This is a genomic window from Pseudomonas sp. IPO3747 (assembly GCF_013385245.1).
GTDB lineage: Bacteria > Pseudomonadota > Gammaproteobacteria > Pseudomonadales > Pseudomonadaceae > Aquipseudomonas > Aquipseudomonas edaphica.
The window spans coordinates 10948-68618 of the sequence record NZ_JACAQL010000009.1 but is presented as its reverse complement, the minus strand read 5'-3'; the positions used below and the strand labels follow the sequence as shown (position 1 = coordinate 68618).

General features: G+C 61.9%; 36 protein-coding genes (1 of these 36 running past the window's edge). 4 read left to right on the top strand and 32 right to left on the bottom strand.

Annotation, left to right across the window (positions count from 1 at the left end):
* From HX790_RS13495 to HX790_RS13390, 21 genes are all read right to left on the bottom strand, one after another.
* On the bottom strand, positions 1–503 hold the 5' portion of the coding sequence (locus tag HX790_RS13495) for a hypothetical protein (RefSeq protein ID WP_080593756.1). Its footprint begins 166 nt before the window's first position; 503 of the gene's 669 nt are visible here — the first part of the coding sequence; its start codon is at positions 501–503; the stop codon falls past the left edge of the window.
* Between the two features lie 411 nt (positions 504–914).
* Positions 915–1232: a hypothetical protein gene (locus tag HX790_RS13490; protein WP_073637953.1), complete on the bottom strand. Its 318-nt coding sequence runs from the start codon at positions 1230–1232 to the stop codon at positions 915–917.
* On the bottom strand, positions 1229–1774 hold the full coding sequence (locus tag HX790_RS13485; RefSeq protein WP_032865575.1) for a DNA/RNA non-specific endonuclease: 546 nt from the start codon (positions 1772–1774) through the stop codon (positions 1229–1231). The genes HX790_RS13490 and HX790_RS13485 overlap by 4 nt, the downstream gene beginning before the upstream one ends.
* The gene (locus tag HX790_RS29575; protein WP_256351590.1) at positions 1753–11526 is read right to left on the bottom strand and encodes a hemagglutinin repeat-containing protein; all 9774 of its coding nucleotides are present in this window, start codon (positions 11524–11526) and stop codon (positions 1753–1755) included. Before HX790_RS29575 ends, HX790_RS13485 begins: the two co-directional genes overlap by 22 nt.
* 31 nt (positions 11527–11557) lie before the next feature.
* Positions 11558–13282, bottom strand: a complete 1725-nt coding sequence (locus tag HX790_RS13470) for a ShlB/FhaC/HecB family hemolysin secretion/activation protein (protein WP_032865546.1) — start codon at positions 13280–13282, stop codon at positions 11558–11560.
* A gap of 449 nt (positions 13283–13731) precedes the next feature.
* Positions 13732–14214, bottom strand: a complete 483-nt coding sequence (gene pgaD / locus HX790_RS13465; protein ID WP_017136590.1) for a poly-beta-1,6-N-acetyl-D-glucosamine biosynthesis protein PgaD — start codon at positions 14212–14214, stop codon at positions 13732–13734.
* A 2-nt stretch (positions 14215–14216) separates the two neighbouring features.
* Entirely contained in the window at positions 14217–15557 is a 1341-nt protein-coding gene (pgaC, locus tag HX790_RS13460; protein WP_017136591.1) for a poly-beta-1,6-N-acetyl-D-glucosamine synthase, read from the bottom strand.
* 2 nt (positions 15558–15559) lie between these two features.
* On the bottom strand, positions 15560–17557 hold the full coding sequence (pgaB, locus tag HX790_RS13455) for a poly-beta-1,6-N-acetyl-D-glucosamine N-deacetylase PgaB (RefSeq protein ID WP_017136592.1): 1998 nt from the start codon (positions 17555–17557) through the stop codon (positions 15560–15562).
* Between the two features lie 12 nt (positions 17558–17569).
* Complete coding sequence (pgaA, locus tag HX790_RS13450) at positions 17570–20050, bottom strand: poly-beta-1,6 N-acetyl-D-glucosamine export porin PgaA (protein ID WP_017136593.1); 2481 nt, start codon at positions 20048–20050, stop codon at positions 17570–17572.
* A 297-nt stretch (positions 20051–20347) separates the two neighbouring features.
* Positions 20348–21844 (bottom strand): YdgA family protein, encoded by a 1497-nt coding sequence (locus HX790_RS13445; protein ID WP_176991659.1) that lies wholly within the window; start codon positions 21842–21844, stop codon positions 20348–20350.
* A 147-nt stretch (positions 21845–21991) separates the two neighbouring features.
* Positions 21992–22624 (bottom strand): hypothetical protein, encoded by a 633-nt coding sequence (locus HX790_RS13440; protein ID WP_026013660.1) that lies wholly within the window; start codon positions 22622–22624, stop codon positions 21992–21994.
* Positions 22625–22704: 80 nt separating this feature from the next.
* On the bottom strand, positions 22705–24147 hold the full coding sequence (locus tag HX790_RS13435) for an efflux transporter outer membrane subunit (RefSeq protein ID WP_138449628.1): 1443 nt from the start codon (positions 24145–24147) through the stop codon (positions 22705–22707).
* Positions 24144–25034: an efflux RND transporter periplasmic adaptor subunit gene (locus HX790_RS13430; protein ID WP_017136597.1), complete on the bottom strand. Its 891-nt coding sequence runs from the start codon at positions 25032–25034 to the stop codon at positions 24144–24146. Before HX790_RS13430 ends, HX790_RS13435 begins: the two co-directional genes overlap by 4 nt.
* A complete protein-coding gene (locus tag HX790_RS13425) occupies positions 25031–25240 on the bottom strand; it encodes a DUF1656 domain-containing protein (protein ID WP_016969155.1) in 210 nt (69 codons plus the stop codon). Before HX790_RS13425 ends, HX790_RS13430 begins: the two co-directional genes overlap by 4 nt.
* Positions 25237–27315, bottom strand: a complete 2079-nt coding sequence (locus HX790_RS13420) for an FUSC family protein (RefSeq protein ID WP_176991658.1) — start codon at positions 27313–27315, stop codon at positions 25237–25239. The genes HX790_RS13425 and HX790_RS13420 overlap by 4 nt, the downstream gene beginning before the upstream one ends.
* Positions 27312–27728 carry a MarR family winged helix-turn-helix transcriptional regulator gene (locus HX790_RS13415; RefSeq protein WP_017136599.1) on the bottom strand — a complete coding sequence of 139 codons (417 nt, stop codon included), beginning with the start codon at positions 27726–27728 and terminating at the stop codon, positions 27312–27314. The genes HX790_RS13420 and HX790_RS13415 overlap by 4 nt, the downstream gene beginning before the upstream one ends.
* 392 nt (positions 27729–28120) lie before the next feature.
* Positions 28121–28366, bottom strand: coding sequence for a DUF2789 domain-containing protein (locus tag HX790_RS13410; RefSeq protein WP_017136600.1), 246 nt, complete (start codon positions 28364–28366; stop codon positions 28121–28123).
* Between the two features lie 90 nt (positions 28367–28456).
* Positions 28457–29971, bottom strand: coding sequence for a TolC family protein (locus HX790_RS13405; protein WP_017136601.1), 1515 nt, complete (start codon positions 29969–29971; stop codon positions 28457–28459).
* A gap of 40 nt (positions 29972–30011) precedes the next feature.
* Positions 30012–37913 carry an Ig-like domain-containing protein gene (locus tag HX790_RS13400; RefSeq protein ID WP_176991657.1) on the bottom strand — a complete coding sequence of 2634 codons (7902 nt, stop codon included), beginning with the start codon at positions 37911–37913 and terminating at the stop codon, positions 30012–30014.
* Between the two features lie 47 nt (positions 37914–37960).
* Entirely contained in the window at positions 37961–38800 is an 840-nt protein-coding gene (locus HX790_RS13395) for a sulfotransferase (RefSeq protein WP_017136602.1), read from the bottom strand.
* A 111-nt stretch (positions 38801–38911) separates the two neighbouring features.
* Complete coding sequence (locus HX790_RS13390) at positions 38912–40525, bottom strand: glycosyltransferase family 39 protein (RefSeq protein WP_176991656.1); 1614 nt, start codon at positions 40523–40525, stop codon at positions 38912–38914.
* A 199-nt stretch (positions 40526–40724) separates the two neighbouring features.
* Between HX790_RS13390 and HX790_RS13385 the strand changes: the two genes are divergently transcribed.
* A complete protein-coding gene (locus HX790_RS13385) occupies positions 40725–41315 on the top strand; it encodes a phage tail protein (protein WP_017136604.1) in 591 nt (196 codons plus the stop codon).
* Between the two features lie 49 nt (positions 41316–41364).
* Positions 41365–41673 carry a hypothetical protein gene (locus HX790_RS13380; RefSeq protein WP_017136605.1) on the top strand — a complete coding sequence of 103 codons (309 nt, stop codon included), beginning with the start codon at positions 41365–41367 and terminating at the stop codon, positions 41671–41673.
* Here HX790_RS13380 and HX790_RS13375 read toward each other — a convergent pair.
* Genes HX790_RS13375 through HX790_RS13360 form a run of 4 tightly spaced genes read right to left on the bottom strand, consistent with a single transcriptional unit; the run spans position 41649 to position 46365 of the window.
* Positions 41649–42164, bottom strand: coding sequence for a GNAT family N-acetyltransferase (locus HX790_RS13375; RefSeq protein ID WP_169988644.1), 516 nt, complete (start codon positions 42162–42164; stop codon positions 41649–41651). The two genes, HX790_RS13380 and HX790_RS13375, sit on opposite strands and share 25 nt — an antisense overlap.
* 15 nt (positions 42165–42179) lie before the next feature.
* Positions 42180–44276 (bottom strand): HlyD family efflux transporter periplasmic adaptor subunit, encoded by a 2097-nt coding sequence (locus HX790_RS13370; protein WP_176991655.1) that lies wholly within the window; start codon positions 44274–44276, stop codon positions 42180–42182.
* Positions 44276–45595 (bottom strand): efflux RND transporter periplasmic adaptor subunit, encoded by a 1320-nt coding sequence (locus HX790_RS13365; protein ID WP_017136608.1) that lies wholly within the window; start codon positions 45593–45595, stop codon positions 44276–44278. The genes HX790_RS13370 and HX790_RS13365 overlap by 1 nt, the downstream gene beginning before the upstream one ends.
* Positions 45592–46365 carry an efflux RND transporter periplasmic adaptor subunit gene (locus HX790_RS13360; RefSeq protein ID WP_026013662.1) on the bottom strand — a complete coding sequence of 258 codons (774 nt, stop codon included), beginning with the start codon at positions 46363–46365 and terminating at the stop codon, positions 45592–45594. Before HX790_RS13360 ends, HX790_RS13365 begins: the two co-directional genes overlap by 4 nt.
* Positions 46366–46529: 164 nt before the next feature.
* Between HX790_RS13360 and HX790_RS13355 the strand changes: the two genes are divergently transcribed.
* Positions 46530–48686, top strand: coding sequence for an outer membrane assembly lipoprotein YfiO (locus HX790_RS13355; protein WP_176991654.1), 2157 nt, complete (start codon positions 46530–46532; stop codon positions 48684–48686).
* A complete protein-coding gene (locus HX790_RS13350; RefSeq protein ID WP_017136611.1) occupies positions 48683–49387 on the top strand; it encodes a DUF3142 domain-containing protein in 705 nt (234 codons plus the stop codon). Before HX790_RS13355 ends, HX790_RS13350 begins: the two co-directional genes overlap by 4 nt.
* Positions 49388–49503: 116 nt before the next feature.
* Here the strand turns inward: HX790_RS13350 and HX790_RS13345 are convergent, their stop codons facing one another.
* The 7 genes from HX790_RS13345 to HX790_RS13315 all read right to left on the bottom strand — a co-directional run bounded on the left by HX790_RS13345 (position 49504) and on the right by HX790_RS13315 (position 57569).
* A complete protein-coding gene (locus HX790_RS13345; RefSeq protein ID WP_176991653.1) occupies positions 49504–50964 on the bottom strand; it encodes an efflux transporter outer membrane subunit in 1461 nt (486 codons plus the stop codon).
* Positions 50961–52019, bottom strand: a complete 1059-nt coding sequence (locus HX790_RS13340; RefSeq protein WP_176991652.1) for an HlyD family secretion protein — start codon at positions 52017–52019, stop codon at positions 50961–50963. The genes HX790_RS13345 and HX790_RS13340 overlap by 4 nt, the downstream gene beginning before the upstream one ends.
* Positions 52020–52034: 15 nt before the next feature.
* Positions 52035–53570, bottom strand: coding sequence for an MFS transporter (locus HX790_RS13335; protein WP_176991651.1), 1536 nt, complete (start codon positions 53568–53570; stop codon positions 52035–52037).
* A gap of 392 nt (positions 53571–53962) precedes the next feature.
* Entirely contained in the window at positions 53963–54883 is a 921-nt protein-coding gene (locus HX790_RS13330) for a LysR family transcriptional regulator (protein ID WP_176991650.1), read from the bottom strand.
* 60 nt (positions 54884–54943) lie between these two features.
* Positions 54944–55792, bottom strand: coding sequence for an ABC transporter permease (locus HX790_RS13325; RefSeq protein ID WP_017136616.1), 849 nt, complete (start codon positions 55790–55792; stop codon positions 54944–54946).
* 11 nt (positions 55793–55803) lie between these two features.
* A complete protein-coding gene (locus tag HX790_RS13320; RefSeq protein ID WP_017136617.1) occupies positions 55804–56655 on the bottom strand; it encodes an ABC transporter ATP-binding protein in 852 nt (283 codons plus the stop codon).
* A gap of 20 nt (positions 56656–56675) precedes the next feature.
* Positions 56676–57569 (bottom strand): TauD/TfdA family dioxygenase, encoded by an 894-nt coding sequence (locus tag HX790_RS13315; RefSeq protein ID WP_017136618.1) that lies wholly within the window; start codon positions 57567–57569, stop codon positions 56676–56678.
* Positions 57570–57671 lie beyond the last annotated feature (102 nt).

Here is a 57671-nt window from a genome sequence, read left to right as displayed (position 1 = left end):
CGAAGGCATAATTTCTCATCAAAATAATTAGCCGCATTTATACGAAAAACACCCTCTCTCCCGTTAACATCTTTTTTTGTAGCATCGCATGCAGCTACTACTGCCGGCCAGTCGCTTCTAGTGACAGACCAATCATGCAGTGCAGCTCTATAGGCACCAAAAGCCTCTACGTACGCAGGGAAAATTCGTTTCAACAAGTCCAAATAATCAATTTTAGCATTCGAAAACTCAATGAATAGAGAGTCATCAAATTGAGCATCATCTTCTAGATATTTCTCACTTCTAAGAGAATATGCAATTCGACCTTTTATTCCCTTTGGAAGGAATTTATCCAAAGAAACAGAAACAACAAGCTCGCCTTCAATATCGGGAACATCTACAGCACCGGCCAAATTCCATGGCGCACCTAAGCCGGACAACCTTTCGATAATATTTTCGTGCCGTTTTTCAATAGACTCTGAAAATTTTGGCCTATGACGAAATTCAAGCTTATGCGTAGTCATTAGGGTGCAACCCTCGCAGTAACGTTTCTGATATTTTGCTCAATCAAAATATCAGTTGCTCTCTCAGCCGCTTTTTGACTTGGAAATTCAAAAACGGCTTTGATACCGGGATTTTGTTTCAACGCATTCGATGAAATAGTGAAAACAGGGGTCAGGCCCTGAGGGATCCCAGCTTAGCCTTCGATCACTAGGCGGACAAAATAAAAATATTACAAAAATAAATTATGCTTTGAAAATACCAACTCTACCAAACTCTAAAAAAGCAAAATCGTGGCCCACCTTATTTTTCAAAAAATAAACCATATTTTTAAATAACAACTTCACTGAACTCTAAAAAACGCAAAACGTGGTCCACAAAACGTGGTCTGCCCCCATTTCCCTAGCCAGTTTGACACCACCTTTTGTACCAACTTAATAAATGAATTTGGTATTAGCCTTTCCACTAGGGTCGATAACCAGTACAAATTTTCTCCAATCACCACCTGTGTGCGATCTCATCAGCTCGTGCAACTTATGGACGTGACTAGAAGCTCTATCTTCAGGGTCATCCAAAAGCTCGCTGAAGAACAAGCCATCGCGAACGAATGAGTATTTAGAACCTACAGACCACCCTCCGTCATAAACTTCATGCTCAAATTCACAACGCATTTCCTCGTACGGACCATTCGCAGAGTCATGCATGATCTGCGTGAGCGCATTCAAGACCTGTACTTGTTGCTCAATGCTCATTGCCCGGCCTCATTCCTGAATGACTTGCGCATTTTTATTCCATTGATTGAGTAGTCAATAACTAATGAATCTGGTCTTGCCGACACAGGATCCGTTCTAGAAAAGCGCACTGTCACGGCGCCGACCTGATCACCGTTGTTCAACCCCTTCTTAATTTCTGTTTCCCACCGCTTATAGGCAGAGTTATTGAAATTACCATCCTGCGGAAAGAGGTTGAATCTGTCACAGGTACCACCAAGCTGACAACCCTGGATGTGCCCCCCCACATCCGTTGGCAATCCCTCTTTGCCAACTGCCGTTTGGCGTGCATCACGGACGCCTTTATCCAACGACGGACTGTAGGTAATTTCATCAACGTAACCGCTTGAATTGGTCTTAAATTCAGTGCCGTTGCTCAGCTTGACTTGGCTATTTGGTGGGGGCTCATTCAGTATTTTGTATTCAGGTGTTCCTTTACTGGCTTTGGTCACATCGACCTCAACACTAGCCAGTTTGACACCACCTTTTTCACCAGCCTCCTTTATCGGGTGGGCATAGGGCATGCCAGCCTCAGCATCCGNNTAATCCGTTCACCTGGAATAAGTGATGCTGCTACCTCAAGGTAATCAAGTGCACTCTCAGCCTCCGCTACGCTTTTAACTGTGCCGACAACTGGTACAAAATTTGCGCCTTCTGACAGGGCATCTTTGAGCTCTTCACGCCGCTGAGTATACATCTTGACCGAGCACGCTTGCTCACTCATGCCAGCGCAGTTTTGCTCCTTGTAGTGTTGGTTTTCTGCTTTGACGCGGTCTTCAGCCTGCTGCTCAAGTGTCTTATGTGCGGCTAATGCTTCTGCAATATCACTGAGGGAGTTGTTCTCCACCGCATTGCTTCCCGCCTTTGCCCCAGTAACCGCACCGCCCAGATCACCACCAGCAATCCCCCCAGCCAACCCTGCTGCTAGACCCGAAAGTGCAACAACCGTCTCTCTCTCCTCCTCCGTCAACTCGATTGTCTTCCTGCCCGGATACAACTGATGGGCGATGAATTCACCCGTCGCCGCTCCCGCAGCCCCCGCTCCCGCAGAGTTGCCTTGCGCCTGCGCCACCACCGCACCCAATACGGCATGCGCCATGGTGTTGAGTACAGCGTTGTCTCCGGTGGTTTTCCTGATGACTTGCGCCATGTACGGCGCCGACGCGCCCGCAATAGCGGAACCGATATCGCCTCCCACCAACCCTTGCAATGCTGCTGTCACCGCCTGCGCTACACGTGGGTAATTGCCGCCGACCCCGTAGTCCGCCATGATCCGTTGATAAGCGTCAGTGGCAATCAGTTGTTTCTTGTAGGCATCGACGTCCTCTTTTTTGGCATCTTTTCCAGGGTCCTTGATGCCACGCTTATCAAGTTCAGCACGCGCCTCTTTATCAGCATCGATCTGGCCTTGGGTTCGAACGATGTCTACTGCCTGAGTACCAATATCCGCAATCAACTGCACCTGCCGCAGGCGCTTCTGCTCTTTTTCCTTATCAAAGATCGGGCTGATGCTGCCGTTGGCGTGTTCAACATCGTGGCTCAGCGTTGCAACGTCCTGCTGCTGTTTAGCAGGGTCGCGGATGTCGAGGGTACCGTTGGAAATGGCCGATGAGGTGGTGCCGCTGTCACTGTCGCCATGATTGAACGCGATCAAGCTGCCGGAGGGCAGGTTGCTGATGAAGGCGTTCGCTCCGCTTGCGCCACTGCTCACACTGGCGCTCTGCAACTGGCTTGTGTACTCAGCCTTGTTCTTTAAAACGCTCCATCCCAGCGTGCCGGTGCTCAGGCGGTTTTTGTCCGGCGTGGCTGTGCTGCCGATCACGCTGCCATCGAGTTGCGTGTGGTTGCCTACGTCAATCTGGTAGCCGCCCTTACCGCCGAACAGGCCGGTTTGCTCCTGCACACTCTGGTATTTGGAGTCGATCTTGCTTTTACTGATGCTCAGGTTTGCACTGCCGCCGGTGCCGATGATGGCGAAGCTGACGCCGCCACTCACATCCGTCTGCTTGGACTTGTAGTTATCGGTGTCTTGCAGACTTTGCAGCGTAAGGTCGCGCCCCACAGTAGCGGTAATTTTGTCTGCGCTGACCTGCGCGCCCTTCAGGGCGGTGTCTCGGCCGCTGATCAGGCTGACCTGTTTGCCCGCATCCAGGGTTGTTTCCGTCCAGGTGGTGCCAGTGCCCTTCTCGTTACCGGTGCCTTTGTTGGCATTGGCGAAAATGCTCAGGCCGCCGCCTTCGGAACCCACGCCTAGGCTGATACCTACCGCACCACCACTGCTGCTATTTTTGCCATCAAGTTTTTGGTTATTCGCCGCAGCTTCCAGGCGAATATCGCGCTCCGCCGCCAGCCGCATCTCATTACCGGCCTGAAGCTTGCTGCCTTGAACATGGATATCACCTGCGGCCCCAGGCGTACCGTTACCGTCCGCCACGATGGTGAGGTTGTTGCCGGCCGTCAGGCTGCTGCCCTGGCTGAGTGTCTGCTCCTGGGTCTGTTTGGAATCGGATTTCTGCGAACCCAGGGAGATGCTGATCCCCACAAACTGCGAAGCGTTAGCGCCGGTCATGCCGCCATTCTGCTGCGCCGCTTGCCACGCCTGCACCCCCGTCAAACCCGCCTTCACACCTTGCAGCGCCGAGAGGCGGCCGTCGTCCTCGTTCTTGGCTTGCTTGGCGGTCTTATAAGCGGAGTCCACCGCACTGCCCACGGTGCCGGACAACGCCAGGGTCAAACCACTGGTTTTGCTTTTGGAGGTCTGCTCGCTACGGTTGTTGTTCTCGGAAGCCAGGATGCTGACATTTTGCCCAACCAGGCTGATGTCCTTACCGGCAACCACGTCAGAGCCACGAATGGTCAGGTCTTTGCCAGCCTGAATATCCACACTGCCCAGCACACTGCCGATGTTGCTGGCTCGGGTGGTTTCGGTGCTGCTGGTGAAGGTGTTCTGGTTGCTGCTTGAACCCAACGTAACGCCGATGCCGCCGCTGCTCATCAAGCCCGATTTTTTGGTCGAGGACGAATGGCTTTGTTCAAAGGTTTCCGTGGCCCCATCAATCACCACATTGCGCCCGGCAATCAGGCTGGTGGCGTTGGTGGAAACCACGTCGCTGGCGGTAGTGCCGATGTCACGGCCAGCACGCACGACCACGGTATCAGCGCTGATGGAAGAACCCTGCTGACTGATCTGGTTACTGCTGTCGATGCGCGTTTTCTGGCTGCTGGACAGCAACCCTTTGCTGGTTTTGGTTTTGCGGTAATAGCTGTAGTCGCTGTCTTGCGCGGCGTTCAGCGCCAGGTCATTGCCTGCGTACAGGTAGGCTTCCTTGCCGGCACTCGCACGGCTGGCGCTGACCACGAGGTCGTTGCCGGCACTGAGGGAGAGGTTCTCACCGGCAACCAGGGAGGTGCCCACTTGCTGAACGTGGTCCTCCTGACTGGTCACCTTCTTGGAATTAAACGCCGAATGCTGTTCATTCGCCGCTGACGCCAGGTTCACATTGCCCTTGGCTACCAGCGCCAGATCACGCGTGGCATTGAGCTGGCTGCCGATGGCGCTGATATCCCGCGCAGCCACCACCTGGAAGTCTCGCCCGGCCTCGATCACGGTGCCGTACTGGTTTGCGCTGCTGCTGCGCATGTAGGTGCTGACGGCATTGGCGTTGCGTTGTTCGGCGGTGGCCAGGTTCACGTCGCGCCCGGCTTGAACGCCCAGGTCGGCGCCGCTTTTGAAGGCGCCGCCGGTGCTGTTGACGTCGCGCCCAGCTTGCAGGGTGAGGGTGTTGGCGGCTTCGATGCGGGCGGCGTTGTCGACGAAGTCGGTGCGTTCGGTGCGGTAGCCGCTGCTGCTCTGGTGGCTGGTGACGGTGCGTTCGTTGAGTACATCGCCATTTACCGCGCGCACGCTGACGTCGCGCCCGGCGATGATGCCGCCGGCGCGGTTGGTGAGGGTGTTGCCGGCGAGCAGGTCGAGGCGGTTGCCCGCTTGCACAAGGCCGCTGTTGACCATGTTGCGCCCGGCGCTGGCAGCGAGGTTGTTGGTGGCGCGCAGGGTGCCGACGTTGTTGAGGTCGGTGCCGCTGACCAGGTTCAGGTCGCTGCCGGTGATGAGTGCGCCGTTGGGCGCCAGGCGGTTGTTGGCCTGGGCCAGGTAGAGCACGGGCACCAGCACTTGCTGGCCGGCGACGGTGGCGTTTTCCATCCACACGATGTCGTGGGTCAGGGCCGCGACTTGCTCAGCGGTGAGGCTCACGCCTACGGCCAGGTTAAGCGCCTGTTTGGTGCCGATGGCGTTGTCCATCAGGTACTTGAACATCGCTGTGTCGCTGGTCTGGCCATCGATGAAGCGCTGGCCGGTACGGGCGATCACGGCTTGCTGGATCAGGCGCTGTTCATACAGGCCGTCACCCAGGCGCTTTTGTGCCTGGTCCGGGTCGTAGCCCAGTTTGGACAGCATGTAGTCGGAGCTTAAGAACTGGCTGAGGTTGGTCAGCAGCGGGTTGGTTTCGATCAGGTATTTCTGTGGGTTGGAAACGAACTGGCTGTCTGGCAAGCCCTGCACGCGGTTGATCACCACGCCGTCGGCCGAGGTGCTGCTGCCGGGTACGACCGGGCCGGTAACCGGCATGCGGTCGACGCTGCCGCCGCCCAAGGTCCAGCCTTGCGGCCCGGTGCTGGCTGGCGCGCTGGCGCTTTGGCCACTGAGACGGAACAGCCCGCCTTGGCCGGTAGGCAAGGTAAAGCCGGGCAGGCTCAGCGGGTTGATCTGCTGTTGGGCCAGGTCCGGCGGCAGTTGCTGGTTGAGGGTCACGCGGGTGGAGTAACCGGCTGCGCCACTGGCACCGGTGGCGTCGGTGGTGGTTTTGGCGCCCGCACCGATGTAGCTATAGCCCAGGCGTACCACGCTGTTGTCGATACCGGCTTGGGCCTTGACGTCTACCGCGCCGCCCGCCTGAATCACGGCGGCGTAACGTTGGTCATCGCTGGCGATTTTGGTGACTTTGCCGAACTGGGTGCGCTCGATCTCCATCATGCCGATGAAGTTGGCCACGGTGGCTTCAAGGCCGCCGAGGTCATTGGGGTTGTAACCGGCGCTTTTGTACCAATATTTGTTGGTGAGTGCGGCGGCGGCGCCGAACCAGCCTTCAGGGTGCTTGGTGCGCTCTGACGTGAAAAGACGATAGGTCTCGGTCTCGCCGGTTTCGATGCCGGTGTTGACCAGGTTGTTCAGGCGCGCGGTGAAGTTACCGCCGGCCGCGATCGAGCTGCTGCTGTTGAGCAAGTCGCCGCCGGCCAACGTCATGTTGCCGCCGGCGGTGATGCTTGAACCGGCACTGGCAGCGGTCACTTCCAGTTTGTCGCGGGTCACCAACTCCCACACGTAGTTGCGCGGGGTGCCGCCGGCTTTGCAGTCACCGGCGTTAACGTACTTGATGCACGTGCCTTCGGTGGCCGAGGCGGTGTAGACACCCGCGTCGTTGACGTCGAGTACCGCCCGCTCGTTTTTGATCGAGTTGGCGGACAGGCTGAGGTTGCCGTCACTCTGAATCGTCGATGAGCTGTTGAGGATGCTGCTGGCCAGGCCGCCCTTGCCGTCGCGGTCGACGCTGAGGTTGCCCAGGCTGTAGACGTCGGCGTAGCTGTTGTTCAGCGCGTCCACACGCAGGCTCATGTCGCCACCGCTGAAGATCAGGCCGTGGTCATTGAGCAAGGCGCCGGTGGTGGCGACCAGTCGTTGGCCGCTGCCCAGGGTCGCGTAGTTGTTGAGTGTGCCGGCGTTGACCACCAGGTCGGTGGCGGCGGTGAGGCGCCCACGGTTGTTGAGTGTGCCGGCGATGGTAGCGGTGGTGACGCCGCCGCCGGCAATGCTGGCGGTGTCGCTCAAGTTGGCCTGTGCGGCGCTGAGGTTGAGGTTGCCCAGGCTGCTGATGCGCCCGCTGCTGTTGAGCGCGCCGCTCAAGGTCAGGTCGAGCGCGCCGTCGCTGGCGATCAGGCCGTGGGTGGTCCAGTTGGCGCCATTGCCGACAAAGCCTCGGGCACCGAGCAGTTGGCCGGTGGCGGTCTGGTCGAGGTTGTCGACGTTGACCGTGAGTTGCCCGGCCTGGATCACGCTGCTGTTGGTCCAGTTGCCCTGGGTGATGGTCAGGTCGCCACGGGTGACCAGGCTGCCGCCCACGTCGTTGAGGTTGGCCGGGGCAATGCCGAAGTTGCCGGTGCCCACGTGCAGTACGTTGCCGCCCAGGTTCTGGAAGCTGCCGGCGTTGAGGGTCAGGTCGTTGTTGGCGGTTTCCAGCACGCCGTTGCGGTTGTCGAACAGACCGCCGATGGCGAATTCGGTGGTGCCCGCCGTGCCCAGCGCACGCAGGCGCCCGGTCTGGTTATCGAGGCTGGCCGCGCGCACCTTGAGGGTGCTTTCGCTTTCGATGATGCCCAGGCGGTTGTTGAGTGCGCCGCTGAGGTCCAGGTCGATCTGTTGGCCGGCGATCTGGCCGTCGTTGTCGCCGCTGTTATCGAAGTCATGCCCGACCACGCGCATCAGGCCTTTGGCATACAGCCCGCCGTTGCGGTTGTCGAAGTTGCCGGTGGTGACCAGTGCGTTGCCGCCCTGCGCCGCGATGCGCCCGCCATAGTTGTCCATGCTGCCGGCTTGCAGGTTGAGGCTTTGCCCCTGCATCACGCCGCCCTGGCGGTTGTTGTTGAGGTCGTAACCGTTGCGCAGCACGCCGACCACTTGGGTTTGCAGTGCGGCCTTGAGGCTGGCGAGGGTGCCGCCACGGTTGTCGAGGCTGGCCGCGTTGATATTCAGGTCACCGGCCTGGGCGATCAGTTTGCCGCTCTGGTTATCCAGCGTGTCGGCCACGTTGGCGGTCATGCCACCCTGGCTTTGCACGGTGCCTTTGCCATTGTCCAAGCGGCTGGCGGTGAGCAGGAGGTCGGCGTTCTGGCTGTAGATCAAGCCGTCGTTGCCGTTCTGTACCAGGCCGCTGGCGGTGAGGCTCAAGCGGTCGTTGGCGGCCAGGGTGCCACGGTTGCGGTTATCCAGGCCGACAGTCAGCAGGGTCAACAAACCTTGGCTGGCGATCTGGCCGCCCTGGTTGTTGATCTGCGCTGCGCGGCTGATCAGCAGCGGGCCGCCGCTGGCCAGTTTGCCGCTGGTGTTGGTCAGGGTCGCGAGCAGGTCAAGGGTGGTGGCGGTGCCGCCACTGATGCTGCCGGCGCTGTTGTCCAGGTTTTGCGTAGTCAGGCTCAGGGCCGCGCCGCTGTCGATCACGCCGCCCTGGGCGTTGTTCAGCAAGCCGCCGACGGTAAGCGTCTGCCCGGCCGCGCTGGAGAGTACGCCTTTGTTGCTGTTATCCAGTTCGCCGGCATTAACGGTCAGCGCTTTCTGGCTCACCAGTGCCCCGCCTGCGCTGTTGAGCAGGCTGGCGGTCAGCGTGGCATTAAGGTCGCCGTAACGGCTGGACAAGGTGCCGCCGTTGCGGTTGTCCAGGTTCGCGCCGCTGACCGTCAAACCCTGCCAGCCGGACATCAGGCCATTCTGGTTGATCAGGTTTTCGGCATTGAGCACCAGCAGGTTATTGCTGATCAGTTTGCCGTTGCTGTTGTTCAACGTGCGGCCGCTGAGGTTCAGAGTTTGCGCGCTGGAGAGTTCGCCTCCCTGGTTGCTGAGGTCACGCAGGTGGTTGATGGAGAGGTTGCCAGCGGTGGTGATCAGGCCACCCGCGTTGTTCAGGTCGCCGGTGGCGGTGCCGAAGTCCAGGGCAATCGCGCTGCCCAGCAGCGAGCCGTTCTGGTTGTCCAGCGCGGCGCTGTTGAGCGTCAGCGTATTGCTCGCGTTGAGCAGGCCCTGGTCGCGGTTGGTGAGGCGGCCAGCCACGTTGAGCAGCGTGTCGCCACGGCTGGTGAGGGTGCCGCCGCTGTTGTCGAGGTCGGTGGCGTGGGCGTCAACCGAGGCGGCGGCAATCATGCCTTTGACGTTGGCCAGGGCCTGGCCGATGCGCAGGGTCAGCGCGGCGTTGCTCAGCAGTTTGCCGCTGCTGTTGTCGAGGTTGTCGGCGGTGAGTGTGAACGCCTGGCTGCCGGAGATTTCGCCGCCCTGGTTATGCACGTTCTTGAGGTTGTTGAGCATCAACAGCGGCGCGTTGATCAGCCCGCCCTGGTTATTGAACTCGCCACGGTGCAGGTCCAGCGTCAGCGCCTCGGCGCTGGTGATCTGGCCGCCTTGCTGGTTGTTGAGGTCGGCAGTGCCAAGGGACAGGGCCTGGCGCGCACTCAGGGTGCCGTTCTGGCTGTTGTCGACGCTTGCGGCGTTGAGTATCAGGCTGCCATCGGTGACCAGCCGCCCGCCTCGGTTGTCCACCGCGCCGAGTGCGCTGAGGGTCAGCGGCCCGGCGCTGGAGAGCGTGCCGCCGCCGTTGGCCAGCGTGCGCGCGGTGATGCTCAGCAGCCCTTCGCTGCTGATCAAACCCTGGTTGCGGTTAAGCAGTTGGTCGACATTCAAACCTGCACCGGCGCCAGCAATCAGCAGCCCGCCGTCGCTGTTATCCAGTTGCGTAGCGGTCACCACAACGCCCGCACGGCTGGACAGCTCGCCGTTACGATTGTCGATGTTGGCGACATTGACCTGCACACCACCCACGCCTGCGACCAAGCCTTTTTGGCGGTTGTCGAGGCTATTACCGGCCACGCTCACCGTGCCTTGGCTGGTGACCAACCCGGCTTGGTTGTTGAGGCTGCCGACGTTGAGGCTGAGCGCATTGCCCGCCGTGATCAGGCCTGCGACGTTATCGAGGGTCGCGACCGTCAGCGCTGCAGTGTCGAGGCTTGAGAGCTCACCGCCCTGGTTATGCAGCTCACCGACGACGACGGTCAGCGGCCCGTTGCTGGTGACCAACCCACCTTGGGTGTTCTGCAGGCGATCAGCGGTGATGGCCAGGCCGCCGTTGCTGAGAATGCGGCCTTTGTTCTGGTTATCGACTGTGGCAGCGGTAATTTGGGTGTGTTGTTTGGCACCCAGTGTGCCGCCCTGGTTGTTCAACGCTTGGGCATCCACGCTCAACGCGCGGCTGGCAATCACACTGGCGCCGGTGTTGGTGACGGCCTTGCCGCGCAGGCTCACATCGCCTGTGGCGTTGCGAGTGTTGTCGGCGTTGACGCCGGCTTCGATGATGTCGCCATTGGTCAGCGTGCCGCCGCTGGACAGCGCAATGCGGTCACGGGCGGCCAGGCTCTGGCGGTTAGTGAGGTCGCCCTGGGTGTTCACGTTAAGGGCTGTACCGGCATACACCGGCCCTTTGGCGTCCAGGCTTGCGGCGTTGATGTTGACCGCGCCGCTGGCGGCGGTTTGCGCCATGCTCAAATGCCCATTGGCATCGAGCTGGATATCACCACCACTGGCCGCCAGCGTGCCGTCGAGCTTCACGCCCACACCGGCTTCGGTGCCCACCAGTTTGATCGCACCGGCGTACATGCCGCCCAAGGCGCTGGAGTCGATGGCCAGCTCGGGCTTGGCGCTGCCGTCGTCGGCACGGGCGGTGGCTTTCAGGCTTTTGGCGTCGACGTCGTTGCGCCCGGCGACCACGGCCAGTTCACGGGCGTTGATTTGCGCGTTGATCTTGGCCGAGCGGGTAATGATTTCGAAGCGGTCGACGTTGCTGGCGTTCAGGCCTTCGCCGTCGATGGTCACGGCGCCGCCGTCCACTTGGTAGTGGTCCAGGCGACCGACGTTGTCCATCATCGGCTTGCCGGTGGTCAGGGTCACGTTGGGCGTGTTGATAAACCCGCAGCCGCTGCACGTGATGCCGTAAGGGTTGGCGACGATGACTTTGGCCGACTGCCCCGCTACTTCGGTGTAACCGCGCAGCTGGCTCGGGCTGCCGCCGTTGACTTCGTTGAGGATAACGTTGGCCGCGCCGCCCTTGAGGTTGGGGTTGCCGACGATGTAACCGCCCAGCTGGGTGTTCTGCAGCGCGCCAGTGGCGTTGTTGAGGATCACGCCGTTGGGGCCGACGTTGTAGTCCTTGAACTGGTTGTGGGACAAGCCACTGCCATTGGGGGTGGCGATGTTCACCACCGGCACGCCATTGCCGGCCTGGCCGACGCTGGTGGCCGGGTTGCTCACCACAATGCCTTCGGCCTGGGCCAGCAACGGCTGCCAGAACAGCGCGTTGACCAGGATCAGCACCAGGCCGCGCTTGGGCAGGCCGAAGAACGCGTCGCGGCGCTTCAGGGCAGCAGAAGGTTGGCGGGCCAGAAAGGCAAAGTGGCGAACATCCATGGTCAAATTCTCGTTGCAGCGGGGCGTTGAATTACAGGAAGAAATCCATGCGGAAGTAGATCGGCGCTTCACGCTCCGTCACCACTCCAGGTCTTTCTAACGAGTGGGCAAACGTCACGCTGGTGCTGACGTATTTGCCCCGGGCGAACAGTTCCACGGAGTTGCTTGAAACGCGGCCGTGGTTGTCGCCGTTGTAACGGTCGTTGCGGATCACGCCCTGGTCGTAACCGAGGCTGGTGCCGTATTCGGCGAAGGCCGGGCGCAGCCATTCGAGGGTGACCGGGCGCGCCCAGCGCACTTCGTTGCGCCAGTAGCCGCCGCTGTCGCCGGACAGTTGCTGATCCTTGAAACCGCGCACCGACGACGAGCCGCCGAGGCTGATGCGCTGCGGCGAGAACAGCACGTCTTCACTGCGTTGCCCGGTGGCCAGGCTGGTGAAGCTGAACGACTCACCCCACAGGCGAAACGGCTGCAAATAGCTGACGGTGGCGGTGTATTTGCGGTAATCCGGGGTGGGCGTGAGGTTGCCGAACTGGTCGCGGTGCTGGTCGTCGCGCTGGGCGTCAAAGGCGCCGATGCCGTTCTGTACGCCGAGGTCGATGTTGACGAAAGCATTGCCGATGCGCCGGCCGTGGTTGATACCAAACTGCAACTCACTGAGGCGGTTGCTGCTGATTTCGAGCTGGGCGTCGTTGACGTAGTTGTTGGTGCGCAGGTGAGCCACACCCACGTTGACCGAGGTTTTGCTCACGTCATCGCGGTGAATCACGCGCTCTGCGCGCAGTTGGTGGTTCTGGCTGTCGCCCGACTGCTTGAACTTGAAGGTGTCGGTGTAACCCAGCGCGCGGTAATCGCTCTCGCTGTAGGTGTAGGTGAAGTTCCACCAGCCCCACGGCACGTTGTAGTAGAGCAGGGTGTTTTTCGAGGTTTTCTGGTGGTCGCTGATCGCGTCGTGGCCGCCGCGCAATACCAATTGGTCAGCCAGGCCGAGCGGGCTGTCCCACTCCAGGCCCGCGCCCCATTGCTGCTCGCCGGTGCTGCGTTGCCCGTCGTTGTTGCGCGACAGGCTGGCGCGCCAGGGCTTTTGCGGGGTGTTCTTGACCACCACGTCGCTGCCGCCCACTTGCTTGCCGGGCGTCAGCTCCATTTGCGCCTGTTTGGACGGCAACCGGTTGAGCTGGTCCACCAGTTGCTCGACCTCGCGCAGGTTCAGCGCCTCACCGACCTTGCCGGGAAACGCCATGGCCAGTTCACGCTCGGTGACGTTGCTGCCTTCGGCGCTGCGCACCGCTTCGAGTTTGCCTTCGACCACCAACACCTGCAGATGGCCACTGGAGAGGTCTTGTTGCGGCAAGTAGGCGCGGCTAGTGACGCGGCCTTTGGCGATGTAATAGTCGGTGATGACCTTGAGCAACTCATTGAGCTGCGAGACGCCCAGGCATTGGCCTACATAGGGTTTGAGCAGCAGCGTGCGGTCGCCGGCAGGCAGGCTGTCGGCGCCTTTGAGTTCGATGTCTTTGATCGGGAAGCAGCGGGTGTCGGCAGGCGTAGCCGGTGCCTGTGGCTTGGCTTCTTTGCCGGGCAGGTCCTGAAGCTCTTGCAGGCGCCGGCTTTGCTCTTCCAGCAGGCGGTTCTGCCGATCGCGGATCAGGTCTTGATCCCCAGGCGTGGGGGCGGCGGTGGCCGTATTCAGGCTCAGGCAGGCGAGCATGAAAGTGCACAGCAAGTACCGAGTCCGTGGCGATAAAAAAGACATGTTCGATCCATCGAAAATCAAGGGGCGGCAAACTACCATCGAACTAGCGCTGGCCCAAGAAACCGGGACAGTTGCACATTCGTGCTTATTACATCCGCAACACATTGATTGTTAACAATAAAGAGTTATCACAAAGAGATAATGGTGGCCGTTAGAAGTTTTATTCCGACCAGCGGCAACTCTTTTGATATTAATTCGGCAAACAATTTAGCAAATGCCATTATTTAGCCATCAACTACTTGCCGAGTTAGGTTAGTGCAGGGGAATAGCGAAAAGTTCGCGGTGTTTTTGTGAATTGGATCCCATTTATCGGAATTCCAAGCGACGCAGATGGAATGTGGGAGCTGGCTTGCCTGCGATGGCGGCGTGTCAGGTATTGATTGGTTGCTGGCCCACCGCTATCGCAGGCAAGCCAGCTCCCACAGGGATCTTTGGTGTCTTTGGATTTTCTAGACGGCGTCTTTGCCTTTTTCCGCGCCGGGCACCAGGGTCAGGCCGGGGCGCTCCACGTCGCGGGAGACGTGGGACTTCACATCCTCGACACCGCCGTCTTCGTCGTTGTGGATCACCAGCACGCCCGGCTTGCGAAACTGCTCCAGGTGGCCGTCGCCCAAATTGAAACTCTCACTCAGGTTTTTGTCGCTCAGCGCATTGGCTTCGGCGCGGCGCTGGGCGAACTTGCGCCCACGGCGTTGCTGATAGCGCGCCCAACTGATCAGGATCACTGCGTTGAACAAGGCGATCCACAGGTAGATCTGCAAGGTGTTGAGCGCGGCGAAAATCGGCGCCTCAATACGTGGGCCGCCATGGGTTTCCAACATGGCGCCGATACCACGCGCGAGCAGCCAGATCAGCCCGCCCCACGCCAGCAGCGTCAGCAGCACGTCGATGATCCACATCACGGTGTTTTGGCGAGTTCTGACCAGCTTCATGGTCACGCCTCCTCTTCACTGGGTTTGATGCCGCGGTCCGGGCTGACCCAGCGCGCGCGTTTCTGGTGCTGGTTGAACAGCACCTTGGGAAAGCTGACCAGGGTGGTGAGCAGGCTGACCAGCCAGAACACCATCGGGTACCACACGGTCCAGAACAGGGTTTTCCACAGGTCCTTTTCATAGCGCCGGTCGATCAGGATGCTCACCGCGAACTGCAGCAGGCACACCATTGCCAATACCAGCCCGGTAAAGGCCGGTGGCACCAGGGAATCCACGGCAATCGCCTGCGGCAGTACCACGAACTTGCCCACGCCCCAGAAGATCACCGAGAGCAGGAAGGTGAAGGCCCAGCCGGTGGACAGGCAGTACTCGAACAGCAGTGGCCACAGGTAGCGATGGCGCCATTGCCAGATGCCTCGGATGTTCTTGAACAGCACCTCGGCGCCGCCCTGGGCCCAACGCAGGCGCTGTTTCCACAGGCCGCCTACGGTTTCGGGCATGAGGATCCAGCACAGGGCACGAGGCTCGTAGAAGATCGCCCAGTGGTCCAGTTGCAGCTTCCAACTCACGTCGATGTCTTCGGTGATCATGTCGGTGGACCAGTAGTCGATGCGGTCCAGCGCCTTCTTGCGAAACGCCACCACCACACCCGACACCGTGAAGATCCGCCCGAACACGCGCTGGGTGCGCTTGATCAAGCCGATAATCGAGGAGAACTCGCCCACCTGCACCCGGCCGATCAAGGTTGAACGCGTGCGGATGCGTGGGTTGCCGGTCACGGCGCCCAGGCGCGGGTTGTCGAGCATCGGCGCGACCATGTAGGCCGCTGCGTTTTTGTCGAGCAAGGCATCGCCGTCGATGCACACCAGGTACTCACTGCGCGCCGCCACGGCGCCCATGCGCAAGGCCACGGCCTTGCCCTGGTTTTGCGCCAGGTGCAGCACACGCAGGCGTGGGTGTTGCAAGGCCAGGGCGTCGAGCACGGCAGCGGTGTTGTCTTTGGAACCGTCGTTGACGGCGATGACTTCGATATTCGGGTACAGCTGGTTCAGGGCCGCATGAATGGTGTCGGCGGCGTTATCGCCCTCGTTGTAGCAAGGGATGATGATCGAGATCAGCGGGTTGCCGGCCAGGGTCGGCGCCGGCGTGTCTTCCTTCCACGGCCAATGCCGCTCCCAGTGCAGCCAGAAGTACAGCCCGCCGGCGATCCACAGCGCCGACATGAACAGCGGGTAGAAAAACACGAAGTCCATCAGGAACTGCCCGGTGACCAGGAAGATCAGGCCCAGGGGCACACCCAACACCAACGCCAACACGAATAAAGCCAGGATTCTGTCGAACATGATCAAGGGTTCCACTGGTTGGAAAGGGCCGGACGAACTGTCTTCAGGTCCGGCGAATTTTCCAGGAAGTTATCCGGGTAGTAGCCAAAGCTCTTGACCCCCTGGCGTTTGAGCACGCCCATCCATTCGGCCATCTGCGCGCCATTGATATCCGGCGCTTCTTTGGTCCGCCAGTCTTTGGCTTGCAGCTCGAACACGGTTTTTTCCAGCGCGCCGGGGCGCGCCTTGACCGTGGCGACGAGTTTTTCCAGCCAGGCGTTGGAGGTTTTCAGCTCCTGGCCTTCCATCAATGGCATGGCCATGGGCGCAGTCCAGTCGTAGGCCTGGAGGAAGTCGTCGAGGTTCTGCGCGAACCAGGCTTCGCTGGCCGGGTTGAGCATCGGCTCGGCAAAGATATTGCGTGCGGTCGCCACTTGTGGACCACCGATGGCGCGAACCTTGGCGGTCAGCTCGTTGGTGAAGTCGATCAGGTAGCGGCTCTTGAAGCGCGTCCAGCGTTGCATCACTGCAGGGTCTGCACGCAGCGCGGCAATGCTGCCCGGCAGGCCGTTGGCGGCATAAGCCTTGAGCGCAGCGGGGCTGGCGTCTTCGAAGTCGGAAAGCACGGCGTCGTCGTGGTACAGCACACCGTCGATGGCATTGTTGCGCGCCAGGTCTTCATAGATCTCGCCGATGATCTTGCGCACCTGCGGGTCGAACGGCGACAAACGTTTGTATTGGTCCGGGTCGGTGCCGACCTGGCCGGTTTGCGGGTCCCAGCGGGTCACACGCGGCAGCTTGGGGTCGAGGGCGAAACTCAGCACCGGCATCCAGGCATACACAGCCGCGTGGGCACGGGTGTGCAACTGCCAGGAGACGCGGTTGAACAGGTCGGCGCGCACCGGCAAGTGGCGGTTAGGGAAGTACAGCGAGTGCACCAGGCCGTCGCCTTTGGGGTCGGCGAAGGCTTGCAGGAATACAGTGCCCGCGCCCATGTCCACCACACGTTGTACAAGCTGGTCGAGGTTGCGCGCTTGTTGGGCCGGGTCGGGGTCGTAAACGTTGTCGAGGTCCACGTGCAGCACCCGCAGCGGTGCCTGGGTTTGCACGGCCACCATGCTATTGGCGAAATGCTCGCCGTCCGGGTCCGAAGCCACCAGGAAGCGCGGGCTGTTCATCAGGTTGCCGAGGCTGTCGAGGCCGTCTTCCAGGGTCAGCGCCATCTGGTAGCCCTGCTCGCCGACAATCGCCAGCGAGGTGCCTTTGGCGGCGCCGTAAGGCCACACCCACACCCGAGGCGCCTTGCCGGTCACGCTGCGGATCTTGTTAGTGATCGCCGCGACATCAGCCCGCATGCGCGCATCGAATTTGGCTTGGTCTTCATAACGCCCGGTGGCCGGGTCAAAGCGCAGGCTGGTCGCCGCCGGCTCCAGGTTGCCCTGGGGGTTGGCCAAAATCCCTTTGTGGTTGTTGTCGGTGTGTGCGGCGATTTCCACCAGGCCCGACTGCGACACTTCACGAATCTGCTGCCAGGTGAGGAACTCCCCACGTGGGCGCGGCGAGCCGGCGAAGTCCACCGGTTGATTGAGCGGCGTATCGATCCAATACCCCACCGGCGCCAGCAAGGCTGGCCAGTGATAGGCACGCAGAATCGGCATCACGCGGGTGTAGAAGCTGGAATAGCCGTCATCGAAACTGAGCATGATGGCTTTGGGCGGCAACTCGGGGCCGCCGTTGCGTGCCGCCAGGATCTGGTCGACGCTGACCGCCTGGTAGCCGTTCTCGCGCAACCACGCCAGTTGTTCGATCAAACGCTCGGTGCGCACCGCCACCACCGCCTGGTCGGGGTCGCGATCCTCGACATCGTGGTAGGCGATGCCCAGGAAATGGTTTTTCGGCCACGGCGCTTCGTTGGCCAGTATCGGCCGCTCGGCGGGTGGAGTGAAAGGCGCGGGTTGCTGGGCACAGGCACTGGCCAGCATTACACCCAGGACCAACAAGCAACGGCAAAGGACGGTCATGGTCAGGCTCTTTTAGAAACGGTAAGTGAGGTCGACGAGCAAGCGCAGATCGCGTTCGCGATCACCGTCATAAGGTCGGCTGATCAGGCTCAGGTTGGCGCCCACGTCCAGTACATCGTTCCAGCGAAAACGTTGGCCATAGCCGATCAAACCGACGCCACCGGTGGAATAATCCCGTTGGCTGTACGTACCTGCACCGAGCTGGAACTGCTGACTCCACTGAGTCTCGTAGCGGTGATAGAGCACATGATTGACCGTGACCGTGGGCAACACGGTGAAGTCGGATTTGGGGTTGAAGTACACCGTGTCTTCTTTGGTGTTGTGGCTGGTGCCGACTTCCAGGCCCAGGTCTACCTGCACGCCGGGCGCGCTGTAGACGCCCTCGCGGCCAGTCAGTACGGCTTCGAAGCGGTTGTTGCCATCGCTGAAGTGGGACGGGCTCAGGGCCAGTTTCCACTCGCGGCTTTCATTCGCGCGCCAGCGAATAAAGCCACTGCCGCCGTTGGCGGTGACATCGGCATTCAACGCTCGCAGCGGCGTGGTAGTCAGCAGGTAGCCGAGGCTGCCGCCGTACTGCCAGTTGTCGTTGATGTCGCGGGCAATCGACACGGCCGCACCCTGCTTGGAGCCATAGCCGTAGGAGTGGTTGGACACTTCGGCTTCCAGGGTCATGTCGCGGGTGCGACGCTCCACACCGACGCGCTGCCAACGGTGTTGGCCGGTGCCTTCACTGAAATCGGCGGTGGCGTAGCCGGCACCGGCGAACAGGCGCCAGTCTTCATCGATAGGCGGCGTGTAGAGCACGCTTTCGATGCCCCAGTCACGGCTGCCGGCCACTGCGCCGGCGTTGTTGTTATTGCCGCCGCCGTAGCTTTTTCCGGTGTAGGCCTCCACGCGCAGCTCGGCCATGTCGTGTACATCCCGCAGACGGCTCAGGCGCTGCACTTGGCGGCTGTCCGGGTTGCGGGCCAGCACGTCATCGGTGAGCACGTCCATTTGCCGCCATTCCTGCAGGTCCATGGCAGTGTAGGCCTGGCTGACTTCCAGGCCGATATCCCGCGGGGTCTGGGCTTCGGTTTCCTTGAGGATGCCCTCGGCGCGGCGTGGCAGGTCGCGGGCGCGGTACATGTCGGCCTGGGCCAGGCGCAGGCCGACATTGCCGGGGGCTTTGGCCACCAAAGCGTCCAGCCCGGCTTCGCTGCCCGGCAGGTCACCGCCGTAGACGCCGGCCTGGGCCGACAGCTGTTGCGCGTCCATCCAGGCGTCGTTGGGGTTACCAATGGGCAAGCCCTTGAGTTCGACTCGAGGTTTCTGGCTAGTGGCGAGGCTGTTGGCGACTTCGCGCGCGTCGGCGCCTTTGTCGCTTTCCTGCAAGGTGTAGAACAAGGCCGTGGTGTCTTCGACCCGATCATCGGGTTCGGCATCGGCAGCGCTGATCACCTCGCGGTACAACGGCTCGGCTTTTTCCGGCAAGCGCTGGTCGAGGTAAGACGCGGCGACCCAACGCAGGGCATAGGTCGGCAATTGCACGCCTTCGCTCTTGAGGGTTTCGTAGTCGCGGATCACATCGGCGGTGCGTGCCCGCGCCTTGAGAGCACCCAGGCGGTCGATACGCCAGCGCACCACATCATCATGGGCACTTGGGTCCGGGGTCCAGCGCGCGAGCAGTTTGTCGTAGTCATTGAGGGCGCGGTCGGCAACCACGTAGCGTTCTTTTTCGGTGCGGGTGGCGAACTCGGCCATGCGTACGCGCTCGGCGGCGAGGTCACCTTCGAGGCGGCGCTGGGTCACCGCGTCGAGCAGGCCCGGATGTTTGGCCGACAGGCGCAGCGCCGGCTCCGGCAGGCGGGCCTTTTGCAGGGCGACGATGTATTCGCGGACCACTTCAGGCTTGTCACCGGCGCGAGTAAAGGCTTGGTCGAACTCGAACAAGGCGTCGTAGTTCAAGCCTGCGCGGGTCAGCGCATAACCCAGGGCCATGCGGCGGTTGGGGTCATTGGGTTGCGCCGCCACCAGTGCGCGCAAGCGCTGCACGGCCGTCGTGGCCTGGCCGCCGTCGGCCTGGGTCAGCGCCTGGCCCAGCTGCAGGTCGACATTGCCCGGCTCACGCACCAGCGCTTGCTGATAAACCGCCAGAGCCTGCGGCCACTGCTTTTGGTTGCGATAAGTGCGCGCCACCGTGGCCAGCGCCTGGGTGGTGAGGTTACGATTTTTGCCTTGGGCCTCGTAGACCTTCAACACTTCGGCGTCTTGCCCTGCCCAACCGGCAATCACCAGGTGATCGCTGATCTGGCCAGGTGTCTGGCGTTCAGGCGGCAGTTGGCGCAATTGGGTCAGCGCGGGAGTGAAGTTGCCGTTACGCGCCTGGATAATCAGCGCGTCATAGGCTGGGTCGGCGAAGGCAAGGCTGGGCGTCAGCAATTGGCTGCATAAGGCGGCCCCAACGAGCAGGCGCAACCGGCCTGAAGCACTGGTGGGTAGTGTTCGCAGCATATCGTGAGCTTCCTTACACACGGAAAGCTATAACGATAGGTGGTCCTGAGCAAAACGCATCAGGGTGCCGGCGTCTCGTGACCCGGCCTAGCTTTCCTGTAGGAACTATCTCTTAGGAAAGTAGGGAAATGCCCAAATCAGAACAATTGTTCAGAATTATCCAACCGCAGAAAAACCAATGGAGGCCAAGGCTTGCCTGAGCTAAGCAGCCACAACCGGCCTGTATGCCGGTTGTTTGACTGCCGCTTCAGGTAAACCCACGCCTCCAATAATTATTTCTTACCGATGTAAGAAATCTTACTGCGCGCCGCTGACCGCACCCGCTTTGGCCATCACAAAGCCAATGAATTGCTCCACGGTCATCTTCTGGCCATTAAACGTCACTTCGTTGTTGGCGTAGTGCAGCTTGGAAACCACGTCAGTACCCACCAGGGTTGCCAACTGAGTACCAACGGCCATGCCACTGACCATCTCGGCCGCCATCTGTGATTGCTGTTCGATGGCTTTAGGGTCGGTCACACCGCCCACTTCCGCTTGCAGGGCAGCGACGTCGCCGATCATCGGCTTGGACAGGGTCAGGTTGGCATCCAGCAGCGCGATAACCTGCTTGCCCAGCTCAACCGGTGGCAATTCCATCGAGGTGGGCTTGGTCAGGTCTACCACCAGGTTGAATTTGCTTTCACCGTGGGTGGTTTTCAGCGACAGGTTTTCCACTGCCACTTGCGGCTTGGCGGCCAGCACCTGGTTGACGTTGGCCTCGGCCAGGGTCTGCTCGGCTTCGGTCAGTTGCAGCTCAGGCACCGGTTGGCCGGCAGCCGCGGCGGCTTGCACCGGCTGCATCTTGTCCTGGTAGAGCTTGGTCAGCACCAGCATCGAAGGGATGTCGATGTTCTTCATGCTCAGGGCCATGGCGGCCGAACCTACAGGTTTACCCTGGTAGCCGATTTCGTCGATCTTGTAGTCAACGCGGCCTGCCAGGTTGTTGTCCTTGGTTTCGCTGGTGTCTTTTTGCTCGAAACCCTTGAGGGTCAGCACGGCTTTCTGCGGGCCGAAGGTGACTTTTGTGTCGGTCAGCTCAACGGTGTTTTGCCCGGTGTAGAAACCGAAGGTGGATTTTTCCAGGTTGCTGGCCACGGTCAGGCCGGACAGTTCGGCTTCAAGCGGCTGGCCATTGGCGTCGATCACGGCAACCTTGAGGCTGTTCATGTAGCCGCTGGCCTTGACCTTCTGGCCTTCGGCGCTGCTGTCGAAGTCCAGGTTGGCGCCCGAGAAGCTCACCGAAGACTTGTCGTCCTTGATGTCCAGTGGCAGCAATTCGACGTTGCCGTCGACCGAGCGGTTGTAGCCGATATTGGCCACGCCTTTGAGCGGCGACACGTCTTTGCTGGCGGCGAACCATTTTTCGGTGGTGGCGTTCTTTTCCAGCGCATAGTGACTGGTGGCCATGACCGGCAGCCACTTCAGCGTCACCAGGCGCGAGAACGGCAGCGGGCCGTGTTCGATATGGTCGACGAACAGCAGCTCAGGGTTCGGGTTTTCTTCACCGAACACGCTGCCTTGGCCTTTGAGGCGGTAGTGCGCGGTGCTGCTGAACAGGCCACGATCCAGGGACACCAGCTCCAGGTTCACCGTGCCATCGACGCCGGCCATAGAGGTCTTCAGTTCTTTGTTGGCGTTCTGGATGGCAGTTTGCAGCACCGGCTCCAGTTGCTTACCGGTGTACCAGGCGCCGCCTGCACTAATGGCGCCGACGGCGACAACGAAACCCAAGAAAACAACTGCTGGCTTATTCATGAAGTGACCTGATCAAATCCTGTGAGAAGTGGGCTGTCTTCCTTGAACCCCGAAGGGGTTGGCTCAAGCCCGCCGAAAACGGGGGAAGATTAGCACTGGCGGCCGATAACGGCCCAGCTTTTCAGAGAGGTCAGGTCAGCGGTTGGTTCACGAGTATTCCAATTCAACCTCATCGAGTTGGTGATCGAAACTCTTCAAGCGTGCGGTCCAGGTGTACACCAACACCTCAAACTCGCGGTGTATCACTGTGTTGCTGGGGGTATCGGCCTTGGGGTCGCAGAAGTCCAGCTGGTAGCGTTCCCGCGCCATTTGCGTAGCCACGTCGGACAATTCCCGGGCGTTATTGAGCCAATGCCTACCGTCGGCGACCTGTTGGTCGAGCAGCACACATTGTTTTTTCAGGGCCTCGAGGCTTTTTTCCAGCGGCGTGCCGGTGAGCTCGCCCATGACTTCCTGGAAAGTACGCCCGGGCTGCCAGTAGCTGCCCCAGAAATAGCGGTCGAATACGGTTTCGACGCGGCGCAGAGCAACCTTGGTGTCCCAGATCGCCACGCGGGTCTTGCCTTGTTGAAGCAGCTTTTTCTTCACCCGTTGATTTTGATAGGACGCCCAGGCCACCACGCCGATGGACAACGTGCCGATCACCAGACAGGCGCTATCGAGAAACACCATGGCCTTGTCGAGTTGGTGGGCAAGCATGACGCCGTAGAAATAGGCAGCCGATAGCAACACCAGTGCGAAAAGCACGCACCAGAAAGCGGGAGCATAAGGGTTTTTCATTATTGGAATCCCCATGAGCAAACGCGAACTTTGTCAGACGGGCCTCACGGTGGCCCGCCTGTCAAAGCATAGCTTTTCGCTCAGGGTTTGCCGGGTTGTGACGCCTGCGTTCGTCCGCTTTCCCAACCGCCGCCCAAGGCCAGGAACAGATCGATCTGGCTCATGGCAACTTGCGTGTTGGCCGCTGCCAGCTGTGCACGTACATCGGTGTAGGTGCGAGTGGCCTGCAGGTCGGCCAGGAACGAGGCACGGCCGGCCTGGAAGAAGCGGTGCGTCTGCTCCGAGGCTTCCTTGGCGGACGCACCGGCGTCGGCCAGGGCGTCGCGGCGTTGCAGTTGCGCGGTGTATTGCGCAAGGCCGGTCTGGGTTTCGCGGATGGCATTGAGCACCACACCATCAAAGTGCGCCAGGGCGCCCTGGGTCGCGGCTTCGGCTTCGTGGATACGTGCACGCGCGCCGTTGGTCGGTACAGTCCAGCTGATCAGCGGGCCAAAGCCCCAGCGATTGGTCGCTGGTGTGCCGAGGTCGTCAAGAATGCCGACCGTGCCCACCGTGGCGCCGATGCTGATGTCCGGGTACAACGCGCCGGTGGCCACGCCGATACGGGCGGTGGCAGCCGCCAGTTGGCGTTCGGCCTGGCGCACGTCGGGGCGGCGCTTGAGCAGTGCTGCGCCGTCGCCCACGGGCAGCAATTGGGCGATATGCGGCAGCTCGGCGCAGGTGCCGGTGCCTGCGGGCAGTTGGTCCACCGGTTTGGCCAGCAGCATCGACAAGCGGAACAAACCCGCCTGACGCGATGCTTGATAGCGCGGGATCTCGGCGCGCAAGGATTTGTATTGGGTCTGCGAGCGGGTCACCTGGGTTTCGTCACCGCGCCCGGCGTCGCGCAGGCGCTGGGTGAGCTTGGTGCTCTGGCCTTGCAGGTCGAGCGACTCATTGGCAATCGCCAGCTCTTCATTGGCCGCGCACACCTGGGTGTAGGAGCGCACCACATCTGCCACCAGGGTGATGCGCGCAATATCGGCGGCGGCCTGGGCCGCGTCGGTGCTGGCCTGGGCACTCTCGATGCCACGCTGCAAGGTGCCGAACAGGTCAAACTGGTAGGACGTGCTGATGCTGGCGCTGCCGATGTTGGCCACCGGGACCTTCTCCGTCAGCAAAAACGCTTCGCCCGATTCCTGCAGGCGCTGGGCTTCCGCCTTGGCGCCAGCACTCCAACCGCCTGCGGATTCAGCCTCTTGGGTCTGGAAACGCGCGCGTTGCAGGTTAGCGGCAGCCACGCGCAAATCGGTGTTGGAGGCCATGGCCTGGCGCACCAGCTCATCCAGGCGCGGGTCGTTGTACAGCTTCCACCAATCGGCCGGCACCGGCGCCGACACCACGTTGTTGCCCTCGCCCGCGAGCTGCCCTTGCAGGTCGCCACGGTTGATGGCGGACGTTTCCGGCAGCTTGTAATCCGGGCCTACCACTTGGCAGGCCGACAGCAGCAAACCCAGCGCAGCGGTTGCCAGCAGCTGCTTCATGGTTTTTCTCCGTCTTTGACCTTATCGCCGATGATCGACACCGTGGCCGTGCGTCCGGCGATCATACGAAAGTCCGCCGGCACATCATCAAAGGCAATACGCACTGGAATCCGCTGGGCCAGGCGCACCCAGCTGAACGCCGGGTTGACGTTGGGCAGCAGGTTGGAGCCGCTGGTGCGGTCGCGGTCTTCGATACCGGCGACGATGCTCTGCACATGGCCACGCAGACGGGCGTTGTCGCCGATCACGCGGATATCCACGGCCATGCCGACGTGGATACCGTCGAGCTTGGTCTCTTCGAAATAACCGTCGATGTGGAAGGAGTTGCTGTCCACCACCGACAGCACCGGGCGCCCGGCGGTGACGAATTCCTGGTTGCGCGGTGCACGGTCGTTGACGTAACCGTCCACGGGGCTGCGGATCACCGAGCGGTCAAGGTTGAGCTGGGCGGCGTCCACGGCCACTTGCGCCTCGGCCAGGGCCGATTGGGCACGGGCCACGCGGGACTGGCTTTCTTCCAGTTGTTCGCTCGGCACCAGGTTGCCCAAACCACGGTTGCGCTTGTACTCGCGGTTGGCCTGGGCCAGGGTTTCCTGGCGGTCGGCCACGGCGGCCTGGGCTTGGCGCAGGGCCAGCTTGAAGCGGTCCTGGTCGACGGCGAACAGCACCTGGCCCTTGGTCACCAACTGGTTGTCGCGCACGTCGACTTGCTGGATCAGCCCGGACACGTCCGGGGCGATCTGCACGATGTCGGCACGGATATGCCCGTCACGGGTCCAGGGCGCAAACATGTAGTACATGACCATGCGCCACACAACGACGACAGCGAAGGTCACTATCAATAACGTCAGGACGACACGGCCGATGGTCAAAAAAGGTTTTTTCATGTCATGAGGTATCGACTGAGTGAGTCCACGGCGCCCAGTAACAGCGCGTAGAGCCCCACATTGAACAATGCCCGGTGCCAGACCAGGCGATAGAAGTGAATGCGCGTCAACAACCCGTGCACCACCAGAAACAACACATACGTAATGCCCATCAGCACCAGCAGCGTGGGCAGGAACACCCCGCTGATATCCAGATCACCGATCATAAAGGCGCTCCATCAGGCAGCGGCGCTTCCATTTCGGTGCCGCCAATAAATTCCACGCCGGGCAGCAACGACAGGCGCAGGCCGGCCAGTGCGTGCAGCAGATGCAGGCGGGTGTCATCTTCGTCTTGCAGGCCTTGCCCGTTGAGGGCGCGGCGCGTGCGGTCGAGGGTCATCAGCAGACCGCTGGGCGCGGGCAAGCGTTCACCCGCTTTAAGGCAGGCCCTGAAGTAACCGCCCACGCCTTCCACCACTTGGTTGAGCAGCACCCGTGGCACACCGTAGATGCGTGGCGCGTAGGCCAACAGGTCAAGCAGGTTCAGCGCCACGCGCAAATCGCGCAGGGCGCTGCCGGTGTCCTGGCCGATCAGGCCCAGGCGCGGCAGGTGCTGCATCAGGCGGTCGAGCATTTGCACAGCCATGTGGCGGTGTTCGGCCAGGGTTGCAGGCTCGGTGAGCGTTACGATGTCGCGCCAGCTGAAACGCGTCAGGCGCTTGGCCGCCAGTTCGGCGCCGAACGGCCGTGCGACCAGCGTCCACACAAAGGCGAACAGCAAGCCCACTGGCCCGGCCAGGTTGACGTTGGCGAAGTTGAGGAAGTCCGCGTCGTAGGCGCCCTGGATGCTGATAAACGAGGAGGTGTTCACCAGCGTCAGCAGCATGCCCAGGTAAAAACGCGGCTGCACCGTGAGCGTGCCGATGCAGATAAACGGCACCGCAAACGCCAACACCAGCATGGGGAAATCATGCAGGTTGGGCAGCACCAGAAACAGGTAAAGGCTGGCAAACAGCACCGACATGGCGGTCCAGAAAAAGAACCGGTAGATCTGCGGCGCCGGGTCGTCCATGGAGGCAAAAAAGCTGCAGGCCACGGCGGCCAGAATCACTGCGCTGCCGCCGTCGGTCCAGCCCAGGAGAATCCACAGCACCGAGGCGACAATGATCGCGGTAACGGTGGAAAACGCCGAGTAGAACATCAGGCCACGGTCGAGGAACGGCGTGAGCCGGCCCAGGCGCCAATGGCGGTAGACGGCGCGCCAGGTGTCCTGGCTTTCGCACTGGATGGCGGCTTGCAGGCTGCGACAGTCTTGCCACAGGTCGACCCATTCGCCGAGGCGATAGAGGGCGTTGGAGAACAGCAGCGTGTGGCGGTCGTCCAGTGCTTCGCCCTGTGGCTGCGCGGCGTCGATCTTGTCGCGCAACACGCGCCAGCGTTCCAGCGGTGCTTGCTCGGTGGTGCTCTCCAGCCAGGCGTTGGCGTCTTGCAGCAACGGCGTGAACCGGTCGAGAAACTCGGGGGCGCGGTGTTCGATCGCGTAGACCGCATCGTCCAGCGCGTCGATCACCGGCAGCAGGTGAATCATGCGCCCGCGCAGTTCCTTGGTGTTGCGCACCGTCTGTGGCCGAGCGCCTTCGTGGGGCAACTGGCCGATCATCAGTTCCAGGGTGTTGAAGGTGGCGACCATGCCGCCGCGCAAGGTGCTGATTTCTTCGGGCGCAACGTTACGGGTCAGAAAGCGCTGGCTATAGACCTGGGCGTCGGCAAACCACTTGGCCACCGAGCCATCAAACACCGGCATCAGGCGCCGCGGCCAGAACATTGCGCCTACTACGGCGGCCACAGCAATGCCGAGGAAAATCTCTTCGGTACGCGCTTCGGCCACATCCCACACCGCCAGCGGGTTATCCACTACCGGCAAGGCGATCAGCGGCAAGGTGTAGCCGGCCAACATCAGCGCGTAGCTGTTGGCGGTACGCAGGTGCAAAGACAAAAACAACAAGGTGCCGGTCCACAGCGCAATGATCACCACCAGCAGGTACGGCGTCTGAATAAACATCGGCACAAAAAACACCGCCGCCGCCGCGCCCATGAAGGTGCCGATGGCGCGGTACAACGCCTTGGAGCTGGTAGGGCCGACAAACGGGCTGGAGACGATATACACCGTGGCCATCGCCCAATACGGACGCGGCATTTGCATAAGCATGGCGATGTACAGGGCGATCATCGAAGCGGCGAAGGTGCGCACGCCGTAGAACCAGTCGCGGGCCGGCGGCATGCCGGTAAAAAATCCGTTCAAGAGGTCGCCTCAGCCGCCTCGAAGGCCTGCAGTACACGCAACGCCGCTTCAAGGTCGCCGTGGGCGATGTCCGCCAGCACTTCCTGGCGCAGGCGCACCAGTTGCACTTCCACCGCCTGCACCAACTCGCGGCCGCGCTCGGTGAGGCTCAAGGCCTTGGCGCGACGGTCATGGACGTCTTCGGTACGGCACACGTAACCGTCATGGCACAGACGATCAAGCAGGCGCACCAACGACGGGCTTTCCATGCCGGATGCCTGGGCTACTTTCACCTGGTGCACACCGTCGCCCAAGCGGCCGATCATCAACAGCGGCACGGCGCAGGCTTCGGAAATACCATAGCTCACCAGCGTGGTCTGGCAGATTTTGCGCCAGTTACGGGCGCCCACCACCATGCTGCTGCTGAGGTTCATATGGAGCTGTTCGAGGGTTTGGGACACTGGATTGTTCGCATACAGTTAGTTTGCTAACTATCAATATGGTGGATGGATCCAAAGCCGTCAAGTTTTGAAACACTTTTGTGATGGATGGTGGGTTTGTGGGTAAGTAAAGCGCGTTTGAGCGAGAACGTTAGATTTGCGGCAGAACAAAACACTTGTGGGAGCTGGCTTGCCAGCTCCCACATTTAGTTCAGTGTTGTCTTCAGGCTGGCTGTTCGGCCTGAGCATCCAGGCGGCGCTGGATTTTGATCGTTCCCACGCTCTGCGTGGGAATGCAGCCCAGGACGCTCCGCGTCCGCTATTGAAGGGGTGACGCAGAGCGTCACAGGAGGCATTCCCACGCGGAGCGTGGGAACGATCGGCCCTTACACCCCGCGCCCTTCCCGCAGTAACAGATTCAGCTCATCCACCACTTCAGCCCAATCCGCATCGTCGAGAATTTCTTCGCGTAAAAACGCCTTCTGGCCGGGCGTCCAAAAGAACGCATCCGCGAGGTGTAACTCGGGCTTCAGCGGCGAATGCACCGCCACAAACCTCTCGATACTTACCGGGTCATGCGGCAGGCCGAGCTGTTTGAACAGTGACGGCAAGCTATGCACAGGCGATTCCATGGCAGGCTCCTTGGAAGGTGGTTTTCCTGAGTCTAGCCCACGCGCCCGCCAGGCTGACGGCGAGGGGAACTCGCCGTCAGTGCCGCTCGCTTACTTGACGACCGCGCGTGGCACCGGCGTGGTGATGTTGCCGGCAGCCCACGCCGACTCGCGGCTGGCCAGGGCGGTGGCGATGGCTTGTACGCGGTCCGAATCCAGTTGTTCGGGCAGTGGGTCGAGCCCGGCGCTGGCGAAGATCTGGCCGTAGGCGTTGCGCAGGTCGGCATAGGCCAGGTCGCGGCGCAGGTCGGCTTGCAGGGTGTTGAGTTCGCCCTGGATCAGGTCGAGTTCGCCCAGGCCGGCAGCTTCGTGGCGATTACGCAGTTGGGTGAGGATTTGCCCGTCGATGTTGGCCAACTGGTCGTTGGTCTTGAACTGGCGCACGGCGTCCTGGTAGTTGGCGTTGGCTACGTAGATTTGCGCCAATACGGCGATGGACATCGCCTGGCGCCGGGCGGTGGCGACTTCTTCACCGGCCTTGGCGACGTCGATGGCGGCGGGTGCGGAGATCACGTTGAACAGGTTCCAGGTGATCTTGGCGCCGTAATCGGCCCAGCGGTTGTCAGTGAGGAACGAGTTGCTGTCGTAATGCCCACCGGCCGAGAACTCCAGGCCAGGCAGCAGGCGCAGCATGGCTTTGCGGGTTTCGGCGGCGCTGATGCGGGTTTGGTAGTCCTGCTCGCGCAGTTCGGGGCGGTTGGCCAGGGCTTCCTGCTCCAGGCTTGCCAGGTTGACCTTCAGCTCAGGCACGCTGTAGTTATCCGGCGTCGCCAGCTTGAGGTCGGTGCCCATGGGCAGGTTGATCAAGGTGGCCAGTTCAGTCTTGGCCAGGGAAAGAGCGCGGCGCTGTTCCTGCAATTGGCGCGTGGCTTCGATCAGCGAGCGCTGGTAACCGAGGGCCTGCACCGGGTCGCCAATGCGCTGTTCGCTCATGCTCTGGCTGTTGCTCTGGGCTTGGTCGACGCGGGCCATCAAGCTGTCGATCTGGCCCAGCAACCGCTCGGCCGCCACGGCGCGCCAATACGCAGAGCGCACGTCCTGGACAATGGTGTTGATCACCTTGCGCCGGCGCTCCTGGATGATCAGGCGCTGGTCGCCTTGCTGCTTGGCGCTGATGTAGCTGACGCCGAAGTCGAGCACGTTCCACACCATGGTCAAATCGGCTACGCGACGGTCGCGGTCCTGGGAGGTCGAAGGTTCCAGGGACTGCGTGCCGGTGAGCACGCTCTGGCTGCTGGAGGCGTTGGTGTTGTTGCGCCCGGCATAGCCTGCCGACAACGCCATGCGCGGCAACATGTCAAAACTTGAGAGGTCCGATTGGCGTTTGGCCAGGGCCTCTTCCATCACTTTCAAACGGCCTTCGAGGTTGTATTTCACTGCACGGGCCATGGCCTGGTGCAGCGTCAACGGGCCACTCAACGGCTCCTGGTCCTTGTACATGCCTTGCAGATCGCTGCGGGCTCGCTGCTCGCTGACACTGCGTTCAATCGGCTCACTGGTGACCGCGCAACCGCTGATCGCCAGCGCCAGCAAGCTGGCGCCGAACAACTTATGACCTGTTTTCATCCGTGGACTGCCCCTGTTCCTGCGCCTTGATTTAGTGTGTTCAAGCCTGCATTTCGCTGATGCCGACTTGTTGCAGTGCGTGCGCCAGGTCAATCACCTGGCGTTGTTCGGTGTCTTTGATCTGCTGCAATTGCTGGCCGAGGGTTGGCGCGCCAAAGACGCCGCGCAGCCCATGGGCCGGATCGCCCTGGCCTTTGATCGATTGGCTGTCGAACGCCTTGAGTGAGCTGTCGTCACCGCCAGTTTCACGGTTGAACAGGCTCGACAAGGTGCTGGACCCGAACACCCCGCCATCGCCGCCGCCAAAGCCTAAAAAGCCTTTGCCGGAACCGTCGCCGACGTTATCGCTGCTGGTGAACACCTGCGCAATAAAACTCGGGCTGGTGGCGCCGCTGTTGATGAATATATCGCCCAGCGGGCGCATGCCGTCGCCCAGTACGCGCTGCTCAAACAGCGGCGCGAACGTCAGCGGTGAGCCGAGGTTGCCGGTGGGCGGGGTGAAGATGCCCGGTTGCAGCGGCAGGTACGTCGTGTTGAGCACCGGCCTTGTAACGCCGCCGGTCAAGGTCAGCGGATCGGCCGTGACCGTAACGCTGTTGATGGCATAGGCATTGGACTGGCTGATGCCCTCACCGGCGTTGCCAGCCAGGTCACGGATCGTGCTGTTGTCGACACTGATGACATTGCTGCTGTCATTGACGTTGTTGTTTGGTGTCAGGGTCGCGGTCCAGTAGTAGCCGCCCTCGCCACTTTGCAGGTTGGACAGGCTACCGTTCTGCACCTTCAGGCTGGACAGGTCGAAGCCGCGCACGGGTTCGCTGAACCAGATGAACACCTGCGTGCCCTGCCCGGCCTTGAGCTGGGTATCCGACACTTCGATGTACACCTGCGGGCCTTGGGTATCGACGGCAAAATAGCTCGAGTAGGCATACGTGTTGGCTGACGAGTTGCCTGCCGCATCCGTTACCCCTTTGCCATCCAGTACCACCGTGTCATACCAGTTCTGCAGATGATCTTTGGGCGTCAGCGTGGCGGTCCAGGTGATGCCGCCATCGACACTTTTCAGGTTGCTCAACACGCCGCTGGCGACACTCAGGTTATCCAGCTTGAGGCCCGACACTGCCTCATTGAATGTGATCGTGACGTTGGCCGTTTCGCCGCTGGCGAGTTCGGCCTTGTCGACCACAATCGTGGCGGTGGCCGGGCGGGTATCGATCGCGTAGCTGTTCGACGTACTGGTCCCCAGGCCCGCGTTGCCGCTGAGGTCATGCACCTGGGTATTGTCCAGGCTCACCACGTTGCTGGTGTCTTCGATATAGCGCTGCGGCGTGAGCGTAGCGGTCCAGGTGATGCCGCCGTCCACGCTTTTCAGGCCGCTGAGCCAGGCGTTCTGCGCCTGTGGGCTGTTGTAGAACTCAACGGCTTCACTGAAGGTAATGGTCACTGTGGCCTTCTCGCTGCCGCCCAGGCTGGTCTTGTCGACCACGATGGTGGAGGTCGGGCGTTGGGTATCGACCGTGTAGTTGCGCGAAGTGGTGATACCTGCGCCGGTGCTGCCGCCGTAGTAGGTCACGCCGGCGTTGTCGAGCCGCACCACGTTCTGGGCACTGGTGGTATTGGCAAATGGCGTCAGCGTGGCCTGCCAGCTGATACCGCCGTCATTGGTGCGCAGGTTGGAGAGCACGCCGTTGTCGGCGCTAAGGTCGCTCAGGTCAAAGTTGCTGACCGCCTTGTTGAAGTAGATAGACACCGTGCTCGTTCCACCGACCGCCAAACGCTCGGAGCTCAGGTAAACATTGGAACTGAGCGGTGTGTGGTCGACCGTGTAAGCGATCATTGAGCTGGTATCGAACGAGTAGTTGGTATTGCCGGCCAAGTCTTTGACGTAAGCCAGGGACAAACCAATCAGGTAGCTTCCCGAGGAACCCGCGCCCGGCGTCGGCGTCAATGTAGCCTGCCAGGTCACGCCACCGTCGAGGCTGTAGAACGGACTCAATGTGGCCGCTTGCAGGTTGACGATTGCGCGGTTGTCGAAGCCGGTGACCGGCTCGGAGAAGGTTACGGTGACGGTGGCGGTCTCGCCCGGTTCCAGCAACTTATCGGACAGCGTCCAGGTATACGTGGGTATAACTGTATCGACTGCAAAAACCGGCGACACCGCGTTCACAACCCCTCTATTGCCAGCGGCGTTTTGAACGCTGCTGGTGTCCAGGGTGACCACATTATTGGGGGCTGTCACGTTTGCATTCGGCGTGAATACCGCGGTGTAAAGCGAGTCGCTGTAACGGATAAATTGGCTGAAGGTGCCATTGGGGGCCTGCAGGCTGCTCAGGTTGAACCCGTACACCGCCTCGGAGAATCGCACCGTTACAATCTGTATTTCGCCCTTACCGATGACCGTGTCGTAGAGCTCGAGCGTCGCCGTAGGATGTGAAGTCTGGATGTTGAACACATTGGAGTTGGTCCAACCCGAACCGTCGTTGCCGGCAAGGTCCTTCACGCCGTAGTTATTCAGGGCAATTACATTGCTGTTGGCCTGGATGCCATCGATGGGTGTAAATACCCCAGTCCAGGTGCGCCCGCCATCGCTGGACGTTATTGTGCTGAGGCTACCGTTGCCCACCATCAGGTCACTGTTGTTGAACCCCGTCACTGGCTCCGAGAAAGTTACGGTAACGAGGCTGGTGCCACCGGCGGTCAAGAGCGGGTTGCCAATCACGATGGTGGCGGTTGGCGGCTGGGTGTCGATGCTGTAGCTGTTGGAGTCGGTGGTGCCCGTGCCCGCGTTGCCCGCCAGATCGTTGACGCCGTTGTTGTTCAGCGTGATCAGGTTGCGGGTGGCGGTGACACCGGCAGCCGGCGTGAACATTGCGGTCCAGGTGATGCCGCCGTCGCTGCTGCTCACCGCGCTCAAGGTGCCGTTGGCGAGGGTCAAGTCGGCATTGGTAAAGCCTGTGACCGCCTCGGAGAACGTCACCGTCACCTGAGTCGACTGGCCGACGGCAAGCGTCGGTTGTGCGACCACGATAGAGGCGGTTGGGCGCTGGGAATCAATCGCGTAGTTGTTGGAGTCGGTGGTGCCAGCACCGGCATTACCCGAAGCGTTTTGTACGCCACTGTTATCCAGCGTGATCAGGTTAGTGGTGTCGGAGATATTGCTGGTCGGGGTGAAGCTTGCCGTCCATGTGATACCGCCATCGCTGCTGCTGACCGCGCTCAAGGTGCCGTTCGCAATGGTCAGGTCGGCGTTGTTGAAGCCGGTGACCGCTTCGCTGAAGGTGATGGTCACCAGGGATGTCTCGCCGGCTTTGAGAACGTTATTGGCAACCACGATGCTGGCGGTCGGCAATACCGTATCGATGGTGTAGTTGCCGGAGCTGGTCGTACCGGTGCCTGCGTTACCCGCAATATCGCTGACGCCGCTGTTGTTCAGGGTGATCAGGTTGGTTGTGTCCCGAACGCCGACCGTCGGCGTGAAGGTCGCGGTCCAGATGATGCCGCCATCGCTGCTGCTGACTGCACTCAAAGCTCCGTTGGCGACGCTCAGGTCGCTGTTGTCGAAACCCGTCACCGCTTCGGAGAAGGTCACCGTGACCAGGCTGGTTTCACCGGCACTCAAGGTCGGGTCGGCTATCACGATGGTCGCGGTGGGCCGCTGGCTGTCGATTACATAGTTGTTGGAGTCGGTGGTGCCGCTGCCGGTGTTGCCGGCCAGGTCTTGCACGCCGGTATTGTCCAGGCGCACGACGTTGCTGGTATCGGTGATGCCGGCGGTCGGCGTGAGGGTCGCGGTCCAGGTCACGCCGCCATCGCTGCTGCTGACTGCGCTCAAGGTGCCGTTGGCGACCGTCAGGTCGGCATTGGTGAAACCGGTCACGGCTTCGCTGAAAGTAATGGTCACCAGCGACGTCTGGCCGACGCCGAGGGCCGCATCCGCGACCACGAGGGTGGCGGTCGGGCGTGCCGTATCAATGGCGTAGTTGTTGGAGTCAGTGGTGCCAGCGCCCGCATTGCCCGAGGCGTTTTGTACGCCGCTGTTATCCAGCGTGATCAGGTTGGTGGTGCCGGTGATATTGCTGGTCGGCGTGAAAATCGCCGTCCAGGTGATACCACCGTCGCTGCTGCTGACCGCGCTCAAGGTGCCGTTGGCAACGGTCAGGTCGGCGTTGGTGAAACCGCTCACCGCTTCGCTGAAGGTGATGGTCACCGGTGACGTCTCGCCCGCTTTGAGGGTGGCGTCGGAGACGATGATGACGGCGGTCGGCAAGAGGGTATCGATGGTGTAGTTGCCGGAGTTGGTCATGCCGGTGCCGGCGTTTCCCGCAATGTCGCTGACGCCGCTGTTGTTCAAGGTGATCAGGTTGGTGGTATCCCGCACGCCAACCGTCGGTGTGAAAGTCGCGGCCCAAGTGATGCCGCCATTGCTGCTGCTCACCGCACTCAAGGTGCCGTTGGCAACGCTTAAGTCGCTGTTGTCGAAACCCGTCACCGCTTCAGAGAAGGTCACCGTGACCAGGCTGGTTTCACCGGCACTCAAGGTCGGTTCGGCAACCACGATGGTCGCGGTCGGGCGCTGGGTATCGATGGCGTAATTGTTGGAGTCGGTAGTGCCGCTGCCGGCGTTGCCCGCCAGGTCAGAGATACCGGTATTGTCCAAGGTGATGAGGTTGGTACTGTCGGTGATGTTGCTGTTTGGCGTAAAGGTCGCAGTCCAGGTGACGCCGCCGTCGGCGCTGCTCACAACCGTCAAGGTGCCGTTGGCGATGATCAGGTCGGCGTTGGTGAAGCCGGTGATCGCTTCGCTGAAAGTGATGGTCACCTGCGAGGTAGCGCCGATTTTCAGCACATTGTCGGCCAGCACAATCGTTGCCGTCGGCCGTTGCGTGTCGATCGCGTAGTTGTTGGAGTTAGTGCTGCCCGTGCCGATGTTGCTGGCCCCGTCGCTGACGCCGGTGTTATCCAGGGTGATCAGGTTGGTGGTATCGGTAATGTTGCTGGTTGGCGTAAAGGTCGCGGTCCAGGTGATGCCACCGTTGCTGCTGCTCACGGCGGTCAAGGTGCCGTTGGCGATGGTCAGGTCGGTATTGGTGAAACCTGTGACCGCTTCGGAGAAGGTAATGGTCACCAGCGAGGTTTCGCCGAGCTTCAATGCGTTGTCAGCGACCACAATGGTTGCGGTAGGCCGCTGCGTGTCGATGACGTAGTTGTTGGAGTCGGTGGTGCCGGTGCCGGTGTTACCGGCCGCGTCGCTGACGCCGTTGTTGGCCAGGGTGATCACGTTGGTGGTGTCGGTGATGCCGGCGGTGGCCGCAAGTGTGCCGGTCCAGGTTACGCCGCCATCGCTGCTGGCAAGCCCGCTGACGGTGCCGTTGGCAACAGTAAAATCAGCCGAGGTAAGGCCGGTGACGGCCTCGCTGAAGGTGACGGTCACCAGGGATGTACCGCCGATGTTCAGCGCGGTAGTGGCCACCACGATACTGGCGGTCGGCCGCAACGTGTCGATGCCATAAGTATTGGAGGTGGTAGTGCCGGTGCCCGCGTTGGTTGCAACGTCGGTATAGAGAGCGTTGTCCAGCGTCACCACGTTGCCACTGCTGGTGTTGCCGGCGTTCGGCGTCAGGGTAGCGGTCCAGTGAATATTGTCGCTGGTGGCCAGGTTGCTCAATGTACCGTTGGTGGCCGTCATGTCGGCCAGGCTGAAACCGGATACAGCTTCGCTGAAAGTAATATTGACCGTTGAGTTGACCGTGGTGCTCAGGGTAGGCGCGACCACTGCGACAGTCGCGGTCGGCCGTGTGGTGTCGACGGTGTAGTTGTTGGACGAGGTGGTGCCAGTGCCCGCCATGCCTGTCGCCACACTGTTGATACCGGTGTTGTCGAGAACGATGTGGTTGGTGGCGCTGGTGACGCTGGCATTAGGTGTAAAAGTTGCCGTGTAGGTGATACCGCCGTCGCTGGTGTTGACCAGGCCCAGAGTACCGTTGGCAACTGTCAGGTCGGCGTTGGTAAAGCCCGTCACCGCCTGGCTGAAGGTAATGGTCACCAGTGAGGTGCTGCCGATGTGCTGGGCGGCGTTGCTGACCACGATGGTGGCGGTCGGTGCCGGGTCGTAAGCAGTGTTCGCGGTCCCGCCAATATCGTTGTACAGGCCGTTGACTGCTGTCGGTTTATTGCCGGCCACGGCGGCGGTGGACGAGCCACCGTTGCCACTGGCGCCGCTGTTGGCCGCGCCACCTAAGGCTGCGAAGTTGCTCGCCGTGATCAATACATTGCCTTTGTTCCAGATGGCACCGACACCCAGGCCACCGTCACCGCCGTTCAGCGCCGTGCCGCTGCCACTCGCCGAGCCGCCGCCACCACCGCCGCCGGCGCCGATGTTGCCGGTAATCGAACTGGTGCCGACGATGGTCAAGGTGGCGCCGCTGGCGTTGTAGATACCGCCGGCCGCTGCGCCGCCCCTGCCACCGGCACCATTCCAGCCGGAGCCACCACCACCACCGCCGATCGACAAGCCGCCAGAGGCCGCCGTGCCGCCTACGGAACCGTTGGTGTAACCGTAGATGCCAGTAGAGCCGGCACCGCCGGTGCTCGAGCCGCCGTTGCCGCCCATGGTGCGATAGCCACCGCCCGCGCCACCCTGGTTGGCGGTGCCTGCCGTGCCGGCGTAGACACCGGTTCCGCTGCCGGTAATACCACCGTGCCCGCCGTTGCCGCCGCCTACAGCACCACCACCGCCACCGGCACCGCCGACGTCGCCACCGGCCACGCCACCACCGCCGCCGCCACCCGAGGCGGCATTCGCGGTCACGCTGACGTTATTTAAGGTCAGGTTGCCGAAGTTACTGATCCCCGCGCCCAGCAAATTGCTTGCAGTAGTCCCGCTACCGCCATTGCCGCCGTTACCCGCCATCAGTCCCTTGGTAATGACCAGGCCGTCCAGGGTCGCAGTAACCCCCGAATTGACCGTGAACACCTGGGTCTTGTACTGCCCGCTGATGGTCACATCGGGCGTGCCGTTATGGTCCAGATCGCCTTCGATGGTGAGGTTCTTGGAAATCACCAACTGCGTGTTGAGGTTGACCGTCATGCCTGCGGTGCTGAACGTGACAGTATCGCCCGCCACTGCACTGCTCAGGGCCGCGCGCAGCGAGCCGACGCCACTGTCGGCGCCGTTGGTCACGGTGATCGTCGCCAGGCTGTACTGATAACCCGACATCCCCTGGTACGACAGCGCCGTGTGGCTCTCGATCGAGCCGGTGGCAACCTCCAGTGTCCAGTCGCCGCCCGTGCCAGTGCGGTTGCTGGAGGCGGCAATATCGCGCCCGGTCAGGCTGGCCAACGAGTCGACAAAGCTGATGCCTTTGTCGCCCTCGGCGGTGTTGCAGGCATAAATCAGGATATCGCCGCCGGCGTTCATGTCCTGGCCGATCTGCGCCAGTACCGCGCTGCGGGCCGTGACGTTATCGGCCGACAGGTAGGTGCTGCCCAACCACAAATCGCCCGAATTACCGTGGGCGATGATCTGCACCGAACTCACGCCTTGGTGGCTGCCCAGGTAGTCGGCGATCTGTTGCAGGCCGTCTTTGCTGGCGTCCAGTTGCACCACCTGGGTGCCGGGAGCGACGCCTTTGAGCAAGTCGGCGGAGTCTTTGACGCGCGCATCGACAAACACCACGGTCTGCCCTGGCACGGCCACGGGCGCCGGCGTAGCGGGCGCTTCGGATTGTGCATGGGTGTCTTTGCTGGCGGTGGCATGCTCGGCCGTCGGCGCCTTGGCCGCCGCGTCGGCGGTGGCATGGCTGTCGGCCTGGGCCGCATCGGCCACGGTGGCGGCGACCGCGCCGTCAAACAGCATGCGCGGTTCGAGGAACATGATCATGGGTGTCGCCAGGGTTTTAGCGCCTGGTGTTGTGTTACGTGCCTTTCCTTTGCTCCACCACATGCTGCTCACCCGTGAGTCGAAAGCGGTTACCCGTAGAAAAAACGCGATCAGTTGATCGCGGCGTCGGCTTTGGTGCGAATGACATTGGCGGCGCTCAAAGAGCCGTCGCGCCAGAATTCCATGTGTGCGTACTGCTCGAAGAGATCAGGCGGCAGGATGGTGCGGCGCGGCTGCAGCGCGACCTTGGGTTTGACCCGATGCAAGCCGCTCATGCCCAAGGCCTCGTCGAAGTCCGGCGCATCGTAACTGAGGTTGTCGAAGTCGTGCTCGAACCACGGTTCGCCGATAAATTCGTAGACCAGCCGCATCACCCGTTCAGGCGCCTGGGACAGCAGTTCGTAGTCGACGACCAGCATAGCGTCGGCGTTTTCGCCGTAGTACGCCTCTTTGAGCGCCGACCAGGCATAGCCCACCAGGCGGTTGCGCTGGCCCAGGGTCTCAACACGGCTGTAGACGGTGTTGCGTTCAACGTCGTCGTTGAACAGCCGGGTGTTCTCAAAGGGGTTGGCGCGGTACAGGCGCTCCAGGCTGTCCATGACCCAGGCGACGTTGCGCACGCAGGCAATCACTTTGGCTTGAGGAAACAGGTCATGCAGCGCGGGCATGCGCGCGCACCACTGGCGGTTGGTGTCGAAGACTACCGGGGTAGAGGCCTTGTCGGCGTAGTAGGAATCGAACAACCCGCGCAGCAAACGGCGCCGGGTATTGGGGTCGATTACTGAACCAAACTCACTGCCGGCGCTGCATTGCCCCAGCACACCGTTGAACAAGGTGCCTACAGGGCTGCTCATACCGGCGTGAAAACGCGGGTTCTGCAGCAGGATGGCAGAGAGCAGGGTTGAGCCGGAACGCGGCAACCCGGAGATAAAGTGATACTGCAATCCCATCACCACTTAGGCGGATAAAGTCCATTTATGCGCGAAGCGTAGCTGAGGATTGCAGTGCCGACTAGTGGTCATTTGCCACTATTTGGATATTCCGTTAATGCCAATTGGATATTAACGGCAGCCCTCTGGTTGCGAGGGCTCTGGACCAGCGCATACCACGAACAGCCGCGCCCGAGCGCCACCGCCGTCCTGACGCAAAAGCTCGCGCCAGCCTTCGGGAAGCGGTGCAAAATCATCCGGTGGCTCGGTGCTGCTGATCAACCACACACGGTGCGTATCGGCGGGTATGGCCGATAGACGGTCGAGGTAAATACGCCCACCGTCCTGGTCCACCAACGTACCAAAACCATAAGCATTCGGCCGGGTTGAAGTGCCGTCGGGTTTGGGCGGCGTATAGAGCTGCAATTGGGCGTCGGTCTGGTCGTAATACACGTAGCTGAGGTACCACAACATGTCGCTGAGCACGATGCGATCGTCTTCCTGGTAATTGCGGTTGACGAACTCCACCGGCACGTTGAATTGATCATGCACATCCACCGTGGCGTTGTTCTTGAGCCCCAGCAACTCAACCCCAATAAACAACACGAACAACGCCGCGCCTAGCCACGCCAGGCGCGGCGGCAGGCGGTCGATGGCCAGCGCCACCAGAATCGGCAGGCCCAGCGCGTAGACCGTGAGGTAGCGTTCGATAAACACCGATGAGATAAACGAAACGCCGTACACCAGCAGCAGCGGCAGCAAAAAGAACAAGGCCAGCAGGCACGCCGGGCGATAACGCTCGCGGTCGCGCCAGGTGGTGAAGCCCACCACGGCGATCAAGAGCAAAGGGAACAGCCAGAACAGCGGCTGCCAGAAACCGATGCCTTCATCCTGGAGTACGAACTGCCAGATCATCGAGGGCACGGACATCAGTGAAACCGGGTCTTCCCAGCCGATATCCCCCCCGGTCTTGAGTTGTTCGACGTGCTGCACCAGACCCAGCAGGTTCGGTAGCCAAGGCAGGTACAACGCCACAATCAACGCATTGGCGCCCCACCACGACGGGCGAAGGACCAGCCGCTGGCCACGCGTTTGAGAAGGCCACAGCACTGCCAGCCATACCCAATGCACCAACACACACAGGGCAGTGAAGTAATGAGTGTAGAAACCGGCCGCCATCAACAGCACATAGGCCGCCAGGTAACGCGTGCGCTCAGGCTGGCGCACCCAGTACACCAACGCCAGCGTGGCGCCCAAAAGCCACACGGCGAGCAACGAGTACATGCGCACTTCCTGGCTGTAGCGCACCGCCGTTGGGAATAGCGCCAGCAACACGCCCGCCAGCACCGCCGCGCGACGGGTGGACAGTTGCCGCGTGAGTGAGATACCCAGGCCCACCGCTAACACACCGGGCAGGGCGCTCATGCCGCGAATCGACCAGATGCCATCGCCAAACAACCCGATCCAGCCGCGCAGCATAAAGAAGTACAACGGCGGGTGCACGTCGTGGGCCGCGTGAAACCACAGGTCGTCCATGGCGTATTCGCTGAGCAACAAGCTCGAGCCTTCATCGCCCCAGATTGCCGAAGCCGTCAAGCCATAGAAACGCGCGGCCATAGCCAGCGCCAGGATTGGCACCCACCATAACCGGCTCAACCAACCGGCGCCTTCCCAGGCGGCCCAGAGGCGATTGGCTGTGGGAAATGCGCCCACTTTGTCGTCTTGCTCTACCACAGACCGTCGCACCTCAATTCCCCTAAGACCGCCCGTTACCGAGGCGAAACCTGCACATATGCAAACAAGCGCCACTCTAGGACAAAAGCCCCGGTTTCGCTCGCTGTTTTGCAACCGTCGGGCGGCGCGCAAAACCTGCGACTACGCTGTGCGATGACACCAGATCGATTGGCGTCACACACCGTAAAGCCACTACAAGGATGAACGATCCATGGAAGTATTCATCGGCACTATCCAACCCTTTGCGTTTGACTTCGCGCCCAGAGACTGGGCCTTGTGCGCCGGCCAAACCCTGCCCCTCAACCAATACCAGGCACTGTTCTCGTTGCTCGGCACGATTTACGGCGGCAATGGCGTGCAAAACTTCATGCTGCCGAACCTGCAAGGCCGCATGCCGATTGGTCAAGGCAACGGCGCGGGCCTGACGCCGCGCGTCATCGGCGAGTTCTCCGGTACCGAATCCGTGACCGCCACCCTGATTAACCTCCCGGCCCACACCCACGCCACCACACCGTTCAATGCCACCACTTCAGTACAACTGGCCATTACCGCCAGCAACCCAGTGACGACGCCCAGCGCCACCAACGCCTTTATCGGCGCTTCCGGCGGTGGGCCGGGCAGTGCTTCGATCTATTCAGACCAGCAAGGCGCCACCCCGGTCGCACTGCAGGGCGTAAGCACCGCCGTGACAGGCGGCGCGATCAGCCCCGCCGGCCAAGGCCAGCCCATGGCAACCATGAACCCCTACCTGGCGATCAACTTCAGCATTGCCTTAAACGGGATCTTTCCGTCTCGCGGTTAACCTTTGGCCGGGGCTCCTGCGTCCCGGCACTTCTGACGCGGAGCCTGTTATGTTGAACCTGGTCACTCCGGAACATTTCCGGCCATTGCTCAATCGCACCAGTGTGCTGTACTTGCCGGATGGTTCGGCGCTGCCGATTCAGGTCCAAAGCCTGACCGATGCGCCCAAAGCCAGCCTGCCGGGCAGCCCGCGCGGAGCCTTCAGGGTGTTGCTCGAAAGCCTTGCGCCTACCACGTTTGTCGACGGTTTATGCCGCTTGCCACTGGAGGGCACCTGCCTGGAGCAGGTGTTTGTGTCCCGCGAACCAGCCATGGGCCGCGACGGCCAGCGTGGTTACTTCTGCATCGTGTTCAACTGAGACGGATACCACACCAACCGCTGCGCGGCGGGCGTGGCTTCCTCCACCCGAAACCCCAGCGCCAGGTAATGCTGGCGCGCATGGGGGTTGCTCGCCCAGACCACCGTCGTCACCGGGCACACCACTTGGGTGGCAGCCTGTTGCACGCCTTGCAGCACTGCACGGCCGAAGCCTTGGCCACGGGCCGCGGGGATAAAGGCCAGGTACAACACGCGGATTTCATTGGGACCAAAATCGGCACTCAACGCGCCGATAGGAGTGCCGAGTTTTTCGACCACGTAATGCAGGGCGCCAGGAAATTGTTCGTCCATGCCCTTCTCCTGTACGTGAAATTGCTGGGCAATCACTTCGTTCACCAGCGCCTGCTCGCCGTCGATCCACTGCAAATCCGCCCGCGCCGAGCGGTAGAGGCTGTGTAAAAACGGCCCGTCACTGCTGCGTGACGGGCGCACCTCCAAGCCCTGGGCCAAGGCACCATCCTTGTTCAACATTGCGCTGCACTCCTGTCAGAAACCGCTTTCCCTCACACCCAACGCCGCGGCGCGCCGCCAGGCTACACCCAGCACTGACTCGCTGCGCCCTTGCAACACCACCATGCCGCGCAACGGCTGATGCGGCGTGTCGATAGGCTGCAGGCTTTGCAATCGCGCACCGTACTGAGCCTGCACCGGCTCCGGGCGCTGGTTTTCATCGCGGCGCACGGCAATCGGCCCGTGGTGGTCGGACGCCAGTGCCTCCTGGTCCAGGTAGGCCACGCCATTGACGTCAATATCGGTCAACTCCACCGCGATCGCCGCATGCATCGGGTCATCAGCGATAAACCGCCCGGTCGCCCCCGGCGCCACCCGCCACAACTCGGCTTCGGCGAGGTAACCGCGCAGCCGTGCGCCGTCTTCCACCACTTGCGCCAATGGGTCTTTAGGCGACAACCAACGGCCCACGCTTAATTGCGGCAGCAGGTCGCGCACGGTGCCGGCATGTGGCGCGCGTAACAGCAGGCGTTCGCGCTGGGCAGCCAAACCCCGGTATTCGGCCAGCGCCTGGGACAGGCGCTGATCGTTGATCCCGGCATCCGCTGCGGTTTCGCTGCGCCCGGCCTGGCGGCGCATCTGCAACTGCAGGATGTCGACTTCGCGGCGCACGATGCTTTGCCGCGCGTCCAGGTCCGGTGACTCCAATTCGATCAACACCTGGCCCTGGCTTACCACCTGCCCGTCCACCACCGACAAGGCCTTGACCCGCGCGGCCACCGGCGCATGCAAGGCACTCGAGCGCCCCGCTTCGAGCATGGCCGGCAACTCCACAGCGCTGCGCCACGGCAGCACCAGCGCCAGCACGATCAACAGCAAAGCCAAGCCGCTGAGCAACACGCGTGGCGCGTGAGCCTGGCTGCGGCGACTCCACCATTCGCGCCATTCCTTGAAGATCGGCAGGAAGATAAACCACACCAACTCCACCAGCATCAGGAAGATCCCGAGCAGCTTGAAGAACAGGTGATACACCGCCAGCGCAATTCCCAAAAACAGCGCCGCGCGCCACAGCCAGGCCAGGTAACCCCAACTCAACAGCCGCCGCTGCATCTTCGGCGACCAAGGCTCCGGCGCCGGTTCGCCGTAGCCGAACAGCCACTCACGCAGACGCCAACGGCACAGCGCAAAGGCACGGCCTTGCAGGTTGTCGACGCCCCACAAGTCACTGATCAAAAAGTAACCATCAAAGCGCATAAAGGGGTTGAGGTTGATCGCCAAGGTGGTCAGCCAGGTCGCGCTGGCCAGCATGAACGCCGCCGTGCGCGCCGGCCCGTCGGGCAGCAGCGACCAGGCCAGCAAGGCGATGCAGGCCAGCAGCAACTCGGCCATCACCCCGCCGGCGCCGATCATCAAGCGCGAGCGGCGGTCGTTGACCCGCCAGGCATCGCTCACGTCGGTGTAGAACATCGGCAGCAACACCATGAACGCCACGCCCATGCTTTGCACTCGGCAACCGGCGCGCTTGGCCATGAAGGCATGGCCGAATTCATGGCACAGTTTGGCAAAGAACAGCGCCACGCCGAACGCCAAGGCACCGCCGAGGCTGAACAGGTGCGGGAAGGTCGCCAGGAAGCGCTGCCAGTCACGCGCCACCAGAAACACGCCCAGGCCGAGGATGATCGGCAAGCCATAGCGCAACAAACCCGGCCCGAAACGCGCGAGCCACGGCCACGCTCGGTTGAGAAACGCGTCCGGGCGCCACAGCGGAATGCGAAAAAACAGGTACTGGTGCAGCGCTATCTGCCACAGGCTTTGCTTGCGGGCGGCGGCCTTGTAGAGGTAACTGTCGCGCTGCTGCGGGTCGAGGGCGGCGATCAGGTCGTGGGCGCGAAGGAAACTCAGCAGCTCCTCCAATTCACTGCCACCCAACGGCAAGCCCGGCTCACGGTTGGCCGCTTGCAGGACGCGTTCCGGGTCGCCCAGGGACCAGTGGCGCAGCAAGCGAATGGCGGTGGCGCCGAGTTTGAAATAGCGCCCGCGCACGGGGTCGGCCAAGGTCCAGCGCGGCGAGCCGTCCAGGGCCGCGCCGGCGCTGGACAGTTGCAGGTCTTCACGCAGTTTGGGCAGGCTCATCAGAGGCCCACGCTCTGGCGCAGGCCCGCCAGCGGCCGGCGTAACAGGTACAGCGCCAGTGGCGCGCGGTCGCCATAGATCTTAGCCGTACCACGCAGGCCGATACGCGGCGGGGCTTCATCGAACTGCGCATCCAGGCGATAAGCCAACTGGCCGCCCGGCGAGGGCTGCGCTTCGTAGGCCGCCCGCTGCAGAGTCGCCAGGTGGCGTTGCAACGGGTCACTGTCGAGGAACAGCGCGACCTGCGCATTCGGCTCCAGGGCAATCGCATCGCCCACCGCCAATTCGATGCGCAACTCGGCTTGGGCCGGGTCTGCAATCTGCAGCAGGCGCTCGCCGGTCTGCACGGGTTTGCCGGTCCAGCGCTCGGCGTCGGCAAACACGGCGATGCCGTCGCGCTCGGCGCGTACTTCGCTGCGTTTGAGCAGTTCGCGGGCGTAATCACGTTCGGCGCGTTTTTGCTCGACCCGGGCCGCCAGCAGGTCAATGCGCGAGTTGGATTCAGCATCGGCAAAGGCACGTTGGGAATTGGCCTTGAGCTCGGCTTCGGCCACGCCCAAGGCGCGCGCCGCCACATCCGCCTGGGCGGTGAGCGTGGTGCTTTCAAAACGCAGCAGCAGGTCGCCGGTCTTCACCGTTTGGTTGGGCTTGACCAGAAACTCGGCGATCACCCCATCCAACGGCGCCGCCACCACTTGCCCGGCCAGTGGCACTACTTCAGCCGGCGCCAATACTGATTGGCGCACTGGAATCAGCAGCATCAGCAGCAACCCGATCACCACCAGCACTTGACGCTTGCGGGTCAGGCGCAACCGCCACGGCTGACGCGGTTGCAGCGCGTGCCAGGCGTGGCTATAGGTGTCGCCCAACTGCGCCAGCAAGACTTGCTCAGCCGGGCTCCACGGTGTATCACGCGCCAGCCACAGGCCGCCAAACACCCGGCCCTGCGGGTCGATCAACGGCAACCAGAACACATGCCCGGCGGACAGGCTTTGCCAATCGGCCTGTATCGCGCCGCTCAACTGTTCAGCCGGGACCATGCGTGCCGTCTGGCCCAGCGCCTGCTTGTGCAACTGCGCCACCGCTTGCTCGACGAACGCCACGAATGGCGCGTTCGGGTCGACGCTGCTCACCGCCGTCACCGCCTGCACTTTGCCAGCAATCAACAGCGCCGCATGCCGATAGCCAAACAGTGGCTGGCCGTCATTGACCAGGCTGTAGGCCAGTTGCTCGGTGGTGCGCGCCGCGCGGGTCTGGCGCTCCAGCTCCAGAAACTGCGCGAACACCCGCTCGAGGTGCCCCGGTATCGGTGCGTTCATTGCAATTGCGCAAAGTGAGCGGTGCCGCTCATGCCAGCCATCAAGCCAGATGCATTGGGCAAGGTGGCGACCAGCAACAGGGTTTGGCTACCCTCGTCAATGCGCGCGCCGAGGCGTTTAACCGTGGCACTGAACGCTTGGCCGGTTTCGTCAGGGGTGAAGTCGAAGGTCTGGCCGGGCTTGAGTTTACCCATCCAGCGCGACGGCACCAGCAGGTGAATTTCGAGGCTATGGTTGTCGACGATTTCCAGCAGTGGCGCCCCGGCCGACACGCTTTCATAACGCTGGACCTTGCGCTGCACCACTTGGCCATCAAACGGCGCCAGCACGCTGCAGCGCTTGACCTGCACTTGGTACACCTGCGACTGGGCCTGGGTTTCGGTGAGCTTGGCTTCGGCGCGAGCCACTTCAAAGCGCCCCACCGAATTAAGCGCCGCCAGTTGTTTGTTGTGAGCCAATTCCTCACCGGCCCCTCGGCTGGCGGCCTGGGCAGCATTCAACTGGGCCTGATAGGCGGAGCAATCGAAACGCGCCAGAGTCTCGCCCTTTTTGAACGACTCGCCTTCGCTGAACGGCAACTCGACGATTCGCCCGGACAACTCGCTGGCCAGCATCGCCTGGTCGCGAGCCCGTAACACACCGCGTGCTTCACTGCCGTTGCCGGCGGTTGCCGCCGGTGGGTGATCCAACAGCGGATCGTCCGCCGCCGCCAGTTGCGCCACGCCCATCAGACACGATATCCCTAACACCCAGCTCCGCAACTGCACCATACGTTTACAACTCCCTGATGATGCCGGGCAGTCTAGGGCAGCAAGATCAAATTGCCACTACCCCACAGCCGACAAATCTGAATTTATTGTAGGGGGCCGCCGACGTATTTGCAGGCGTGCGTTATTATTGCGTCCTTCAAAGGACTCAGGATCAAGGACACGTCATGCGCATCGGTTTTCTGTCACCACTGACCCTGGCATTGCTCGCCAGCCTTTCCTTCCAGGCCCAGGCCAGCGGTGATGACTCGTGCTACCCCGACTGGCGGGTCTCACGCGACAGCCTTGAAGGCTGCAGCAACCTGCCCTTCCTGAGCCCGGGCAATGACAGCCGGGTCAACCTGCGCCTGTTGCTGGCGGATAAACAGGTGGCACCGCTGACGCCCAACGCATTGGGCGAGACGGACCTGGAAGAGGGCTTCGGCCCGGTGCCGTTCCCGGTGTACCGCCTGACCCCGGTAGCCGACGCCGCCGATGAAAAAGCCGACGTGGCACCTACGCCCAGCAAACTCGATGAGCTGCTTGCGCCGTTGGGCATTCAGCGTGAAGGCGACAAGGCGGCGGGTGACGCCTTCCTGACCGGCGAAGGCAGCCGTTGCCGCAGCAATGATGAAAGCAGTGCCACGGCGTTTATCAGCCAAGTGGTTAAAGCCGACGTGCCCGACGCGGAGCGCCAGCTGCTGGCCAAGGGACGTGTACAGATGCTCGGCGCCTGCACCTGGGACGGCGCAAGCCTGGGCGACCCGGAGCAGATCCAGTCCACCGCCGGCCGCGAACTGCGCACTTACCTGCAAGCCGCCGGTGACTTCTACAGTGGCCGTTTCGCTGATGCGCAGCGCGGTTTTGTTGCCGCCGCCACCGGCAGCCTGCCGTGGGTCAAGGAAACGGCGTCCTACATGATCGCCCGCACCGAGTTGAACCAGGCCCAGGAAAACGCCTTCGACGAATACGGCATGCCGCAATTGGAGCATGTGGATAAATCGGTGCTGGCGAATGCCGACACCAGCTTCAACCTGTACCTGAAAACTTATCCACAGGGCGAATACGCTGTCTCTGCCCAGGGCCTGCTGCGCCGGGTGCATTGGCTGGCGGGCGATACCGACAAGCTGGCCAACGACCTGGCCGCGCAGTTGAGCGCCAAACAGCGCAATGTGTCGCTGGACGACCTGGTGCAGGAAGCCGACAACAAGCTGCTCAGTGCCACCCAAAAACCTTCGGCCAACCCACTGATGCTGGCCGTCAACGACTTGATGTGGATGCGCGCCGGCAACCCGCCGCAGCTGAGCCGCGCGGCCCTGGACGCGCAAAAGCCGGTGTTTGCCCAGGAGCCGGCGCTGTACGACTACGTGCAAGCGGCGTTTGCCTTTTACGTCGAACATCAGCCCGATAACACTTTGAAGTTGCTGCCTCAGGACGTGCCCGCCAGCCTCGACTACTTCGCCTTCAGCCAGCAAACCCTGCGCGGCCTTGCCCTGGAAGCCAAGAAGGATTGGCAAGGCGCGCAAGCGCTGTGGCTGAAGCTGCTGCCCCTGGCCAAGCAACCTTTGCAGCGCGACCAGTTGGAACTGGCGCTGGCGATGAACTACGAGCGCAACGACCAACTGGCTAGCGTGTTCGCCAGCGATTCGCCGATCAGCGCCAAACAGGTGCGCTACATCTTGCTGCGCAACATCGCAGGCCAGGAACTGCTACGCCAACAGATCACCCAGGCCAGCGACCCGATCGAACGTGCCACCGCCCAGTTTGTGTTGCTGTACAAAGACCTGATGCGCGGCCAGTACGCCACCTTCGCCGACGACCTCAAGCAACTGCCGGCATCGGCGCCCGCCGACAAGCTCGGCACCAGCCTGGGCTATGTCTATGGCGATGGCCGCTCGCTGCAGTTGTTCCAGTGGAACGGTGATAAGGCGGAGTCCGGCTACGCCTGCCCGAGCATTGCGCAAATCGCCAGCACCCTGCAGGCCGATGGGAAAAACCCCAAGAGCCTGAACTGCCTGGGTGAGTTCATCCTGCGCAATAACCTCGATGGCATGCCACTGGACCAAGTGCGCGCCGCCGGCAGCCTGGGCAGCACCGCCTCGCTGTTCAAGGGCGAGACCTTCTCGCGGCTCGACGGTTACCGCCAGGTCATCGCCAACCCCAAGGCGCCACACAACGACAAGGCCTACGCGTTGTTCCGTGCGATCAACTGCTATGCGCGGGCCGGCTATAACGGCTGCGGCGGTGTAGACGTGGATAAATCCGTGCGTAAAGGCTGGTTCCGCCAGCTCAAAACCGGGTTTGCCGACACCGAGTGGGCGCAGTCGCTGAAGTACTACTGGTGAAACACCTGTGGCTAGGCTTGCTGCTCCTGGCAAGCCCGGCCTTTGCCGGCGTTGACGCTCGCGACTACGACGCCTTCTGGCTGTGGAGCGGGGTCACGCCGCAGCCGGTGCTCAAACAGGCGAAAACCCTGTACATCCTCCAGGGCCAGATCAACTCCACGCGCCGTGCGCCGCAATTGGGTGTGCAGTTTATCGCCCAAGGCATCAGCGTACCGCGCATCACCCAAGGCGAAGTCTGGGTGGTGTACCGCGCCCACACCCTGCACTGGCCCGAGCGCGTCTACACCCAACTGCTCGGCCAGGTGCAACGCTGGCGCGATGCGGGCAACCCGGTGGTCGGCATCCAGATCGATTTCGACGCCCGCACCCAATACCTGCACGAATACACAGGCTTCCTGCGCGACCTGCGCCAACGCCTGCCTGCTGACCTGCGGCTGAGCATTACCGGCCTGATGGACTGGAGCAGCAACGCCGACCCAGCCGCCATCGCCCAGCTCAAAGGCGTGGTGGATGAAGTGGTGGTCCAGACCTACCAAGGGCGCCATAGCATCCCGGATTACGCGGCGTATTTGCCACGCATGAACCGGCTGGGGCTGCCGTTCAAGGTGGGGCTGATTCAGGGCGGCGTGTGGGAAGAGCCGGGGTATTTGAAAGGGAGTGAATGGTTCAGGGGGTATGTGGTGTTTTTGCAGAACCCTTAAATCACGCAATATTCCATGTGGGAGCGGGCTTGCCCGCGATGAGGGTGCGTCAGTCAACATAACGTTGGCTGAACTACCGCTATCGCGGGCAAGCCCGCTCCCACAGTGGGTTATGTTCAGCCTGCGGGAATGGAGGCTGTAGCGGGGTAGACGGACTCCCAGCCACCGCCCAACGCCTTGTACAGCCCCACCATCGCCAGCGACACGCCGGTGGAGCTTTCTACCCACTGCTCCTGCGTGGCCAGCAGCGCGCTTTGCACGGTGAGCACGTTGACGAAATCCACCACGCCTTCGACGTACTGCTGTTGTGCGGTGCTCAACGCGATCTGGTTCTGGCGCACCGCTTCAGCGAGGCTGTCGCGGCGCAGTTGGCTGGCGTTGTAGCGGGTCAGTTGGTCATCGATCTCATGCCAGGCACGCAGTACGGTTTGCTGGTACGCCAGCGCCGCTTCCTGTTGCTGGGCTTCACGCAAATTCAACATGCCTTGCAGGCGCCCGCCATTGAACAGCGGCAGGCTGAACTGCGGGCCGAAGGCAAACGCGCGCGAGCCCCAGGAGCCGAAATCCGAGAGTTGCAGGGCCTGGGAGCCCAGGCTGCCGGACAAGGTGATACGCGGGTAAAAATCACCTTTTGCCACGCCGATACTGGCGGTGGCCGCATGCAGGCGCGCTTGCGCCTGGCGAATATCGGGCCGGCGTTCGGCCAGCTCCGAGGGCAAGCCGATGGCGACCTGGCGCGGGGTTTGCGGCACGGCGGCGTCCTTGGACAATTGCGCATGCAGCGCTTGCGGCGGCTCGCCCATCAGCAGGCTCAGGGCGTTGATCAGTTGGTCCTGACGCTGCTGCAAATCCGGTAAACGCGCTTCGATGGCGGCGACCTGGGCGGCAGCTTCGGCCACATCCAGGTCAGTGGCCACGCCGTCGGCCAGGCGCAGTTGCGAGAGTTTGAGGCTGTGGCGAGCGACCTCGAGGTTTTGCTCGGTGACAGCGCGCGTATTCTGCACGCCGCGCAGCTGGATGTAGTCCTGGGCGGTTTCGGCGAGTACCGACAGCAACACGGCGCGGCGGTCGTCTTCGGCGACTTGCAGGGTGGCGTCGGCGGCTTCGGTTTCGCGTTTGACGCGGCCCCAGAAGTCCAGCTCCCAGGCGGCGGAGAAGCCCATGTCCCATTGGTTGTAAGCAGATTGACCGTTGTTTTTGGACGGGTCGCTCAAGCCTTTGCCGCTGTTGCGCTGGCGTACGTAATCCCCGCTGGCGTTGACGTTGGGATAACGCTCGGCTGTGGTCACCTGACGCATGGCGCGGCTTTGTTGCAGACGGCTGCTGGCCAGTTTCAGGTCGAGGTTATCAGTGAGCGCACGACGCGTGAGGGCCGAGAGCTCTGCATCGTGGAACACGTCCCACCAACGCTCTTGCAAAGGGTCGGTCACCGCGTGGCTGGCCGCCTGACGGCCCTGGGGTTCGCGCCATTGGGTGACTTGCTGGCCTTGGGGCCGCTGGAAATCCGGGCCGACCGTGCAGGCGTTCAGGCTGATCAGGCTGATCAGGCTCAAGGTGAGCCAGGCAAATCGCTTCATTGCTGGGCCACCTCACGCGACTGCGCGACGGGCCGGGTGTCGACTGTGGCTTGCACCGACATGCCCACGCGCAGGCGTTCAATATGGGGCTGGTTCGGCTCCAGGATGATCTTCACCGGAATGCGCTGTACCACCTTGGTGAAGTTGCCGGTGGCGTTGTCCGGCCTGACCGACGCAAAGGTCACGCCGGTGGCAGGCGCCAGGCTCTCCAGGTGGCCCTTGAGCAACTCGCCGTCGAGGCTGTCGACGCTGAGTTCTACGGCTTGGCCGGCATGCATATGCGACAGTTGCGTCTCCTGGAAATTGGCCACCACATAGGCCTGGGCCAACGGCACGACCGCGAGGATCTTGCTGCCCGGCGTCACATAGGCGCCGACCCGCACGGCACGTTCACCGACCATGCCGTCCACTGGCGCGACAATGCGCGTGTAGGACAGCTGATAACTGGCCATTTCCAACGCTGCCTGGGCGCGTTTTAGCCCACCTTCCGCTGCGTCTCGCTGGGCGGTGAGGATTTCCACTTGCTTGCGTTCGGCCGCCAGTACGGCCGTGGCTTTGGCCAGGTTTGCGGTTGCCTGGTCGATGCGCGTCTTGGCTTGCTGGGCGTTCTGCACGGTGCCTGCGCCCACGCCGGCGAGGTGGTTGTAGCGGTTCAGTTCGTGCTCGGCGAACGCCACTTCGGCACGGTCGGCCGCGACGGTGGCCTGAGCCTGGGCGATCACCGAGCTTTGGCGCTCCAGGGTCGCAGTGGCGTTCTTCAGCTGGGCCTGGGCGACCAAGGTGTCGGCGTCGGCGGCCTGGGCGGCAGCACGAAAATCGCGGTCGTCGATCAACGCCAGCAATTGGCCGGCCTTGACCCGCTGGTTGTCTTCCACCAGCACTTCCTTGATAAAACCGGCCACGCGCGGCGCCACCAGCGTGAAGTCGGCGGCGACGAAGGCGTCGTTGGTGGTCTGGCGCTTGTTGCCCAGCACGCCCGGCGCAACCAGATAAACCAGGACGCCGACGGCAAACACAGCGATAACGGAGACGGCAATTTTGTCTTTGCGTTTCATGAGAAGTCCTTGAGGCTAGGTCGGTGCGCGAGGCGGAAAGATCCGCGTGGGCATCCAGAAAATCAGCAGGATTAACGCCACCGCGACACCGGCCATGACGTAATAGAGGTCCGAAGAAGTCAGCACCACGGCCTGCTGGTGCAGGCGCTGGGCAAGGCCCGGCGCCTCGCCGTCGGCCAGGGGCGAGTTGCCCAGGTGGTCCACCAGCATGGTCGAATGGAAGTGCTCACGCTGGGTGGTCAGCGTGTCCAGCACGGCCGTGGCGATGACCGCAGCGAGGCCTTTGACGGTGTTGAACCAGGCCGAGGCGAACGGCCCGTCCATCGGCTGGATGCTGCCGGTAGAGAGCATCAGCAACGGCAATACGGCCATGGGTTGCCCGAAAATCTGCAGCAGGTACCAGCCATAAAAATCGTCGCGTATCCACGCCGAGGTGAGGTGCGAGCTGCCGATGCAGCACAGCACCAGCATGCTCAAGCCAATGCCCAGCACCCAGCGGCAGTCGACCCAACGCAGGTTGCACAGCGCCGCCACCAGCGGCAGCGCAATCAATTGCGGCAACGCCATCAACAGCATCACCGGCGCGGTTTGCAGTGGCCGGTAACCCTGCACCTGGGCGAGAAAACTCGAGGGAATGATGATCACCGAGGTCAGTACCATCAGCACGCCCGCCAGTACGATCAGGGCGAACGCCAGGTTGCGCAGGCCGAGCATCTGCAACTTGAAAAACGGCACGGGGTGCGACCATTCATTGAGCATGAACAGCACCAGCAACACGCCGCCGCCGATCAGCAGAAAGGTGATCAGGCCGGACTCGAACCAGTCCAGGCGATTACCCTGCAACAGGCCGATCACCAGCATGCAGATCGCCGGAAAACCCAGCAGCAGGCCGCGCCAGTTGAACTGCTTGAAGCGCTCCAGGCGCAGCGGGTCTTGCGGCAAGCCGTAGGCCACCGCGGCCATCGCCAGCAGGCACGGCCCGACGATTTGCCAGAACGCCCATTGCCAGCCGACGTATTCGGTCCACAACGCCGCCAGCGGCGTGCCCAGGCTCGGGCCGAAGGTGGCGGTGAGTGCGTAACCGGCCAGGCCGTAGAGCTTGACGTGGGCCGGCAGGAAACGCAGCGCCACGGTCATCAACATCGGCGGCAATGCGCCGCCGGCCAGGCCTTGCACGGTTCGTAGTATCAGCAGGCTTTCGTAGTTCGGCGCAAAGGGGCACAGGATGCCCAGCAAGGTAAACAGGCCGATGGCGCACAGGGTGAAGCGGCGCAGCGAAAACGTCACCGAACACCACGGCGCAAAGGCCATGGCCGCCACGGAGGTGGCCGTGTAGGCCGCAACCAGCCAGGTGCCTTCGTCAAAACCAATGAACAGTGCACCGCGAATATCGGCGAGGGCTACCTTGGTGACCATCTCGTTGAGACCAGAGACCAGCACCGCCAACAACACGCCGACCAGGCCGATGATGATGCGCGGGCCGAACACAGGTGGGCTCAGGGCGGTAGGTTTGGCTGCAGCCTGGAGAGCGGGGGCAGCGAGGGATGTCATGAACGCGCAACTCGGAATTAGAAATACCCGACCAGTTTAAGGGGGCGCATACATGACAAAAAAGTTACTTATTGGAAGCTTATAAATGCACCAGACGCAATCCTCATGGGGTTAGGGGCAACTGCCCTGTTGTGGCGAGCAGGCTTGCCCTGCGTTGGGCTGCGAAGCAGCCCCAGTAAAGGCACTGCAGTTTTTCCTGAAAGTACTCAGCGTCTGGGTTTGGGGCCGCTTCGCAGCCCAACGCAGGCGGTGCGACGATTCGACAAGCCTGCTCGCCACAAGGGTAATTGGCTGCCTTTAAAAGTTGTGTAAGCGGTGGGTCAGGCAATGAATCCCTACACAGTCAGACCGCCATCGCAGGCAAGCCAGCTCCCACATTGATCGAGTGCACTTCAGCTGGGCTGGGCTTCGAGCCAGGTGGCATGGCAGCTCTCGCGCATGGTTTCGCGCAGCCATTTATGGGCCGGGTCTTTGTCGAAGCGCGGGTGCCAGGATTGGGCCAATACCAACGTCGGCAAGGAGATAGGCAACGGGAAGGCGCGCAATGGCAGGTTCAGGCGGTTGGCGCTCAGCAAGGCTTCCTTTGGCACCGGCAGCAGTAGATCAGAGTCGGGCAGCATGAACATCGCGCCGTGAAAGCCTGGGGCGATCATTGCCACGCGGCGCTCCAGGCCTTGGGCATTCAGCGCAGTGTCAATCGGGCCACGGGCGATGCCGCGTCGCGAAATGCTGATATGGGAATAGCTGGCAAACCGTGCGGCGGTGATTTCTTCGTCGAACAGCGGGTGATCTTGCCGCGCCAGGCCAACAAAGGTGGTGGAAAACAAATTCTGTACCTTCACCTCCGGGCTGGCCGGCAACGTATTGCTCACGCGCAGGTCCAGGCGCCCTTCGCGCAGCGCGTCGTCGTCGGTATCACCTTCGGGCACAAAGCACAGCTCGCACAGCGGCGCCATGCGCTCCATGGTGTCGAACAACCGACCGCCGTACACGCCGACAAAAAAGTCGTTGGCCCTCACGCTGAAGCGGCGGCGCAAGGTGCTGAGGTCTACCTGGTCCGCGGAGCGAAACAGCAACGCCGCCTGTTCCACCACGTTGCGCACCTGGCCTTGCAGCTGCAAAGCCTTGGGCGTCGGCACCAGGCCGCGACCGGCCCGCACCAGGATCGGGTCGCCCACCGTCTCGCGAATCCGCGTGAGCGTGCGGCTCATGGCCGCCGGGCTGAGGTTCATCCGCCGCGCCGCGCCGACCACACTGCCCTCGTCGAGCAAGGCGTCGAGGGCGACCAACAGGTTCATGTCCGGTAGTTGCATGCCAAGCACTCGTGAGCAGTGGGGAGTGAATTGCACGCAATCCTAGCAGGGATCAGTGGCTCAGCGCTGCATGCCCCAGCGCTTTACGGTGAGCCGCTCGAAAGTATCAAACACCAGGTTTTCCACCAGCAGGCCGATCAGGATCACCACGGCCAAGCCGGCAAACACTTTGTCGGTGTACAGCTCGTTGCGGTTCTGGAAGATGTACCAACCCAGCCCGCCTTTGCCGCTGGTGGCGCCGAACACCAGTTCAGCGGCGATCAGTGTGCGCCAGGCAAAGGCCCAGCCGATTTTCAGGCCAGCCAGGATCGACGGCAGCGCCGCCGGAATCAGGATGAACAACACAAAACGCATGCCCTTGAGGCCGTAGTTGCGACCGGCCATGCGCAGGGTTTCGGACACGCCGAGAAACCCCGAATAGGTGTTCAGCGCCAAGGCCCACAGCACCGAATGCACCAGCACAAAGATCAGGCTGTTCTGCCCCAGGCCAAACCACAGCAGCGCCAGCGGCAGCAGGGCAATCGCCGGCAGCGGGTTGAACATTGAGGTCAGGGTACTGAGCAGGTCGCGGCCCAGTTGGGTCGAGACCGCCAGCGTGGTGAGGGCAAACGCCAGCACGATGCCGATCAGGTAGCCCTTGATCAGCACCGCCAGCGAGATCCAGACCTTGCTCAACAGTTCACCGCTGAGCAAGCCGTCGAACAGTGCTTGGGAGGTCTGCAAAAAGCTCGGCAGCAGCAGGTCGTTGTTCTGGTAGCGGGCGACCGCCTCCCAGAGGATCGCAAGCACGATCAGGATCAAGCCCTTGCGCAGCCAGCCTTGCTGCCACAGGCGTTGGCGCAGGGGCAGTTCGCGCTCGACAGGGACGCTGAGCAGTGGTTCGAGGGTGACTTCAAATTCCTGGCGCATGGTTCGGCCCCTTAGTAAGCAATGCGGATATCGGCGAAACCCAACTCACGTTCGGCTTCGGGCGCTTCATCGAACAGCAGGCGATGAATGCGCCGCGCCGACGCCTGGAATTCCACACCGCCGAGGCTGTGCAGGTCGTATTGATGGCTGTGGATTTCTGCCCGCACGCGCCCGGGATGCGGCGATAACAACAGGATGCGGTTGCCCACCACCAGCGCTTCTTCGATGGAATGGGTGACGAACAACAGGGTGAAGCGCACTTCTTCCCACAGCAGCAGCAGTTCTTCCTGCATCTTGCGCCGGGTCAGGGCATCGAGGGCGGCGAAGGGTTCGTCCATCAGCAGGATTTTCGGTTGCATGGCCAGCGCGCGGGCGATAGCCACCCGGGCTTTCATGCCGCCGGACAGGGTGTGCGGGTAGGCGTCGGCAAAGGCACTGAGGCCGACTTTTTCCAGGTAGTGCAGCGCGCGTTCTTCGGCTTCGCGGCGCTTGAGGGTCTTGGAGGCCAGCAGCGGGAACATCACGTTCTGTTTGACGGTTTTCCACGGTGGCAGCTGGTCGAATTCCTGGAACACCACAATGCGATCCGGCCCGGGTTCGTCGACCTTTTGCCCCAGCAGGCGAATCTCGCCTTCGCAGGGTTTGATAAACCCGGCGATGGACTTGAGCAAGGTGGATTTGCCGCACCCCGAAGGGCCGAGCAGCACGTAACGGTCGGCCGGGTCGATTTCGAAACTGACCTGGTGCGTGGCCCGCACCACACGCTCGGGCGTGCGGTATTCGAGGCTGACGTTGTCCACCGCCAACAGCGGTTTGGCGGTACTCAGGGTGCTGGCCGCGTGGCCTTGCAGGGGCGCGTTCATGTCAACTCTCTTGCCGGGAATCAGAAAGGCGCATCGCCCTGGATGGTGGTGCGAAACAGTTTGCGGCGCAGATGGCTCGGGCAACCGGCAGCCAGGTGGATCAGCGAGCGGTTGTCCCAGAACACCATGTCGTGGGGCTGCCACTGGTGGCGATAGATGTTCTGCGGCAGCACGCTGTGAGCGTAGAGCTGGGCCAGCAGGTCGCGGCTTTCGTCTTCCGGCAGGCCGACGATGCGGGTGGTGAAACCTTCGCTGACGAACAGGGCTTTGCGGCCGTTTTCGGGGTGGGTGCGCACAATCGGGTGGACCACTTCCGCCACCTGAGCGAGCTGCTCGGGCGTGAGGGTTGGGCGCCAATTGCCTTCGAATTTGGTTTCGCTGTAGCGCGCCGTGTAGGAGTGCGCGGCGCTGCGGCCTTCCACGGCTTTGCGCAGGTGCTCGGGCAGTTGGTCCCAGGCTTTGTGCATGTCGGCGAACAGGGTGTCGCCGCCTTCGGAGGGCAGCTCCTGAGCGTGCAGCATCGAGCCCAGGCTGGGCAGCTCTTTATAGGAGAGGTCCGAATGCCAGAATTTACCCGCATCACCCAGGCCGATGGATTGGCCGTTCTCGATGATGTTGGAGACGATCAGGATTTCCGGGTGGTTGGCCAGCAGGAACTGTTTGAGCACGTGGATCTGCAGCACGCCGAAGCGGCGGCTGAAGGCGATCTGTTGTTCGGGGGTGATGCGTTGGTCGCGGAACACCACGACGTGGTGATCCACATGCGCGCGGTGGATGCGCGCGAAGTCTGTGTCGTTGACCGGGCGGGACAAGTCCAGGCCAACGATCTCGGCGCCGACGCTGCCGGGCAGTGGGCGAATCTCGAAGGATTGGGCGGTTGGGGTCGCTGTTGGAACAGTAGAGGTGGCGGACATGAGGGCACTCCCGGTCGGACAGGGGAGTGAATTTATAGGTATAAGAATGGAAGCTTAAATACCGTTAGCGAATATCGATATGCTTTAGGGTTGGGATCTGCG

Bases quoted from the DNA above. Each gene is read 5' to 3' on its own strand.
- HX790_RS13405 (WP_017136601.1), bottom strand. From the start codon at position 29,971: ATGAAAACAGGTCATAAGTTGTTCGGCGCCAGCTTGCTGGCGCTGGCG.
- HX790_RS13490 (WP_073637953.1), bottom strand. From the start codon at position 1,232: ATGAGCATTGAGCAACAAGTACAGGTCTTGAATGCGCTCACGCAGATC.
- HX790_RS13400 (WP_176991657.1), bottom strand. From the start codon at position 37,913: ATGTGGTGGAGCAAAGGAAAGGCACGTAACACAACACCAGGCGCTAAA.
- HX790_RS13430 (WP_017136597.1), bottom strand. From the start codon at position 25,034: ATGAAAAAACCTTTTTTGACCATCGGCCGTGTCGTCCTGACGTTATTG.
- HX790_RS13470 (WP_032865546.1), bottom strand. From the start codon at position 13,282: ATGTCTTTTTTATCGCCACGGACTCGGTACTTGCTGTGCACTTTCATG.
- HX790_RS13340 (WP_176991652.1), bottom strand. From the start codon at position 52,019: ATGAAACGCAAAGACAAAATTGCCGTCTCCGTTATCGCTGTGTTTGCC.
- HX790_RS13485 (WP_032865575.1), bottom strand. From the start codon at position 1,774: ATGCCCTATGCCCACCCGATAAAGGAGGCTGGTGAAAAAGGTGGTGTC.
- HX790_RS13345 (WP_176991653.1), bottom strand. From the start codon at position 50,964: ATGAAGCGATTTGCCTGGCTCACCTTGAGCCTGATCAGCCTGATCAGC.
- HX790_RS13375 (WP_169988644.1), bottom strand. From the start codon at position 42,164: ATGTTGAACAAGGATGGTGCCTTGGCCCAGGGCTTGGAGGTGCGCCCG.
- HX790_RS13330 (WP_176991650.1), bottom strand. From the start codon at position 54,883: ATGCAACTACCGGACATGAACCTGTTGGTCGCCCTCGACGCCTTGCTC.
- HX790_RS13410 (WP_017136600.1), bottom strand. From the start codon at position 28,366: ATGGAATCGCCTGTGCATAGCTTGCCGTCACTGTTCAAACAGCTCGGC.
- pgaC (WP_017136591.1), bottom strand. From the start codon at position 15,557: ATGTTCGACAGAATCCTGGCTTTATTCGTGTTGGCGTTGGTGTTGGGT.
- HX790_RS13370 (WP_176991655.1), bottom strand. From the start codon at position 44,276: ATGAGCCTGCCCAAACTGCGTGAAGACCTGCAACTGTCCAGCGCCGGC.
- HX790_RS13335 (WP_176991651.1), bottom strand. From the start codon at position 53,570: ATGACATCCCTCGCTGCCCCCGCTCTCCAGGCTGCAGCCAAACCTACC.
- HX790_RS13360 (WP_026013662.1), bottom strand. From the start codon at position 46,365: ATGGTGCAGTTGCGGAGCTGGGTGTTAGGGATATCGTGTCTGATGGGC.
- HX790_RS13435 (WP_138449628.1), bottom strand. From the start codon at position 24,147: ATGAAGCAGCTGCTGGCAACCGCTGCGCTGGGTTTGCTGCTGTCGGCC.
- pgaA (WP_017136593.1), bottom strand. From the start codon at position 20,050: ATGCTGCGAACACTACCCACCAGTGCTTCAGGCCGGTTGCGCCTGCTC.
- HX790_RS13425 (WP_016969155.1), bottom strand. From the start codon at position 25,240: ATGATCGGTGATCTGGATATCAGCGGGGTGTTCCTGCCCACGCTGCTG.
- HX790_RS13380 (WP_017136605.1), top strand. From the start codon at position 41,365: ATGTTGAACCTGGTCACTCCGGAACATTTCCGGCCATTGCTCAATCGC.
- HX790_RS13415 (WP_017136599.1), bottom strand. From the start codon at position 27,728: ATGAACCTCAGCAGCAGCATGGTGGTGGGCGCCCGTAACTGGCGCAAA.
- pgaD (WP_017136590.1), bottom strand. From the start codon at position 14,214: ATGAAGCTGGTCAGAACTCGCCAAAACACCGTGATGTGGATCATCGAC.
- HX790_RS13385 (WP_017136604.1), top strand. From the start codon at position 40,725: ATGGAAGTATTCATCGGCACTATCCAACCCTTTGCGTTTGACTTCGCG.
- HX790_RS13320 (WP_017136617.1), bottom strand. From the start codon at position 56,655: ATGAACGCGCCCCTGCAAGGCCACGCGGCCAGCACCCTGAGTACCGCC.
- HX790_RS13325 (WP_017136616.1), bottom strand. From the start codon at position 55,792: ATGCGCCAGGAATTTGAAGTCACCCTCGAACCACTGCTCAGCGTCCCT.
- HX790_RS13395 (WP_017136602.1), bottom strand. From the start codon at position 38,800: ATGGGATTGCAGTATCACTTTATCTCCGGGTTGCCGCGTTCCGGCTCA.
- HX790_RS13440 (WP_026013660.1), bottom strand. From the start codon at position 22,624: ATGAAAAACCCTTATGCTCCCGCTTTCTGGTGCGTGCTTTTCGCACTG.
- HX790_RS13445 (WP_176991659.1), bottom strand. From the start codon at position 21,844: ATGAATAAGCCAGCAGTTGTTTTCTTGGGTTTCGTTGTCGCCGTCGGC.
- pgaB (WP_017136592.1), bottom strand. From the start codon at position 17,557: ATGACCGTCCTTTGCCGTTGCTTGTTGGTCCTGGGTGTAATGCTGGCC.
- HX790_RS13355 (WP_176991654.1), top strand. From the start codon at position 46,530: ATGCGCATCGGTTTTCTGTCACCACTGACCCTGGCATTGCTCGCCAGC.
- HX790_RS13315 (WP_017136618.1), bottom strand. From the start codon at position 57,569: ATGTCCGCCACCTCTACTGTTCCAACAGCGACCCCAACCGCCCAATCC.
- HX790_RS13365 (WP_017136608.1), bottom strand. From the start codon at position 45,595: ATGAACGCACCGATACCGGGGCACCTCGAGCGGGTGTTCGCGCAGTTT.